Source organism: Erythrobacter sp. NE805 (assembly GCF_046452355.1).
GTDB lineage: Bacteria > Pseudomonadota > Alphaproteobacteria > Sphingomonadales > Sphingomonadaceae > Erythrobacter.
Window position 1 is genome coordinate 401,766 of sequence record NZ_JBKFDI010000003.1, and the last position, 52,497, is coordinate 454,262.

62 protein-coding genes and 1 tRNA gene (2 of these 63 running past the window's edge) are annotated in these 52,497 nt (G+C 66.8%); 40 read left to right on the forward strand and 23 right to left on the reverse strand.

Features of this window, described 5'->3' with window-relative positions:
- The 6 genes from cysN to ACLBKU_RS13515 all read left to right on the forward strand — a co-directional run.
- A protein-coding gene (gene cysN / locus ACLBKU_RS13490; RefSeq protein WP_410180070.1) for a sulfate adenylyltransferase subunit CysN crosses the window boundary here: on the forward strand, nt 1–43 show its end. Its footprint begins 1,871 nt before the window's first position; only the last 43 of its 1,914 coding nucleotides appear in the window; its start codon lies off the left edge, out of view; it ends in the stop codon at nt 41–43.
- On the forward strand, nt 40–807 hold the full coding sequence (locus ACLBKU_RS13495) for a 3'(2'),5'-bisphosphate nucleotidase CysQ (protein ID WP_410180071.1): 768 nt from the start codon (nt 40–42) through the stop codon (nt 805–807). Before cysN ends, ACLBKU_RS13495 begins: the two co-directional genes overlap by 4 nt.
- A 95-nt stretch (nt 808–902) precedes the next feature.
- Nucleotides 903–2,207, forward strand: a complete 1,305-nt coding sequence (gene wecC, locus ACLBKU_RS13500) for a UDP-N-acetyl-D-mannosamine dehydrogenase (protein ID WP_410180072.1) — start codon at nt 903–905, stop codon at nt 2,205–2,207.
- A gap of 38 nt (nt 2,208–2,245) precedes the next feature.
- Nucleotides 2,246–3,373, forward strand: coding sequence for a non-hydrolyzing UDP-N-acetylglucosamine 2-epimerase (gene wecB / locus ACLBKU_RS13505; protein WP_410180185.1), 1,128 nt, complete (start codon nt 2,246–2,248; stop codon nt 3,371–3,373).
- 6 nt (nt 3,374–3,379) lie between these two features.
- Complete coding sequence (locus ACLBKU_RS13510; protein WP_410180073.1) at nt 3,380–3,583, forward strand: hypothetical protein; 204 nt, start codon at nt 3,380–3,382, stop codon at nt 3,581–3,583.
- Entirely contained in the window at nt 3,580–4,332 is a 753-nt protein-coding gene (locus tag ACLBKU_RS13515) for a hypothetical protein (protein ID WP_410180074.1), read from the forward strand. Before ACLBKU_RS13510 ends, ACLBKU_RS13515 begins: the two co-directional genes overlap by 4 nt.
- Here ACLBKU_RS13515 and mmsB read toward each other — a convergent pair.
- Genes mmsB through ACLBKU_RS13545 form a run of 6 tightly spaced genes read right to left on the reverse strand, consistent with a single transcriptional unit; the run spans nt 4,327 to nt 9,222 of the window.
- Nucleotides 4,327–5,193 (reverse strand): 3-hydroxyisobutyrate dehydrogenase, encoded by an 867-nt coding sequence (mmsB, locus tag ACLBKU_RS13520; RefSeq protein ID WP_410180075.1) that lies wholly within the window; start codon nt 5,191–5,193, stop codon nt 4,327–4,329. The two genes, ACLBKU_RS13515 and mmsB, sit on opposite strands and share 6 nt — an antisense overlap.
- A gap of 28 nt (nt 5,194–5,221) precedes the next feature.
- Nucleotides 5,222–6,073, reverse strand: coding sequence for an enoyl-CoA hydratase-related protein (locus ACLBKU_RS13525; RefSeq protein WP_410180076.1), 852 nt, complete (start codon nt 6,071–6,073; stop codon nt 5,222–5,224).
- The gene (locus ACLBKU_RS13530; RefSeq protein WP_410180077.1) at nt 6,021–6,599 is read right to left on the reverse strand and encodes a hypothetical protein; all 579 of its coding nucleotides are present in this window, start codon (nt 6,597–6,599) and stop codon (nt 6,021–6,023) included. The genes ACLBKU_RS13525 and ACLBKU_RS13530 overlap by 53 nt, the downstream gene beginning before the upstream one ends.
- A 30-nt stretch (nt 6,600–6,629) precedes the next feature.
- Nucleotides 6,630–7,685, reverse strand: coding sequence for an enoyl-CoA hydratase/isomerase family protein (locus ACLBKU_RS13535; protein ID WP_410180078.1), 1,056 nt, complete (start codon nt 7,683–7,685; stop codon nt 6,630–6,632).
- Entirely contained in the window at nt 7,682–8,080 is a 399-nt protein-coding gene (locus tag ACLBKU_RS13540) for a VOC family protein (RefSeq protein WP_410180079.1), read from the reverse strand. The genes ACLBKU_RS13535 and ACLBKU_RS13540 overlap by 4 nt, the downstream gene beginning before the upstream one ends.
- A complete protein-coding gene (locus tag ACLBKU_RS13545; RefSeq protein ID WP_410180080.1) occupies nt 8,077–9,222 on the reverse strand; it encodes an acyl-CoA dehydrogenase family protein in 1,146 nt (381 codons plus the stop codon). The genes ACLBKU_RS13540 and ACLBKU_RS13545 overlap by 4 nt, the downstream gene beginning before the upstream one ends.
- Nucleotides 9,223–9,347: 125 nt before the next feature.
- Between ACLBKU_RS13545 and ACLBKU_RS13550 the strand changes: the two genes are divergently transcribed.
- Complete coding sequence (locus ACLBKU_RS13550; protein WP_410180081.1) at nt 9,348–9,725, forward strand: hypothetical protein; 378 nt, start codon at nt 9,348–9,350, stop codon at nt 9,723–9,725.
- Here ACLBKU_RS13550 and ACLBKU_RS13555 read toward each other — a convergent pair.
- From ACLBKU_RS13555 to pyk, 7 genes are all read right to left on the reverse strand, one after another.
- Nucleotides 9,715–10,236, reverse strand: a complete 522-nt coding sequence (locus ACLBKU_RS13555; RefSeq protein WP_410180082.1) for a DUF1254 domain-containing protein — start codon at nt 10,234–10,236, stop codon at nt 9,715–9,717. The two genes, ACLBKU_RS13550 and ACLBKU_RS13555, sit on opposite strands and share 11 nt — an antisense overlap.
- Entirely contained in the window at nt 10,233–10,835 is a 603-nt protein-coding gene (locus ACLBKU_RS13560) for a DUF1214 domain-containing protein (protein WP_410180083.1), read from the reverse strand. Before ACLBKU_RS13560 ends, ACLBKU_RS13555 begins: the two co-directional genes overlap by 4 nt.
- Nucleotides 10,832–11,236, reverse strand: coding sequence for a RidA family protein (locus tag ACLBKU_RS13565; protein WP_410180084.1), 405 nt, complete (start codon nt 11,234–11,236; stop codon nt 10,832–10,834). The genes ACLBKU_RS13560 and ACLBKU_RS13565 overlap by 4 nt, the downstream gene beginning before the upstream one ends.
- On the reverse strand, nt 11,233–11,580 hold the full coding sequence (locus ACLBKU_RS13570; protein ID WP_410180085.1) for an I78 family peptidase inhibitor: 348 nt from the start codon (nt 11,578–11,580) through the stop codon (nt 11,233–11,235). The genes ACLBKU_RS13565 and ACLBKU_RS13570 overlap by 4 nt, the downstream gene beginning before the upstream one ends.
- Entirely contained in the window at nt 11,577–11,894 is a 318-nt protein-coding gene (locus ACLBKU_RS13575) for an EAL domain-containing protein (RefSeq protein WP_410180086.1), read from the reverse strand. The genes ACLBKU_RS13570 and ACLBKU_RS13575 overlap by 4 nt, the downstream gene beginning before the upstream one ends.
- 101 nt (nt 11,895–11,995) lie before the next feature.
- Nucleotides 11,996–12,154 carry a hypothetical protein gene (locus ACLBKU_RS13580; protein WP_410180087.1) on the reverse strand — a complete coding sequence of 53 codons (159 nt, stop codon included), beginning with the start codon at nt 12,152–12,154 and terminating at the stop codon, nt 11,996–11,998.
- Nucleotides 12,155–12,278: 124 nt separating this feature from the next.
- Nucleotides 12,279–13,757 (reverse strand): pyruvate kinase, encoded by a 1,479-nt coding sequence (gene pyk, locus ACLBKU_RS13585; protein WP_410180088.1) that lies wholly within the window; start codon nt 13,755–13,757, stop codon nt 12,279–12,281.
- A 65-nt stretch (nt 13,758–13,822) separates the two neighbouring features.
- On the opposite strand from pyk, the gene ACLBKU_RS13590 reads away from it, so the two are divergent.
- The 4 genes from ACLBKU_RS13590 to ACLBKU_RS13605 all read left to right on the forward strand — a co-directional run bounded on the left by ACLBKU_RS13590 (nt 13,823) and on the right by ACLBKU_RS13605 (nt 15,375).
- Nucleotides 13,823–14,134 carry a DUF1244 domain-containing protein gene (locus ACLBKU_RS13590; RefSeq protein ID WP_410180089.1) on the forward strand — a complete coding sequence of 104 codons (312 nt, stop codon included), beginning with the start codon at nt 13,823–13,825 and terminating at the stop codon, nt 14,132–14,134.
- A gap of 81 nt (nt 14,135–14,215) precedes the next feature.
- Entirely contained in the window at nt 14,216–14,461 is a 246-nt protein-coding gene (locus ACLBKU_RS13595) for a DUF2312 domain-containing protein (protein ID WP_141457352.1), read from the forward strand.
- A gap of 111 nt (nt 14,462–14,572) precedes the next feature.
- Nucleotides 14,573–14,920 (forward strand): heavy metal-binding domain-containing protein, encoded by a 348-nt coding sequence (locus ACLBKU_RS13600; protein WP_410180090.1) that lies wholly within the window; start codon nt 14,573–14,575, stop codon nt 14,918–14,920.
- A 50-nt stretch (nt 14,921–14,970) separates the two neighbouring features.
- Nucleotides 14,971–15,375 (forward strand): N-acetyltransferase family protein, encoded by a 405-nt coding sequence (locus tag ACLBKU_RS13605; protein WP_410180091.1) that lies wholly within the window; start codon nt 14,971–14,973, stop codon nt 15,373–15,375.
- Here ACLBKU_RS13605 and ACLBKU_RS13610 read toward each other — a convergent pair.
- Complete coding sequence (locus ACLBKU_RS13610) at nt 15,372–16,076, reverse strand: type II CAAX prenyl endopeptidase Rce1 family protein (protein WP_410180092.1); 705 nt, start codon at nt 16,074–16,076, stop codon at nt 15,372–15,374. The genes ACLBKU_RS13605 and ACLBKU_RS13610 overlap by 4 nt on opposite strands.
- Before the next feature lie 80 nt (nt 16,077–16,156).
- Between ACLBKU_RS13610 and ACLBKU_RS13615 the strand changes: the two genes are divergently transcribed.
- The 4 genes from ACLBKU_RS13615 to ACLBKU_RS13630 all read left to right on the forward strand — a co-directional run bounded on the left by ACLBKU_RS13615 (nt 16,157) and on the right by ACLBKU_RS13630 (nt 18,869).
- Entirely contained in the window at nt 16,157–16,900 is a 744-nt protein-coding gene (locus tag ACLBKU_RS13615; RefSeq protein WP_410180093.1) for a YebC/PmpR family DNA-binding transcriptional regulator, read from the forward strand.
- A gap of 121 nt (nt 16,901–17,021) precedes the next feature.
- The gene (gene ruvC, locus ACLBKU_RS13620; RefSeq protein WP_410180094.1) at nt 17,022–17,495 is read left to right on the forward strand and encodes a crossover junction endodeoxyribonuclease RuvC; all 474 of its coding nucleotides are present in this window, start codon (nt 17,022–17,024) and stop codon (nt 17,493–17,495) included.
- 16 nt (nt 17,496–17,511) lie between these two features.
- Nucleotides 17,512–17,859, forward strand: a complete 348-nt coding sequence (locus ACLBKU_RS13625; RefSeq protein ID WP_410180095.1) for an arsenate reductase — start codon at nt 17,512–17,514, stop codon at nt 17,857–17,859.
- The gene (locus ACLBKU_RS13630; RefSeq protein ID WP_410180096.1) at nt 17,838–18,869 is read left to right on the forward strand and encodes a glycerophosphodiester phosphodiesterase family protein; all 1,032 of its coding nucleotides are present in this window, start codon (nt 17,838–17,840) and stop codon (nt 18,867–18,869) included. Before ACLBKU_RS13625 ends, ACLBKU_RS13630 begins: the two co-directional genes overlap by 22 nt.
- Nucleotides 18,870–18,955: 86 nt before the next feature.
- Here ACLBKU_RS13630 and ubiG read toward each other — a convergent pair whose 3' ends face one another.
- Nucleotides 18,956–19,693, reverse strand: coding sequence for a bifunctional 2-polyprenyl-6-hydroxyphenol methylase/3-demethylubiquinol 3-O-methyltransferase UbiG (gene ubiG, locus ACLBKU_RS13635; RefSeq protein WP_410180097.1), 738 nt, complete (start codon nt 19,691–19,693; stop codon nt 18,956–18,958).
- Between the two features lie 49 nt (nt 19,694–19,742).
- Here ubiG and ACLBKU_RS13640 point away from each other — a divergent pair, with 49 nt between their 5' ends.
- The 4 genes from ACLBKU_RS13640 to purT all read left to right on the forward strand — a co-directional run bounded on the left by ACLBKU_RS13640 (nt 19,743) and on the right by purT (nt 24,334).
- Nucleotides 19,743–21,014 carry an aspartate kinase gene (locus ACLBKU_RS13640; RefSeq protein WP_410180098.1) on the forward strand — a complete coding sequence of 424 codons (1,272 nt, stop codon included), beginning with the start codon at nt 19,743–19,745 and terminating at the stop codon, nt 21,012–21,014.
- Between the two features lie 103 nt (nt 21,015–21,117).
- Entirely contained in the window at nt 21,118–21,822 is a 705-nt protein-coding gene (locus tag ACLBKU_RS13645; protein WP_410180099.1) for a helix-turn-helix domain-containing protein, read from the forward strand.
- Between the two features lie 279 nt (nt 21,823–22,101).
- Nucleotides 22,102–23,010 carry a GGDEF domain-containing protein gene (locus ACLBKU_RS13650; RefSeq protein ID WP_410180100.1) on the forward strand — a complete coding sequence of 303 codons (909 nt, stop codon included), beginning with the start codon at nt 22,102–22,104 and terminating at the stop codon, nt 23,008–23,010.
- A gap of 151 nt (nt 23,011–23,161) precedes the next feature.
- Nucleotides 23,162–24,334 (forward strand): formate-dependent phosphoribosylglycinamide formyltransferase, encoded by a 1,173-nt coding sequence (gene purT / locus ACLBKU_RS13655; protein WP_410180101.1) that lies wholly within the window; start codon nt 23,162–23,164, stop codon nt 24,332–24,334.
- A 61-nt stretch (nt 24,335–24,395) separates the two neighbouring features.
- On the opposite strand, the gene ACLBKU_RS13660 is transcribed toward purT, so the two are convergent.
- Nucleotides 24,396–24,725 carry a UrcA family protein gene (locus ACLBKU_RS13660; protein WP_410180102.1) on the reverse strand — a complete coding sequence of 110 codons (330 nt, stop codon included), beginning with the start codon at nt 24,723–24,725 and terminating at the stop codon, nt 24,396–24,398.
- Between the two features lie 226 nt (nt 24,726–24,951).
- Here ACLBKU_RS13660 and ACLBKU_RS13665 point away from each other — a divergent pair, with 226 nt between their 5' ends.
- The 4 genes from ACLBKU_RS13665 to ACLBKU_RS13680 are packed head-to-tail and all read left to right on the forward strand — an operon-like array spanning nt 24,952 to nt 28,044.
- Complete coding sequence (locus tag ACLBKU_RS13665) at nt 24,952–25,965, forward strand: NAD(P)H-dependent flavin oxidoreductase (RefSeq protein ID WP_410180103.1); 1,014 nt, start codon at nt 24,952–24,954, stop codon at nt 25,963–25,965.
- A 27-nt stretch (nt 25,966–25,992) separates the two neighbouring features.
- Nucleotides 25,993–26,721: a superoxide dismutase gene (locus tag ACLBKU_RS13670; RefSeq protein WP_410180104.1), complete on the forward strand. Its 729-nt coding sequence runs from the start codon at nt 25,993–25,995 to the stop codon at nt 26,719–26,721.
- Nucleotides 26,718–27,596 carry a formyltetrahydrofolate deformylase gene (purU, locus tag ACLBKU_RS13675; protein WP_410180105.1) on the forward strand — a complete coding sequence of 293 codons (879 nt, stop codon included), beginning with the start codon at nt 26,718–26,720 and terminating at the stop codon, nt 27,594–27,596. Before ACLBKU_RS13670 ends, purU begins: the two co-directional genes overlap by 4 nt.
- A gap of 49 nt (nt 27,597–27,645) precedes the next feature.
- Complete coding sequence (locus ACLBKU_RS13680) at nt 27,646–28,044, forward strand: VOC family protein (protein ID WP_410180106.1); 399 nt, start codon at nt 27,646–27,648, stop codon at nt 28,042–28,044.
- A gap of 99 nt (nt 28,045–28,143) precedes the next feature.
- On the opposite strand, the gene ACLBKU_RS13685 is transcribed toward ACLBKU_RS13680, so the two are convergent.
- Nucleotides 28,144–29,268 carry a WD40/YVTN/BNR-like repeat-containing protein gene (locus ACLBKU_RS13685; protein WP_410180107.1) on the reverse strand — a complete coding sequence of 375 codons (1,125 nt, stop codon included), beginning with the start codon at nt 29,266–29,268 and terminating at the stop codon, nt 28,144–28,146.
- 18 nt (nt 29,269–29,286) lie between these two features.
- Entirely contained in the window at nt 29,287–31,470 is a 2,184-nt protein-coding gene (locus ACLBKU_RS13690) for a PQQ-dependent dehydrogenase, methanol/ethanol family (protein ID WP_410180108.1), read from the reverse strand.
- A gap of 144 nt (nt 31,471–31,614) precedes the next feature.
- On the opposite strand from ACLBKU_RS13690, the gene ACLBKU_RS13695 reads away from it, so the two are divergent.
- From ACLBKU_RS13695 to ACLBKU_RS13705, 3 genes are read left to right on the forward strand one after another with little or no spacing between them, the layout of a single operon-like run.
- On the forward strand, nt 31,615–32,499 hold the full coding sequence (locus ACLBKU_RS13695) for a dienelactone hydrolase family protein (protein WP_410180109.1): 885 nt from the start codon (nt 31,615–31,617) through the stop codon (nt 32,497–32,499).
- Between the two features lie 27 nt (nt 32,500–32,526).
- Entirely contained in the window at nt 32,527–33,075 is a 549-nt protein-coding gene (locus ACLBKU_RS13700; RefSeq protein ID WP_410180110.1) for a pseudouridine synthase, read from the forward strand.
- Nucleotides 33,072–33,902 carry a 23S rRNA (adenine(2030)-N(6))-methyltransferase RlmJ gene (locus ACLBKU_RS13705; RefSeq protein ID WP_410180111.1) on the forward strand — a complete coding sequence of 277 codons (831 nt, stop codon included), beginning with the start codon at nt 33,072–33,074 and terminating at the stop codon, nt 33,900–33,902. The genes ACLBKU_RS13700 and ACLBKU_RS13705 overlap by 4 nt, the downstream gene beginning before the upstream one ends.
- Before the next feature lie 69 nt (nt 33,903–33,971).
- Here the strand turns inward: ACLBKU_RS13705 and ACLBKU_RS13710 are convergent, their stop codons facing one another.
- On the reverse strand, nt 33,972–34,844 hold the full coding sequence (locus ACLBKU_RS13710) for an SDR family oxidoreductase (protein ID WP_410180112.1): 873 nt from the start codon (nt 34,842–34,844) through the stop codon (nt 33,972–33,974).
- A gap of 88 nt (nt 34,845–34,932) precedes the next feature.
- Between ACLBKU_RS13710 and ACLBKU_RS13715 the strand changes: the two genes are divergently transcribed.
- Entirely contained in the window at nt 34,933–35,427 is a 495-nt protein-coding gene (locus ACLBKU_RS13715; protein WP_410180113.1) for a MarR family winged helix-turn-helix transcriptional regulator, read from the forward strand.
- A 50-nt stretch (nt 35,428–35,477) separates the two neighbouring features.
- Here the strand turns inward: ACLBKU_RS13715 and ACLBKU_RS13720 are convergent, their stop codons facing one another.
- Complete coding sequence (locus ACLBKU_RS13720; RefSeq protein WP_410180114.1) at nt 35,478–36,440, reverse strand: complex I NDUFA9 subunit family protein; 963 nt, start codon at nt 36,438–36,440, stop codon at nt 35,478–35,480.
- A 348-nt stretch (nt 36,441–36,788) separates the two neighbouring features.
- On the opposite strand from ACLBKU_RS13720, the gene ACLBKU_RS13725 reads away from it, so the two are divergent.
- Together ACLBKU_RS13725 and ACLBKU_RS13730 are read left to right on the forward strand one after the other, a co-directional pair.
- Nucleotides 36,789–36,875, forward strand: a tRNA-Leu gene (locus tag ACLBKU_RS13725).
- A gap of 218 nt (nt 36,876–37,093) precedes the next feature.
- Nucleotides 37,094–38,317 (forward strand): tyrosine-type recombinase/integrase, encoded by a 1,224-nt coding sequence (locus tag ACLBKU_RS13730; RefSeq protein WP_410180115.1) that lies wholly within the window; start codon nt 37,094–37,096, stop codon nt 38,315–38,317.
- On the opposite strand, the gene ACLBKU_RS13735 is transcribed toward ACLBKU_RS13730, so the two are convergent.
- Nucleotides 38,292–38,558 (reverse strand): helix-turn-helix transcriptional regulator, encoded by a 267-nt coding sequence (locus tag ACLBKU_RS13735; protein ID WP_410180116.1) that lies wholly within the window; start codon nt 38,556–38,558, stop codon nt 38,292–38,294. The two genes, ACLBKU_RS13730 and ACLBKU_RS13735, sit on opposite strands and share 26 nt — an antisense overlap.
- A gap of 435 nt (nt 38,559–38,993) precedes the next feature.
- Here ACLBKU_RS13735 and ACLBKU_RS13740 point away from each other — a divergent pair, with 435 nt between their 5' ends.
- From ACLBKU_RS13740 to ACLBKU_RS13770, 7 genes are all read left to right on the forward strand, one after another.
- Entirely contained in the window at nt 38,994–39,881 is an 888-nt protein-coding gene (locus ACLBKU_RS13740) for an ArdC family protein (RefSeq protein WP_410180117.1), read from the forward strand.
- Between the two features lie 212 nt (nt 39,882–40,093).
- The gene (locus ACLBKU_RS13745) at nt 40,094–42,895 is read left to right on the forward strand and encodes a class I SAM-dependent DNA methyltransferase (protein WP_410180118.1); all 2,802 of its coding nucleotides are present in this window, start codon (nt 40,094–40,096) and stop codon (nt 42,893–42,895) included.
- Nucleotides 42,892–43,989, forward strand: a complete 1,098-nt coding sequence (locus ACLBKU_RS13750; RefSeq protein ID WP_410180119.1) for a hypothetical protein — start codon at nt 42,892–42,894, stop codon at nt 43,987–43,989. The genes ACLBKU_RS13745 and ACLBKU_RS13750 overlap by 4 nt, the downstream gene beginning before the upstream one ends.
- Nucleotides 43,990–44,076: 87 nt before the next feature.
- Nucleotides 44,077–44,385, forward strand: a complete 309-nt coding sequence (locus tag ACLBKU_RS13755; protein ID WP_410180120.1) for a type II toxin-antitoxin system RelB/DinJ family antitoxin — start codon at nt 44,077–44,079, stop codon at nt 44,383–44,385.
- Nucleotides 44,382–44,708, forward strand: coding sequence for a type II toxin-antitoxin system YafQ family toxin (locus tag ACLBKU_RS13760; protein WP_410180121.1), 327 nt, complete (start codon nt 44,382–44,384; stop codon nt 44,706–44,708). Before ACLBKU_RS13755 ends, ACLBKU_RS13760 begins: the two co-directional genes overlap by 4 nt.
- Nucleotides 44,705–46,762, forward strand: coding sequence for a DEAD/DEAH box helicase (locus tag ACLBKU_RS13765; RefSeq protein WP_410180122.1), 2,058 nt, complete (start codon nt 44,705–44,707; stop codon nt 46,760–46,762). Before ACLBKU_RS13760 ends, ACLBKU_RS13765 begins: the two co-directional genes overlap by 4 nt.
- The gene (locus ACLBKU_RS13770) at nt 46,755–47,948 is read left to right on the forward strand and encodes a GIY-YIG nuclease family protein (protein WP_410180123.1); all 1,194 of its coding nucleotides are present in this window, start codon (nt 46,755–46,757) and stop codon (nt 47,946–47,948) included. The genes ACLBKU_RS13765 and ACLBKU_RS13770 overlap by 8 nt, the downstream gene beginning before the upstream one ends.
- Before the next feature lie 55 nt (nt 47,949–48,003).
- On the opposite strand, the gene ACLBKU_RS13775 is transcribed toward ACLBKU_RS13770, so the two are convergent.
- Nucleotides 48,004–49,311, reverse strand: a complete 1,308-nt coding sequence (locus ACLBKU_RS13775; RefSeq protein WP_410180124.1) for a reverse transcriptase domain-containing protein — start codon at nt 49,309–49,311, stop codon at nt 48,004–48,006.
- A 931-nt stretch (nt 49,312–50,242) separates the two neighbouring features.
- Between ACLBKU_RS13775 and ACLBKU_RS13780 the strand changes: the two genes are divergently transcribed.
- The 4 genes from ACLBKU_RS13780 to ACLBKU_RS13795 all read left to right on the forward strand — a co-directional run bounded on the left by ACLBKU_RS13780 (nt 50,243) and on the right by ACLBKU_RS13795 (nt 51,659).
- Nucleotides 50,243–50,368: a hypothetical protein gene (locus ACLBKU_RS13780; protein ID WP_410180125.1), complete on the forward strand. Its 126-nt coding sequence runs from the start codon at nt 50,243–50,245 to the stop codon at nt 50,366–50,368.
- A gap of 313 nt (nt 50,369–50,681) precedes the next feature.
- Entirely contained in the window at nt 50,682–50,870 is a 189-nt protein-coding gene (locus ACLBKU_RS13785) for a hypothetical protein (protein ID WP_410180126.1), read from the forward strand.
- Nucleotides 50,867–51,250, forward strand: a complete 384-nt coding sequence (locus tag ACLBKU_RS13790; RefSeq protein ID WP_410180127.1) for a DUF3768 domain-containing protein — start codon at nt 50,867–50,869, stop codon at nt 51,248–51,250. The genes ACLBKU_RS13785 and ACLBKU_RS13790 overlap by 4 nt, the downstream gene beginning before the upstream one ends.
- A gap of 22 nt (nt 51,251–51,272) precedes the next feature.
- The gene (locus ACLBKU_RS13795; protein ID WP_410180128.1) at nt 51,273–51,659 is read left to right on the forward strand and encodes a hypothetical protein; all 387 of its coding nucleotides are present in this window, start codon (nt 51,273–51,275) and stop codon (nt 51,657–51,659) included.
- Nucleotides 51,660–51,706: 47 nt separating this feature from the next.
- Here the strand turns inward: ACLBKU_RS13795 and ACLBKU_RS13800 are convergent, their stop codons facing one another.
- Nucleotides 51,707–52,497: the 3' portion of an HNH endonuclease gene (locus ACLBKU_RS13800; RefSeq protein ID WP_410180129.1), read on the reverse strand. 40 nt of this gene lie beyond the right edge of the window; only the last 791 of its 831 coding nucleotides appear in the window; its start codon lies off the right edge, out of view; its stop codon occupies nt 51,707–51,709.

Sequence of the window (52,497 nt, forward strand, 5' to 3'; positions counted from 1 at the left end):
AGCCGCGCGATACATCATCGACCGGATCCTGCCGCTCAAATGAGGCTGGCCGACCTCGAAGACGCCGAACTCGCGGCGCGGCTCGCCGCCGAGGCCGGGCGGCTGCTGCTCGAGGTGCGCGCGGGGTCCGGCCTGACCGGCAAGGGGCTCGGCACGGCGGGGGATGCCGCCGCGAACCGCTTCCTCGTCGACGCGCTGCGCGAGGCACGGCCCGAGGACGGGCTGCTGTCCGAGGAGGAACAGGACAACCCCGCGCGCCTCGCGAAGCGCCGCGTGTGGATCGTCGATCCGGTCGACGGAACGCGCGAATATGCCGAGGGCCGGACGGACTGGGCGGTCCACGTCGCGCTCGCGGTCGACGGAGTCGCGGCACTCGGCGCGGTGGCCCTGCCGGGGCTCGACGGCGGCCTCGTGCTGCGCTCCGACCGGCCGCAGCCGCTTGGCGCCATGGCGTACAGGCCCCGCTTCGTCGTCAGCCGCACCCGGCCGCCCGAAGAGGCCGAGGCGGTCGCGGCGGCGCTCGGGGGCGAGCTGATCGCGATGGGCAGCGCCGGGGCCAAGGCGATGGCGGTGGTCCGCGGCGAGGCCGAGGCCTATCTCCATGCGGGCGGGCAATATGAATGGGACAACTGCGCGCCCGTCGCGGTGGCGGCCGCCCACGGCCTGCATTGCTCGCGCATCGACGGCAGCGCCTTCGTCTACAACAACCGCGACACCTATGTGCCCGACCTGCTGATCTGCCGCAGCGAATGGGCAGCGCCGGTGCTGGCGGAGGTGCAACGGCTGGCAGGACAGGGCGCCGGCTGACTCGCCAATCTCCGGATGGTGAACGTGCGGCAAGCCTAACGCGATTTTAAGGGCTTTGCGGCCAAGGTCCCGGCTGAGAACGGGACAACGCCGCAATGAACGCTCCTTTCGATGCCACCGCCGTGCTCGGCCGCAAGGCCCTCGCGCATCCCGCGCCCGACCACCAGGTCGCGGTGATCGGGCTCGGCTATATCGGCCTGCCGACCGCCGCGCTGCTCGCCAGCTACGGGTGGAGCGTGTGCGGCGTGGACGTCTCGCAGCGCGTGGTCGACACGGTCAACGCCGGGGGCGTGCATATCGAGGAGCGCGATCTCGACACGCTGGTGCAGCAGGCGATCGCGGCGCAGACGCTGGTCGCCTCGTGCGAGGTGCCGACGGCGAGCTTCTACATGATCGCCGTGCCGACCCCGCTGGGAACCGGCAACACGCCCGACATCTCCTTCGTCGAGGCCGCCGCGCGCGCGATCGCACCCAAGATCCTCCCCGGTGCCTGCGTGATCGTGGAGAGCACCTCGCCGGTCGGCACGACCGAACGGGTCGCCGCGATCATCGCCGAGGCGCGCCCCGATCTGGTCGTCCCGCGCGACGGCGGCACCGAGGAGGCCGACATCGCGCTCGCCTATTGCCCCGAGCGCGTGCTGCCGGGCCGGATCGTCAACGAGCTGGTGCACAATGATCGCGTGATCGGCGGCGTCACCCCCGCCTGCGCCGAGCGCGCGGCGGTGCTCTACACGAGCTTCGTCAAGGGCGACTGCCTCTACACCACCGCCCGCGTCGCCGAGACGGTGAAGCTCGTCGAGAACTCGTTCCGCGACGTCAACATCGCCTTCGCCAACGAGTTGTCGATGATTGCCGACACGATCGGGGTCGACGTGTGGGACGTGATCCGCCTCGCCAACCGCCACCCGCGGGTGAACATCCTTCAGCCCGGTCCCGGCGTGGGCGGGCATTGCATCGCGGTCGACCCGTGGTTCCTGGTCGCGGGCGCCCCGCAGGCGGCGCGGCTGGTGCGCACCGCGCGCGAGGTCAACGACCACAAGGCGCACTACACCGAGGAGCGGATCCGGGCGCTGCTGTCGGCCGCGCCGGAGGGCAAGGTCGCGCTGCTCGGCCTCGCCTTCAAGCCCGACATCGACGATTTCCGCGAGAGCCCCGCGCTCGAGATCGCCGAGGCGCTGGCGCGCACCCACGGGGAGCGCATCCTCGTGGTGGAGCCCTTCACCGAGGACCTTCCGACCGCCCTTGCCGGCACCGGCGCCAGCCTGGCCACGCTTGACGCGGGGCTGCGGCAGGCGGAGATTGTCGTCGTGCTCGTCGATCACACCGCGTTCCGCCACCTCTCGCCGCAGGACCTCGCGGGCAAGCTCGTGTTCGACACGCGGGGCATGCTGCGGCGGTGAGCAGATCGGGACGTCCGACCGGCGGGAAGCCCCGCGTCCTGGTGACCTTCGGCACCCGGCCCGAGGCGATCAAGATGTTCCCGGTGGTCGCGGCCCTGCGCGAGACGGGGCAGGTCGATGTGAAGGTGGTGGTCACGGCCCAGCACCGCGAGCTGCTCGATTCCGTCCTCGCCGTGGCCGGCCTCAGACCCGACCTAGACCTCGACTTGATGCTTCCAGACCAGTCCCTGGACGGCCTAGCCAGCCGGATTCTGACCCGTTTCGGGGCGGCGCTCGACGATTTGCGGCCGGATCGGGTGCTGGTTCACGGCGACACGCTGACGACGATGATGGCGAGCCTGGCGTGCTATTTCCGCCGGATTCCGGTGGGTCACGTCGAGGCGGGCCTGCGCAGCGGGGACATCTATTCGCCCTGGCCCGAGGAGGTGAACCGCAGGGTCACCGGGGTGGTGGCAGACCTGCACTTCGCCCCCACCGACACCGCGGCCAAGGCCCTGCGCCTTGAAAACGTGGACGAAAAATCCATACACGTGACGGGCAACACGGTGATCGACGCCTTGCTGTTCGCGCGCACCCGCCTCGCGGAACAGCCCTCGCTCGCGCCCTCGATCGCGCCGCTCCGGGAACGCTTCGCCGGCCGGCGGATCATCGCCGTCACGGCGCACCGCCGCGAGAACTTCGGCGCCGGGATGGCCGCAATCGCGCAGGCTCTCCAGACACTTGCATCGCGCGAGGACGTGGCGATCATCTATCCGGTGCACCCCAACCCCAACGTCGCGGGGATCATGCGCCCGGCACTCGGCGACCATGCCAACATCGCGCTGACGGACCCGCTCGATTACCTCGACTTCGTGGCGATGATGGAGGCCTGCGATCTCGTCCTGACCGACTCCGGAGGAATCCAGGAGGAGGCGCCGAGCCTCGGCAAGCCCGTGCTGGTTATGCGCGACACCACCGAGAGGCCCGAAGGCATCGCTGCCGGCACGGCGCGGCTGGTCGGCACCGATCCCACTGAAATCCTTCGCGAAACTTCGCGACTGTTGGACGACCGGGCAGCCTATCTCGCGATGGCGCGCGCCCACAACCCCTATGGCGACGGCAAGGCCGCCAGCCGGATCGCCGCACTCGTCGCGGCAGCAGGACGACCAGAGGCGCGCGCCGGCTAGCCCAGCTTGCGCGGCACCACGCTGCGGTATCGCACCGAGCAGCCCAGCACCACCGCGCTGAAACCGATGTCGAAGAACCAGTTCAGCTTGAGCGGGCCGCAGTCGATCACCGACTACCCGCTGCGCAACCAGACGATCCTTGCCTTCGCGGGCCTGGCGCTGCTGCTGCTCGCGCGGGCCGGTGCGAATCGCCGGGGAGAGGGGCAATGATCGGCCGCATCCTCTGGACCGCCACGCTGATCGGCGTCGGCGCGCTCACCGCCGGGCTGCAGCTCGACCGCCAGGCCGAGCGCGACCCCTCGGTCGCGCCGCTCGTCCCGGCCCCGCTGCGCGCCTACGCCCAGCTGCCGATCACCGCCGCGGCGCTCCAGGGCACGGACGCTGCCGCGGCGCTCGCCGAGGCCGAGACGCTGGTGCGCCGCCGCCCGCTCCCCGCCGAGCACCTCACGCTGCTCGCCGCCGCGCAAGCGAAGGCGGGCGAGGCGGAGGCGGCGACCTTCTCGATCGCGGTCGCGGGCGAGCGCGGCTGGCGCGATCCGGTCGCGCAGGAGGCCGTTCTGCGCATCGCGCTCGCCGGGGGTGACCAGGCCGAGGCGGCGCGGCGCTATGCCGCGCTGTTCCGCGCTCCGGCGACACCGGATGCGCTGCTGGCGAGCCTCGCCCCCGAGGTGCTCGGCGAGCCAGGCGGGACCGGGCAGCAGACCTTCGCCGAGGTGCTCGCCGCCGCGCCGCGCTGGCACGCGCAATTCCTCGAGCGCGGGCCGCGGGTCCTGCCGCCGGAAGCCTTCGCCCTCATCGCGGCCAAGGTCCTGCTGAGCGGCGCGAAACTCGACTGCGGGCAGCTCGGCACCGGCATCGCGGTGCTGCGCGGCCGCGACGCGGGCGCGGCCGAGCGGCTCGCGACCGCGGCTGCGGGGCGCTGCCGCGAGCTGGCCCCGCCGGGGACCTTTCCGTTATAGGGTGCGGATAATCCCCGAGAAATCGGTCGCGGCGTTCTCGGCGGCGAAGGCCTCGTAAATCGCCTTGGCATGCGCCCCGAGCGCGACGGTCGCCCCCGCGCCTTCGGCGGCTTCCATCGCCAGCTTCAGATCCTTGAGCATCAGCCCGGCGGCGAACCCGCCCTCATAGCCCTTGTCCGCCGGGGTGACCGGGCCGACTCCGGGGACCGGGCAGTAGGAGGTCATCGACCAGCACTGTCCGGATGAGACGCTCGCGATGTCGTAGAAGGTCTGCGCGTCGAGCCCCAGTTTCTCGGCCATGGCGAAGGCCTCGCAGGTGCCGATCATGTGGATCGCAAGCAGCATGTTGTTGCAGATCTTGGCCGCCTGCCCCGTTCCGGGCTTGCCGGCATGGATCACCGCCTTGCCCATCGCCGCGAGGATCGGCTGGGCGCGGGCGAAGGCCTCGTCGCTGCCGCCGACCATGAAGGTCAGCGTCCCGCCCGCCGCTGCCGCGATCCCGCCCGAGACGGGGGCGTCGACCATCTGGTAGCCATGCGCCTCGGTCACCGAAATCACCTCGCGCGCTGTGGCGACGTCGATGGTCGAGCAGTCGAGCAGGATCGCGCCTTCGGGGGCGTGGCCGATCACCTCGTCCCAATAGACCTGTTTCACGATCGCGCCGTTGGGGAGCATCGAGACGACCGCGTCGGCGCCGGCGCATGCCTCGTGGGCGGTGGAGAAGGTGGCGCACCCCGCCTCACGTGCAGCGGCGAGCGCGGCTTCGGAGAGGTCAAAGGCCTGCACCGCGTGCCCTGCCTTCACAAGGTTCGCGGCCATCCCGCCGCCCATGTTGCCTAGGCCGATGAAGGCTATTTTCATTCCGTCTCTCCCCTCTTCAATGGCCGGCTTAGCGCCCCTTCCACTGCCCCTCGCGCTTTTCGATGAAGGCGGCCATCCCTTCCGCCTTGTCCTCGGACGCGGTGAGGATCTGGAAGATCCTGCGCTCTACGATCAGGCCCTGATCGAGCGTCATCTCGAAGGCCGAGTTCACCATCTCCTTGTTGGCGATGGTCGCCATCGGCGGCATCGCGGCGATCGTTGCGGCGGTCTTGAGGGTCTCGGCGATCAGCTCCTCGTGCGGCACCACGCGCGCGACGAGGTTGCTGCGCTCGGCCTCCTCGGCGCCCATCATCCGGCCGGTGAGGCACATCTCCATCGACTTCGACTTGCCGATCGCCCGGGTCAGCCGCTGCGAGCCGCCCATGCCGGGGGCAACGCCGAGCTTGATCTCGGGCTGGCCGAACTTCGCCTTGTCGGACGCGATGATGAAGTCCGCCATCATCGCAAGCTCGCACCCGCCGCCCAGCGCAAAGCCGTTGACGGCCGCGATCCACGGCTTCCTCGTCTTCTTGACGATCTCGGAGGTCCAGGGGCTGAAGAAATCGTCGAGGTAGAAATCGGCCGCGGGCTTGTCGGCCATCTCCTTGATGTCGGCACCGGCGGCGAAAGCCTTGTCGCCGCTGCCGGTCAGGATCGCGCACAGCTGGCTCGGGTCGGCCTGATAGGCGGCGAAGGCATCGATCAGCTCGGCGAGCACCTGCGAATTGAGCGCGTTCAGCGCCTGCGGGCGATTGAGGGTGATGAGCGTGACGCCCTTCGTGCCCCGGGCGTCGGTCTCGACGAGGATGGTTTCGTAGCTGCTCAATTCATTTCTCCTTGTCCTCGTCGGTCGGCCGGGTTCCGGCGTCCAACGGCGCATCGCCGAGAAGCACGTCCCATCCGTAATCATAGCGGCGGTCGCAGTGCACCGCGTCCGCGGGCTCGAAGCTCACGCCCTTGACCCGCTGCCGGTCGGTCGGGTCGCCGCGCAGGCCCTTGCCCTTGACGAAGGCGCGCGGCGCGCTCCCCCAGCGGCCGGAGATCGCCTCGCCCTCGAGCTGGTACTCGACCTCGCCAAGCCGATCGACACGGTAGAGCGCCATGCCGGTCTGCCGCCATTCGGTGCGCTGTCGGCGCTCGCGCCGGTTCTTGAAGCTCTCGCCCTCGGTGAGCTCGAGTGTATCGCCACCGCGGCGGGTGAGGATCAGGCTGGCGTAGTGGATGCCCGAATAGGACAGCTGCACGCTCTCGCCCTCCCCAGCGCGCACCACCAGCTCGCGCAGGCAAACCGTGGCGGGGCCGTGGGTGGTGAAGGCCTCCGCCGGACCCAATTCGGCATCGTTGACTGTCCGCGCAGGCGGCGCGGCCTGAAGCGCAAGCGCGAGCAGGGCAAGGGCGTCGATCATCGTCGGGCTGGCCGGACCATAGAACCGCGCTCAGCGCGGGCGCCACTCTTCATTTTCGGGCAGGGGCGCGAAGATCGCGTCGAGGAGCTCCTCGGTGACCTCCTCGGGCGTGGCGGGGTTCCACTTGGGGTCGCCAGTCTTGTCGACGATCACCGCGCGCACCCCTTCGGCAAAGTCGGGGCGGGTGAGCACGCGTGATGCGATGCGGTATTCCATGCGCATATTGTCGGCGAAGTCCGTCAGACTGGCGCTTTCGGCGAGCTGGCGCAGCGCCACCTTGCAGGTCTGCGGGCTCTTGGTGCCGAGCGTGTCGCGCTCGGTCGCGGCCCAGTGGTCGCCGCCTTCGGCCGCAGCCTCGAGGCTGGCGAGGATGTCCTCGTAGCGATCCGAGGCGAAGTGCTTGGCGATGGTCGCCGCATTGGCCTCGATCCGCGCCTTGGGCGGGGTGCCCACCGGCTCGGCGAGGATGCCGGCGATGCGGTCGGGATGATCGTGGATGCGCGCCTTGATATCCTCGAGCATCTCGTGCGGCAGGTAATGCGTCGCGAGCCCCGTCCACAGGCACTCCGCCCCGTCGAGCCGCGCGCCGGTGAGCGCGAGGAACTGCCCGAGCCGCTGGCCGAGCCGCGACAGGTACCAGCCGCCGCCGACGTCGGGGAACAGGCCGATGCCGGTCTCGGGCATGGCGAAACGGGTGTTCTCGGTCGCGACGCGGAACTTCGCGGGCTGCGAGATGCCGACGCCCCCGCCCATCGTGATGCCGTCCATGAAGGCGACGATGGGCTTGGCATAGGTGAACATCTGGTGGTTGAGCTGGTATTCGTCGTGGAAGAACTTCCGCCCCGAAACCCCGCCGTCGCTCAGCGCCGAATCCCTGAGGAAGGCGATGTCGCCCCCGGCGCAGAAGCCACGGCCCTCGGCATGGTCGAGGATCACCGCCTTGATCGCGTCATCCTGCGCCCACTCGCTCAGGGCCGCGCTCATCGCGTGGCACATCGGCAGCGTCAGCGCGTGGATCGCCTTGGGGCGATTGAGGCTGATGTGGCCGATCGGGCCGTTGGTGCGGATCAGGACGTCGTCGGTCATTGCCCCTGTTCTTTCGGTTCGATCAGGTCCCAGCGGTTGCCGAAAGGATCGCTGAAGACAGCCACCGTGCCATAGCTCTCGCGGCGCGGCGCTTCATGGAAATTCACCCCGGCCGCGACGAGGCGTGCCTGGGTGCCTGCGAAATCATCGGTGTGGGCGAAAAAGCCGACCCGCCCGCCGGTCTGGTTGCCGATCGCGGCGGCCTGCGCCTCGTTCGCGGCCCTGGCTAGGAGCAGCCGCCCGCCATCCCTGCCACCGACCACCACCCAGCGCTTGCCACCGCCCATGTCGCTGTCCTCGAGGAGGTCGAAGCCGAGCGCGCCGACGCAGAAGGCGATCCCCGCGTCGTAATCGGGCACCACCAGCGTCGTCATGGCAAGGCGGGCGCCGCTCACTGGCGCAGCAGGTCCCGGCCCACGACCATGCGCATCACCTGGTTGGTGCCCTCGAGGATCGAGTGGACCCTGAGGTCGCGCCAGAAGCGCTCGATCGGATAGTCCTGGAGGTAGCCGTAGCCGCCGAACAGCTGGAGCGCGCGGTCGACGATCGCGCTGCCGTTGTCGGTCGCGAGACGCTTGGCCATCGCGCTGAACCGCGTCTTGTCGGGCGCGTTGTCGGTGACCTTGGCCGCCGCGAGGTAGAGCAGCGCGCGCGCCGCCTCGAGATCGGTCGCCATGTCGGCGAGCATGAACTGGGTGTTCTGGAAATCGGCAACCGCCTGCCCGAACTGCTTGCGCTCCTTGGTATAGCGGATCGCCTCGTCGAGGCACCTTTGCGCGCCGCCCAGCGAGCAGGCGCCGATGTTGAGGCGCCCGCCGTCGAGCCCCATCATCGCGATGCGGAAACCCTCGCCCTCGGCGCCGACGAGGTTCTCCACCGGCACACGCACGTCCTCGAGGATCAGCTGCGCGGTCGGCTGCGAGTGCCAGCCGAGCTTCTTCTCCTGCGCGCCGAAGCTGACGCCGGGCATGTCCTTCTCGATCACGACGCAGGAGATGCCCTTGGGGCCGTCCTCGCCGGTGCGAACCATCGCGACATAGACCTCGTTCGCGCCCGCGCCCGAGATGAACTGCTTGGTGCCGTTGAGCACGTAGTGGTCGCCGTCGCGCCGCGCCGTGGTGCGCAGCGCCGCCGCGTCCGAGCCGCTCGAGGGCTCGGTGAGGCAGTAGCTCGCGATCCGCTCCATCGTCACGAGGCTGGGGAGATACTTCGCCTTGACGGTGTCGCCGCCGAAGCGGTCGATCATCCAGGCGGCCATGTTGTGGATCGAGATGAAGGCGCTGGTCGAGGGGCAGCCATAGGCCATCGCCTCCATGATGAGCGCCGCCTCGAGCCGCCCGAGCCCGATCCCGCCCGATTCCTCCGACACGTAGATCGCGCCGAAGCCGAGCTCCGCGCTCTTCTGGATCACGTCGCGGGGGAAGATGTGCTTCTCGTCCCACTCCGCGGCGTGGGGCGTGATCGCGTCGGCGGTGAAGCGCCGGGCGACGTCCTGGATGGCGAGCTGGTCGTCGGTAAGCTGGAATTGTCCGGTCATGGCGGGTGCTCTAGCGGCTGAGGGCGCGGGGGAAAAGGGCGAGACGCCGCGGGCGCTTGAGGATTTTTGCTAGGGCCGTGGAGCGGCGCAGAAACCCCGTGGCGGAAGCCTGCGTATCCAGCGGGATGACATCCCGTTCCCCGACCCTGATCTGCGTCTACAACGCCGACGGCGGCCTCGCGCAGGCGCTCGTCGACATGGTCCACAAGATCGTCCGCCCGGCGAGCTACCCCTGCTCGCTCTGCGCGCTGACCTACGGTGCCCTCGCGATGCGCGGCGAGTGGAAGCGGACGCTCGAACGGCTCGGGCTGCCGGTGCTGTTCCTCTATCGCGACGAGTTCCGTGAAGTGCTCGACACCCGCGACCTGCCGCTGCCGGTGGTGCTGCTCGGCGGCGAGGCGGGGCCGCCCGAAGTGCTGGTGAGCGCCGCCGAATTGGGTGTGCTGCCCGATCTCGCGGCGCTGATCGCGCTCGTCGAGGCGCGGGTCGCGGTCAGCCGCTGACCGTCTCGAGCCGGCAGGCATCGGCCTCGCCCGCGCGGACGGCGGCGGCGAAGCGCGCGGCGTCGGGCGCGAGGCGGCGGATCAGGATCACGCCGCGCGCGCTCGGGCTGACGATCGCACCGGCTGCGGGGGTGCTGCCCGGCGGCAGGAGGCGCACGCTCACCGCCCGCCCGGTGCCGCGCAGGGTCGCGAAATTGTCGGTCTGCGCGTCGAAGAAGGCGAGCGACTGGTAGTCGGGCCAGGCGCCCATCATGACCGTCAGACGGCTGCCCTCCGCCCCGAGGTCGTAGCGGCACAGCGCGTAGTAGAGGTCGGGCGAAGAGCGCACCACCTGCTGGCTCTGCGGGGTGACGCGCTGCGGCCGGGTGAAGGCGTGGAGCGCCACGCCCCGCTCGGCGAGCGCGGCCATTGCGCGGTCCATGATGACGGCCGGCGCGAAGTGCAGCGTGAGTGCGTGCGCCGCCACGGCGCTGACGAGCAGCGCGGCCAGCGGACCGAACAGGCGCCTCATGCCGCGCCCTCGCAGGCAATCCGCTCGACCCGGGGAGGGACGAGCACGGCATCGGGGTCCGCGAGCAAGCCAGCGCTCGGCATGTAGAGCCTGAGCGTCAGATCGAAGGTCTCCGCTCCCCGGCTCGAAATCCACGGGGTTCCGTCGGAGGGCCGCTGCGGCGCGATCGAGACTGCCCAGGCGCCCGGCCCGGCGCGCTCGGCGTCGATGCTCAGCGCATCGTCGGTGTTGTCGGGGAGCATGCTGCGCCCGTCGTAGAGCGTCACCGACCACCACCCGGCGGGCATCGGGCCGCCCGAGAGGCGATAGACGCAGTCCTCGCTCAAGGGTGCCCCGGCATCGTCGGCGGCGCGGGTGAAATAGACCGCCTCGGTCCTGGCGAGGGCGAGCAGGCCGTGGCGCGCGACCCGGGCGCGGGTGTAGGGGTCGGCGGCCTTCGATCCGATCGCGAAGTCGCTGCGCCAGCCCCGCACCTCGACATCGCCGAAGGCCATCGCCCGGCCCGGCGGCCACAGCCCCGCCATCGCCAGCGCGCTGCCGATGCCGAGCGCCGCGCCCCCCAGCACGGCGCCGATGTAGAGAGCCGCGCGCCGCATCATCTCCCGGCGATCACCGCCTCGGCCTCGATCTCGACCTTCCATTCCGGGCGGCACAGCCACGCGACCCCCGCCATCGTCGCGGCGGGCTTGGCGGCGCCGAAGAAGCGGGCGTGGACCGCGCCGACCGCGTCCTGGTCGGCGGGGTCGGTGAGCAGCATCCGCGTGCGCACCACGTCGGCCGCACGCCCGCCGAGCGCCTCGATCGCGGCAATGATGATCGTGCAGCAGCGCGTCGCCTGCTCCGCCGCCCCGCCCGGGGTGGTCGAACCGTCGGGCTCGACCGGACCGGTGCCGGCGACGATGATGCGGTTGCCCTCGCGCACCGCTCGGGCGAAGCCGAACAGGTCCTCGTAGGGCGAGCCCGAGGTGGTCCGCGCGCGCCCGCTCTGCGTCGTGCTCATCCGCAGGTAATCTCGGTGATCTTCATCTCGGCGTTGTAGCGCACGTTCACCCGGTCCTCGCGGTAGTCCATCGTCCAGGCGCCGTTCGGCGGGCCCCAGCGCAGGGTGCGCGCGCCCGCGTCCTTGAGGATCGCCTCGCCCATGCCCTGGGTCGCGCTGTGGCCGATATGGCCCTGCGCCGCGGCGGCGTTGCACACCATCGGAGCGCCCGGCGGCGGGGGCGGGGGCACGGCCTCGGCGACCCGGTCGCCACCCCCGTCGCTGTCGCCGATGCTCACCACGCAGCCCGACAGGCCGATCGTCGCCAGTGCCGCGAGGGCGGCGCGCGTTGCAGCTTTGCTCATGCCGATGATCTCCGCTTCTCTCCTCCCGCCTGACTATCAGGCCGCGCGGGCGATGCAAAGGCGGCCGCTGCGATCAGGGGCGCGCGCCGCGGGGCTGCCTTGAAGCGCACCAGCATCGCATCGCCGCGGTCTACATACGCCTGGGCGACGAACATCCGGTCGATCTTGAGCTCCGAGAGGGACAGCAGCTCGAGGTAGTTGAGCGCCGACGTCCCGGTGCCGTAATCGTCCATCGCAATGCGGATGCCGGTCGCGCGGAAGCGTTCCAGCGCGGCGATCGCGGCGGCGGTTCCGGGGCGGATCAGCTCGCGCACCCCGCCATCGCGGGTCGAGGCCTCTCTCGGGGAGCACGATCATGCTGCTGGCAGCCCATCCGCTGGCGGCACAGGACGCGCACGACCGGACTGATCCGGCCTCACAGGTGACGCGCGAGGCCGCCGCGACGGGCGAGGCGCTCGATGTCGGCGCGATCGTGACCGACGGTCTCACCGTGCTCGACCGCGCCGCCTTCGCCCCGGTCGTCGAACTCTTCGCCGGACGGCACGCTCGCCTCGAGCGGCGCCGGTTTCCGCACCGACCTCTCCCGCGACCTCGACCTCGGCTTCGAGATCGCCGTCCCGCTCACCGAGGACCGCTACGACACCGGCGACCACAGCCCGCGGCTCAACCTCAGGGTCAGCCAGTCGTTCTGAGCGGGGCTAGGCCTCGCCCTTGTGCTTCTCGAGCTCGTCGCCGCTGACCGTCACCACGTGGAGCAGGTTGGTCGCCCCGGGCGTGCCGAAGGGCACCCCGGCGAGCACGATCAGCTTGGCCCCGGCGGCGGCGAACTTGTGGCGCAGCGCCATGCGCTTGCCCTTGCCGATCATCTCCTCGAAGCTGCCGATGTCCTTGGTCGCGACCGCATAGGCGCCCCACAGCAGTGCCGCCCGCCGCGCGGTGCGGATCGAGGGGGTGAGCACCAGCACCGGGGTCGCGGGCCGCTCGCGCGCCACCCTGCGGGCGGTCGAACCGCTCGCAGTGAAGACCGTGATCGCGCTGATCGGGACGGTGTCGGCGATGGTCATGCAGGCATGCGCGAGCGCGTCGGAGGTGGTCGCATCGGGCGGCGTCTCGAGGAAGCGCACCCGCGCCTTGTAGCCCTCGTCGGCCTCGACCTGAACCGCGATGCGGTCCATCATCGCGACCGATTCCTCGGGCCATGCCCCCGCCGCGCTCTCGGCCGAGAGCATCACCGCGTCGGCCCCGTCATAGACCGCGTTGGCGACGTCGGAGACCTCGGCGCGGGTCGGAGTCGGCGCCTCGATCATGCTCTCGAGCATCTGCGTGGCGACGATCACCGGCTTGCCCGCGCGGCGCGACATGCTGACGATCTTCTTCTGGAGCGGCGGCACCTCGTAGGGCTCGAGCTCGACCCCGAGGTCACCGCGCGCGACCATGATCCCGTCGGCGAGTTCGATGATCGCATCCAGCCGCTCGACCGCCTTGGGCTTCTCGATCTTGGCGCAGATCGCGGTGCCGTGGGTGCCGATCAGCTTGCGCGCCTCGGCGATGTCCTCGGGCCGCTGCACGAAGGAGAGCGCGATCCAGTCCGCACCGTGCTCGGTAGCAAAGGCGAGGTCGCGGCGGTCCTTCTCGGTCAGCGCCGGGATCGGCACCTCGGCATCGGGGACGTTGACGCCCTTGCGGTCGGAGATCACCCCGCCGACTTCCGCGCTGCACAGGATGCGGTCGTCGTCCGCCTCGAGCACCTTCAGGCGGATCTTGCCGTCGTTGATGAGCAAGCGCTGCCCACGCTCCATGATCCCGAACAGCTCGGGATGCGGCAGGCACACGCGGTTGTGATCGCCGGGGGTCTCGTCCCGGTCGAGCACGAAGTGGGCCGAGTGGCGGATCACCGCCTGCCCCTCCTTGAAGGTGCCGACCCGGAGCTTGGGCCCCTGGAGGTCGGCGAGGATCGCGATCGGCCGGGCGAACTGCTTCTCGAGCGCGCGGATCGCTTGCACCGCCGCCTCGTGATCGGCATGGGCGCCGTGGCTCATGTTGAGGCGGAAGGCGTCCGCCCCGGCGCGCACCAGCCGTTCGAGCATCTCGGGCGAGCGGCTCGCCGGGCCGATGGTGGCGAGAATCTTGACCTTGCGGCCGCGCGGGTCGATCCGTGACTGATCGCGTCGTGACATTTCTGGCAATCCCTCTTCGATCCGGCCTATGGCACAGGCGAATTTCAACTCAAGGAAAAGCCGCGATGAATAGCAATGCCGATCCGCTCGACAGCCTCGACGACGCACAGGCCGCCGCCGCCTTCCGCCGCCTCGTGCGCCACCTGAGGCACCGCCACGATGCGCAGAACATCGAGCTGATGGGCCTCGCCGGGTTCTGCCGCAACTGCCTCGCCGACTGGATTCGCGAGGCCGGCTACGAAGGCGACAACGAGGCGGCGCGCGCGGTCATCCACGGGATGCCCAGCGCCGAGTGGAAGGAGCGGTTCCAGTCGCCCGCCACCCCCGAGCAGCTTGCCCGGATGGAAGCGAGTGTCGCGAAGAACGCACAGGATTAATTCGCGCGCCCTGTTCAATCGGCGAGGGCCGCTGGCTATCGCACCGGCCAACCGATTCTCACTTCCTATGGAGCTTCCCCCATGGCTGACAACGCCAACGCCACCGACGACCGTCTGCGCCTGCTGATCGAGCGCATCGAACGCCTCGAAGAAGAAAAGAAGGGCATCGCCGACGACATCCGCGACGTCTACATGGAAGCGAAGGCCGTCGGCTATGATCCCAAGATCATGCGCCAGATCGTGCGCTTGCGGAAGATGAAGCCCGACGACCGCAGCGAACAGGACATGCTGCTCGAGACCTACAAGAACGCGCTGGGCATGGGGTGACGGCAAGGTTCCGGCCCTCGCAAGTTCACATAGTTCATACGGTACGGACAGTCTGGCACCTGTGAACTAAGTGTGTTATTCGTTTAATACACTCGCTAAGGAGAGGCAGCCATGACATCCCCCTGGAAAGACGCGCGCGGCGTCATCGTCAGCACCACCCCGATGCTCGAGGGGCACCCGATCCAGGAATATTGCGGCATCGTCACCGGCGAGGTGATCGTCGGCGCCAACCTGTTCCGCGACCTCTTCGCGGGCATCCGCGACATCGTCGGCGGGCGCTCGGGCTCCTATGAGCGCATCCTCGCCGACGCGCGCAGGCAGGCGATCGAGGAATTGCAGGCCGAGGCCGCCGCGCTCGGCGGCAACGCGGTGGTGGGGGTCGACCTCGACTACGAGGTGATCGGCCCCAACGGCTCGATGCTGATGGTGTCGGCGAGCGGGACGGCGGTGAGGGTCTGACCGACACCGTCCGCCGTCTCCTGTCCGGCGACCTTGCAGGGTTCCGGGCGATGAACCGCGTCTTCGCGCAAGGTTTCGACGACGCCGAGACCTATGCCGCCGCTCCGCCCGGCGAGGCCTGGGCGGCGCGCTGGCTCGCCAACCCCGACCACGTCGCGCTGATCGCCGAGATTGCGGACGAGCCGGTCGGCGCGCTCGCCGCCTACGTGCTGCCGAAATACGAGCAGGCGCGGAGCGAGATCTACATCTACGACCTCGCGGTGCTCGAGAGCGCGCGGCGGCAGGGCGTCGCCACGGCGCTGATCGATCACCTCCGCGCCATCGCCCGCGAGGTCGGCGCCTGGACGATCTTCGTGCAGGCCGACATCGTCCCCGAGGACGAGCCCGCGCGCCGGCTCTACCGCAAGCTCGCCTGGGAGGAGATCACCGCCCTCCACTTCGACATCGCGCCCTAGACGCCGGACAGGATGACGCACACCAGGGCGAGGTTGTAGGCCGAGTGCTGCACGATCGCGGCGCGCAGGCCGAGGCGGGTGCGGGTGTAGGCGAGCAGCATTCCGCCGACCATCAGCGGCGCGACGACCACCACGCCCAGCGGGCTGGTCAGCGCAGTGAAGCGCCCGAGGTGGACCAGCCCGAAGACCACGGCCGAGCCCCACACCATCCAGCGGAACCGGGCGATGAACCACGCGGGCAGCTCCGCGTCGCGATGCCGCGTGAAGCCCCACTGGATGAGGCCGGCAAACGCCGTCGCCACGCCGAAAAGCGCGATCAGGCGCCCGCCGCCGCTCCCAACCACATAGCCCGCAACGAACAGCGCCAGCGCCGCGAAGCCGAAGGCCGCGAAGCGCAGCGCGGCCCTGCGCCCGCTCAGCCAGCCGCGATGCAGCGGCTCCTCGATCAGGGGGGCGAGCAGGATGTATTCGAACACCTGCCGCGGGCCGAGCCCCGGCTCCTGCAGCCCTTCGGGCAGCACGCCGCTCGAGCCCAGCGCGAGTTCGAGCAGTCCGGCAGGCAGGAGGACGCCCACCAGGTTGAGCACGATCATCGTTGCCAGCGTGACCCCGAACCCCGGACCCCACGCCATCGCCCGCGGGGCGTAGGTCGGCCGGAGCATGAACCGCGCCACGTCCGCCAGCCGCTTGCGCAGGCCCATCGCGCCCCCGCTTGCGCCCGGCGCATCTGACGGAGTAAGGGCCGCCCTCGCATCTCCAACATTTCCGGTGACATCGTCCAATGGCAGGCCATTCCAAGTTCAAGAACATCATGCATCGCAAGGGTGCGCAGGACAAGAAACGCGCCGCGATGTTCTCCAAGCTTTCCCGCGAGATCACCGTCGCGGCGAAGATGGGCATGCCCGATCCCGACATGAACCCGCGCCTGCGCCTCGCGGTCAACGCCGCCAAGGCGCAGTCGATGCCCAAGGACAACATCCAGCGCGCCATCGACAAGGCCTCGCAGGTCGGCGGCGAGGACTACATCGAGATCCGCTACGAGGGCTATGGCCCCGGCGGCGTCGCGCTGATCGTCGAGGCGCTGACCGACAACCGCAACCGCACCGCCACCAACGTGCGCACCGCCTTCAGCAAGAACGGCGGCAACCTCGGCTCGGAGGGCTCGGTGAGCCACGGCTTCGAGCGCCGCGGGCTGATCGAATACTCGGCCAGCGTCGGCGACGAGGAGACGGTCCTCGAAGCCGCGATCGAGGCGGGTGCGGACGATGTCGAGAGCTCCGAGGACGGCCACACCATCTGGACCGCCGCCGACGCGCTCCACGGCGTCGCCGGCGAGCTCGAGAAGGTGCTCGGCCCGGCCGACAACGTGAAGCTCGCGTGGAAGCCGGTGCTGAGCGTCGAGGTCGGGGAGGAGACCGCGGGCACGCTGATGAAGCTCATCGACACGCTCGACGACGACGACGACGTGCAGACCGTCTGGGGCAATTACGAGATCCCCGACGCGGTGCTGGAAAAGCTCTCCTGATGCGGCTCCCCTCCCGCTTGCCCCCGGCTCGGGGGCCGGGGCGGGTATCGGGGCTGGGGGTGGGCCTGCGCCTGTCCCTTTCCCGCCCCCCGGCCCCCTCCCACGAACGGGAGGGGGGGAATTGCTGATCCTCGGCCTCGACCCCTCGCTGTCCTCGACCGGCTGGGGCGTGATCCGGGCCGAAGGCGCGCGGCTGACGCACATCGCCAACGGGCAGGTCCGGACCGATCCCGCCGCACCGATGCCGCAGCGCCTCGCGACGCTGGCCGAGGGAGTTGCGGCGGTGATCGCCGAATACCGCCCGACCCGCGCGGCGGCCGAGGAGGTCTTCGCCAACAAGAACGCGCAGTCGACGTTGAAGCTCGCGCAGGCGCGCGGCGCGGTGCTGGCGGCCTGCGGCAGCGCCGGGCTCGCGGTCAACGAGCACGCCGCGCGGCTGGTCAAGAAGGCGGTCACCGGCACCGGGGGCGCGGAGAAGCAGCAGGTCGCCGCGATGGTGAAGGTGCTGCTCCCGGGCGTCGCGGTCGCGGGGAGCGACGCGGCGGACGCGCTCGCGGTGGCGATCGCGGACGCGCATCTGGCGAAACCATTCTGAACGGAGATTTGCGAGCGTGATCCACCTCTACGGCATCCCCAATTGCGACACGGTCAAGAAGGCGCGCACCTGGCTCGCGGCGCGCGGCACGGAATACACCTTCCACGACTACAAGAAGGAGGGCGCCGACCCCGAAAGGCTCGCCGGGTGGATCGCCGCCGCGGGGCTCGACCTCGTGGTGAACCGCAAGGGCACGACCTTCCGCGCGCTCCCGGAGGCGGACAAGGCCAAGGCCGCCGACAGTCACAGCGCCGTCGCATTGCTCGTCCAGCAGCCGAGCATCATCAAGCGCCCGATCGTCGAGCATGCCGGGGGCGTGCTGGTCGGCTTCAAGGAAGACGAATGGTCCGCAGCCTTGCCCTGATCGCCGCCCTGCTCCTCGCCGCCCCGCCGGCCGCGGCGAAGGACATGCTGGTCATCGCCCACCGCGGCGCGAGTGCCGAGCGGCCCGAGCACACGCTCGCGGCCTACGAACGCGCGATCGACGAAGGCGCGGACTACATCGAGCCCGACCTCGTCGCCACCAAGGACCTCGTCCTCGTCTCGCGCCACGAGAACGAGCTTTCGGGCACCACCGACGTCGCCACCCGCGAGGAGTTCGAAGACCGCCGCCGCGAGGCGACCATCGACGGCCAGAAAGTCGCCGGGTGGTTTGCCGAGGACTTCACCCTCGCCGAGCTGCGCAGCCTGCGCGCCAAGGAGCGTATCCCGACGCTGCGCCCCGCGAACGCGCGGTTCGACGGGCTCTGGCAGGTGCCGACCCTCGCCGAGATCGTGAAGCTGGTGCGCGCCAAGGAGGCCGAGACGGGCCGGCGGATCGGGATCTACCCCGAATTGAAGCACCCCGAGTTCCTGCTCCAGAACGCCGGGATCGACATGGTCGACCTGCTGCTGCGCGAGTTCCGGCAGCTCGGGATCACGCCCGCCGACCCGGTGTTCGTCCAGAGCTTCGAGGTGGCGCCGCTCCAGCGATTGAAGCAGCGCGGGGGCGGGTTCAAGCTGGTGCAGCTCGTCGCCCCGATCGGCGGCCCGGCGGACGAGCCGGCGATGCGCTATGCCGACATGGTCTCGCCCTCGGGGCTCGCTGAGGTCGCCAAGTATGCCGACGTCGTGGGCGCGCATATCGCGATGGTGCTGAACCCGGACGGCACGCCGACGTCGCTGGTCGCCGACGCGAAGACGGCGGGGCTCGCGGTCCATGCCTGGACGATCCGGCCGGAGAACGAGTTCCTGCCCGAGGCCCTGCGCACCGGCACGGACCCCAGGGGCAAGGGCTGCGGCGATGTCCGGCTGGCGGAGATGCTCAAGGCGACGGGGGTCACGGGCGTGTTCAGCGACGGGCCGCTGAAGGGGCGGAGCTGTCCTTCCAATTGATCGTCACCCCAGCGAAAGCTGGGGCCTAGGGCGGCAAGCGATCTCCCGTGAGGCCCTAGATCCCAGCTTTCGCTGGGATGACGAGGTTAAGCGCGTTTCGCCGACAGGATGTAGTTGAGCGACATATCGTCAGACAGGTGCAGCCCCTTGCCCGGCCGCCACGCGATCCCGCGCGTCGCCGTCACCGCCAGCCCCGCCTCCGCCAGCAGCGCCTCGAGCTCTTCGGGAGTGACGAAATCCTCCCAATGGTGCGTGCCGCGCGGGACATAGCCCACCGCCTCGGCCGCGCCGACCAGCAGGATGCGCGAGGCGGCGGTGCGGTTGGGGGTGCTCATCACCAGCAACCCGCCCGGCGCCAGCCGCGCCGCCACGTCGCGCAGGAAGGCAGGCTTGTCGGCGACGTGCTCGATCACCTCGAGACAGGTGACGAGGTCGAAGGTCCCGATGTCGAGCCCCGCCACCTCGCCCGCCATGTAGCGGATGTCGATGCCGATCCCTTCCGCGTGCGCCGCCGCCGCCGCGACGTTCTCGCCCGCCGCGTCCACACCCGTCACGTTCGCGCCGAGCCGGGCGAGCGGCTCGCACACCAGCCCCGCCCCGCAGCCGATATCGAGCGCGGCCTTGCCCGCCAGCGGCTTCGCGGAGCGCGCCGCGTCAGGCCAGTGCGCGTCGATGGCGTCGCGGATGAAGGCGAGCCGCACCGGATTGACCTGGTGCAGCGAGGCCATCGGCCCCTTGGGATTCCACCAATCGGCCGCCAGCTTTGCGAAAAAATCCGCTTCCTCGGGACGGATGGTAACATTCGAGACGTTTGCGTTTCCCATGAAGCCCTCCTAACAGCGCGCGCGAACACTCACCAGCAGGAGCTTCCTCTTGGCCCGGATCGTGATGAAATTCGGCGGCACCTCGATGGCCGGGACGGAGCGCATCCGGCGCGTCGCCGGGATCGTGCGCGCGCAGGCCGCGCGCGGCGATCAGGTCGCGGTGGTGGTCAGCGCGATGGCCGGCGAGACCGACCGGCTCGTCAATTTCTGCCGCGAGGCCAATCCGCTCTACGACCCCGCCGAATACGACGTCGTCGTCGCCAGCGGCGAGCAGGTGACGAGCGGCCTCCTCGCGCTCACCCTCCAGGCGCTCGGCTGCAAGTCGCGCAGCTGGCTCGGCTGGCAGCTGCCGATCCACACCATCGAAGCCCACGCCAAGGCGCGGGTCGAATCGATCAATGCCGAAGCCCTCATCGCCAGCATGGAAGCGGGCGAGATCGCGGTGATCCCCGGCTTTCAGGGCCTTTCGGACGACAACCGCGTCACCACGCTGGGCCGCGGCGGATCGGACACCTCGGCGGTCGCGGTCGCGGCCGCGATCAAGGCGGACCGCTGCGACATCTACACCGACGTCGACGGCGTCTACACCACCGACCCGCGGATCGTCGCCAAGGCGAAGAAGCAGAAGGCGGTGACCTACGAGGAAATGCTCGAACTCGCCTCGGTCGGCGCCAAGGTGCTCCAGACCCGCTCTGTCGGCCTGGCGATGAAGGAAAAGGTGCGGGTGCAGGTGCTCTCGAGCTTCATCGGCGAGGGCGCACCGCCCGCCGACGACCTGCCCGGAACGATGATCGTTTCCGAAGAGGAAATGGACGAATTGGTGGAGAAGGGTGAAATGGAACGCCAGCTTGTGACCGGCATCGCGCATGACAAGAACGAGGCCAAGGTGATCCTCACCCGCGTGCCCGACCGTCCGGGCGCGGTGGCGAACATCTTCGAGCCGCTGGCGGCGGCCAGCATCAATGTCGACATGATCATCCAGAACGTCGGGCGCGACAAGGGCGAGACCGACGTGACCTTCACCGTGCCCCAGGCCGACCTCGCCCGCGCGCAGGCGCTGCTGGAAGATCGCCGCGACGCGATCGGCTTCAACCGCATCATCACCGACAGCAAGATCGCCAAGATCAGCGTCGTCGGGGTCGGCATGAAGAGCCACGCCGGCGTCGCCTCCTCGATGTTCCGCGCGCTGTCGGAGCGCGGGATCAACATCCAGGCGATCTCGACCTCCGAGATCAAGATCAGCGTGATGATCGACGAGGACGAGACCGAGCTTGCCGTGCGCGTGCTGCACACGGCGTACGGCCTTGACGCGGTTAGCTGAAATTCAAGTCTCTCACCCAAATTAACTATATAGAGTTACTGCGCCTTAACCCTTGAGGCCGGACTGTGCGCCCCGTCATCCTCGCGGACGAAAGGCGCTCCCCATGCCCATCAGGGCCCATCTCGATCCCCGGCCCGCTGCCGACGGTCAGCGCGCCGCCACCCGCCGCGCGCTGCGCCTCGAGACCAGCGGTTTCGTGGGCGGCGACAGTGACGGCGTGGCCGAAGCCAACGTCACGATCCACAACATCTCGGTCGCGGGCCTGCTGATCGAGACCGCGCTCGACCTTGCCGAGGGCGAACCGCTGGCGATCGACCTGCCCGAGGCGGGGCTGGTCGGCGCGGCGGTGGTGTGGCGCAGCGAGCGGCTCTACGGCTGCGCCTTCGACGCGCCGATCGGCCCCGCGGCGCTCGCCGCGGCGCAGCTCCAGGGGTTCGCCCCGGGCGTGCCCGAAGCGCCCTCCGCACCTCCCGCCGAGACCCCGGCCGCCGCCGCGCGCGCGCGCGTCGAGGCGCTCGGCACGCGCCTCAACCGCCTGCGCCGCGAGGCCGGGCTGACCCTCGCCGACGTCGCCGCGACGCTCGGGGTCAGCAAACCGACGGTCTGGGCGTGGGAGAAGGGCAAGGCGCGCCCGCTCCCCGAACGGCTCGCCGCGATCGCCGAGGCGCTCGGCGTCGCGCCCGAGGTGCTCGCCCCTTCGCCCGGCCCGGTGCGGGAGATCGACGCGGTGATCGCCGATTGCCGCCAGCGCATCGCCGAGGCCTGCGGCACCGATCCGCAGGCGGTGCGGATCATGATCGAGCTCTGAGAGCAAGCGGGTTCCCGCGCTTAGAAGCCCCTACCTAATGTGCGCAATACGTATTGGAGAGACTGTCGCTCCCGGGAAATATGGTAAACGGATCTTGAGGATTGATTCGTTTTTTAGTCGGTTATACAAGCATAACTAACAAGAAGCGGACGATCTTCAAGAAAAACAGGGATAAGACTTCAAACATGCCGCAAGTATTTAGGTTGCGTTCAATCGGGCGGGCAGCGGTGTGCGGGAAGTCGATCGAAGTGCCGGGGCATTTGCACTATGAAGATCGGGTTGAGTGACGTCGAAGGTCACGTGCTGCACGGACTCCTCGAGGAGACGGCGGGCGATATCGTCATCAGGCTCGACGCGCGCGGGTTCATCGTCCACGCCTCCGCCAACATCGCCGCGCTCGGCCTCGACCTGTCGGGCGCGCTGCTGCTGCCGCACATCACCGACCTCGCAGGCCCCGAGCACGCCCCCTCGCTCGGCGAGCACGTCGCCGCCGCGCTTGCGGGCGGGGAGCCGGGCGGGTGGGCGGAGTTCCCGGTAATCGCCTGCGCCGACCGCACCTTCTGCCGCGAGCTTCACTGCGAGCGCTGGTATGCCCTGAGCCTCAGGCCGATGCGCGACTCCCGCGGCGCGCCCGACGGGGCGCTGTGCCTGATGCGCTCGGTCCAGCAGCTGCGCAGCCTCGAGGGCGAGCTTCATGCCCGCACCGTCACCGACCCGCTCACCGGCCTCGCCAACCGCGCCGCCTTCTGCGCGAGCCTCAGGCGCTACCTCGCGCAGGGCGGCGGGCAGATGGTCGCGCTGTTCGCCATCGACGCGATGCGCGCGCTGCTGCTGCGCTACGGCCAGCGCACTGCCGACGAGGTGGTGTGGGGCTTTGCCAAGTACCTCGAGACGATGGCGCTCCCCGGCCACGAGGTCGCCCAGCTCGACGGCGAGCGCTTCGCGGTGGCGCTCCCCGAAATGACCTCGCGCGGCGCGCGCGAATGGGCCGAGGAGGTGGTCGCGACCTTCGCCGGCCTCGCCGCCCCCGCTTCCGCGAAAGCTCCGCAACTCACCGCCAGCGCGGGCCTCGCGCGGATCGAGTGCACCGTCGACTGGACGCTGCGCGAGGCGGAGCTCGGTCTGGTCCTCGCCCGCGCCGGGGGCGGCAGCCAGGTCGCGATTGCGGGGTACAGGCGCGCGGCATAGATCCCGGTCCCATCCGCGTCATCCCGGCGAAGGCCGGGACCCAGAGCGGCAAGCACGACGCTTCGAGGCGCTGGGCCCCGGCCTTCGCCGGGGTGACGGGGAAGGGGAGAAGCGCTGGACTCATCCGCCCGCCCCGCTAAACCCGCCCCCCATGGGCCACATTGCCACCATCCTGCTGCTCGGTTCGGGCGAGCTGGGCCGCGAATTCGTCATCTCCGCCAAGCGCCTCGGCGCGCGGGTGATCGCCTGCGATGCCTACGACGATGCCCCCGCGATGCAGCTCGCCGACGCGCGCGAGGTCTTCCCGATGCTCGACGGCGCGGCGCTCGGGGCGGCGGCGGAGAAGCACCGCCCGGACCTCATCGTCCCCGAGATCGAGGCGATCCGCACCGAGGCCCTCGCCGAACTGGAGCAGGCGGGCTTCGCCGTCGTGCCCTCGGCCCGCGCGGCGCAGCTCACCATGAACCGGGACGCAATCCGCGACCTTGCCGCGGGCGAGCTCGGCCTCGTCACCTCGCGCTACGGCTATGCGGAGAGCCTCGCCGAGGCGCAGGAGGTCGCGGCGCGCGTCGGTTACCCGCTGGTGATGAAGCCGGTGATGTCCTCCTCGGGCAAGGGCCAGAGCAAGGTCGACACGCCGGAGGCGCTCGAGGCCGCGTGGGACTACGCCGTCGCCAACATGCGCGGCGACCGCGCGCGGGTGATCTGCGAGGAGTTCATCGCCTTCGACTACGAGATCACCCTGCTGACCGTGCGCCATGCGGGCGGCATCTCGTTCTGCCCGCCGATCGGCCACCGCCAGGAGCGCGGCGACTACCGCGAGAGCTGGCAACCCGCCGCGATGAGCGCCGCCGCGCTCGCCCGCGCGCAGGACATGGCCGCCAAGGTGGTGACCGCCTTGCAGGGCGAGGGGCGCGGCTGGGGGCTCTACGGGGTCGAGTTCTTCGTGCGGGGGGAGGAGGTGATCTTCTCCGAGCTCTCCCCCCGCCCCCACGACACCGGCATGGTGACGCTGATCTCGCAGGATCTGACCGAGTTCGACCTCCACGCCCGCGCGATCCTCGGGCTGCCGGTGCCCGAGAGCATCGCCGCCCGCCCCGCCGCCTCGGCGGTGATCCTCGCCGACCGCGACAGCGCCGACTTCGCCTTCGCGGGGCTGGACGAGGCGCTCGCGATCGGGACCACCGACCTGCGGCTGTTCGGCAAGCCGACCACCCGGCCATATCGCCGCATGGGCGTCGCACTGGCGCGGGGCGAGGATGTCGCGGGCGCGCTCGCCGATGCCAAGGCGGCCGCGGCGAAGGTGCGCCTGATCTACCGCTGAAACGCGAAGGGCGGCCCTCCCCGCGAAGGGAGAGCCGCCCTCCGATGGTCAGGCGCGGCGATCAGAAGCCGGCGAACACCACGAGCTTGGTCGCGAGCGCGGCGACGCGGCGGGCGTTGGCGGCCTCGTAGGCGAGTTCGACCTGCGGGGTGGCCGAGGCGCGCGCCTCGACAAGGCAGGCGCGCCGCTGCGCCATGCGGGTGAGGTCGCGGGTGACCGCCGGACCGCACACGCGCCGCACCGCGCGCTCGATCCGCTCCTCGAGCGTGGCGCGCCCCGCGGCGCGGGTGAGGTCGAGGTCGCCCCAGGAGACGGCGACGCTGACCGGCTCGGCAGCGGCGGGAACGGCACAGGCAAGCGCCACGGCGGGCAGGACAAGACGCATGAGCATGATCGGGTTCCTTTGCGAATATGTTCGTCGAAACGGTGCCAGCGGCGGGGAGGAGAGGGTCCGGCTGACGCCGCGCCTTTGGCAGCGACGCGTTACAGCTTGCGGACGATTGGAAGAAAGTTGCGTTATGAAGCAATCATGAGTCTGTCACGCAAGCGTCCTGCAGCCGTCACGCCGGCGGCGCGGGCGCTTGCGGTGCGCCGCGCCAGCGCCTAATCCCGCGGCCATGGAAACCTTCCCCTTCACCGCCGCGCGCATGGAGCGCGGCACGCAATTCCTCGGCTGCGACACCGCGATCCTGTGCGGCGCGATGAGCTGGGTGTCCGAGCGCAATCTCGTCGCCGCGATCTCCAACGCGGGCGGGTTCGGCGTGATCGCCTGCGGGGCAATGACCCCCGAGCTGCTCGACACCGAGATCGCCGCGACCAAGGCACTCACGAGCCGACCCTTCGGCGTCAACCTCATCACCATGCACCCGGCGCTGTTCGACCTGATCGAAGTGTGCCGCAAGCATGGCGTCACCCACGTGGTGCTGGCAGGCGGCATCCCGCCCAAGGGCAGCGTCGAGGCGATCAAGGCCGATGACAGCGGCATCAAGGTGATCTGCTTCGCGCCGACGCTGGCGCTCGCCAGGAAGCTGCTGCGCTCGGGCGCGGACGCGCTGGTGATCGAGGGGATGGAAGCGGGCGGCCACATCGGCCCGGTCTCGACCTCGGTGCTCGCGCAGGAAATCCTGCCCGAGCTCGCGGCCGAACACCTCGTCTTCGTCGCCGGCGGGATCGGACGGGGCGAGGCGATCGCGTCCTATCTCGAGATGGGCGCGGCGGGGGTGCAACTCGGCACGCGCTTCGCCTGCGCCACCGAGAGCATCGCTCACCCCGATTTCAAGAAGGCCTTCTTCCGCGCCTCGGCCCGCGAGGCGGTGGCGAGCGTGCAGGTCGACCCGCGCCTTCCCGTCATCCCGGTGCGCGCCTTGAAGAACAAGGGCACCGAGGAATTCACCGCCAAGCAGCGCGAAGTCGCCGCGCTTCTGGACGAAGGCGGGATCGACATGGCCGAGGCCCAGCTCCAGATCGAGCACTTCTGGGCCGGTGCCCTCAGGCGCGCGGTGATCGAGGGCGATGTCGAGAACGGCTCGGTGATGGCCGGGCAATCGGTCGGCATGGTCACCAAGGAGGAACCCGCCGCCGCCATCATCGCCGAGCTGATGGCGCAATGCGAGGCGGCGCTGGCGCGGTAAGGGCGCGTATTCATGAGGAGAATGGCGATGGTCGAACTCACCCGGCGCGGGACAATGGGCGGGCTGGTCACCGGCGCGGCGGGGCTCGCGCTCGCAGGCCAGGCGGCGAGCGCGCAGGGCCCCGCTGCCGCGGCCGCGAAGGTCCCCGCCTATGCCGCCAACCATCAGCCGAGGCCCCTTCCCTTCGACCCCAAGGCGCTGCGCGGCCTGTCCGAGAAGCTGATCGTCTCGCACTGGCAGAACAACTACGGCGGCTCGGTGCGCGCGCTCAACACCATCGAGACGCGGCTCGGCGAGGCGCTCGCCGATCCCGATTTCCCCGCGCTCGTCCACGGCGGATTGAAGCGCGAGGAGCTGAACCGCACCGGCTCGGTGATCCTCCACGAGCTCTATTTCGGCGCGCTCGGCGGCGACGGGGTCGCGGCGGGCACGATCCGCGAGGCGCTTGTTGTCGCGTTTGGCAGCTTCGCCGCGTGGGAGCGCGACTTCCGCCGCACCGCGATGGCGCTCGCCGGCGGCTCGGGGTGGTGCGTCCTCGCCTACAACGCGCACACCGGCACGCTTCACAACCACTGGGGCGCAGACCACATGCACGCCGCCGCCGCCGCCGCGCCGCTGATCGCGCTCGATATGTATGAGCATTCCTACCACATCGACTACGGCGCCAACGCGGGGGCCTATGTCGATGCCTTCATGTCCAACCTCGACTGGTCGGTGATCGAGGCCCGCTACCGCGGGGCGCTGGCGGTGACATGACGCTGGACAGCACGGGGCCCCTCGTCCTCACCCTCGCCTGCCCCGACCGGCCCGGCATCACCGCGCGGGTCACCGGCTTCCTGTTCGAGCGCGGGTGCAACATCACCGATGCGCAGCAGTTCAACGACCGTGCGGAGGCGGGCGGAACCGACCGCTTCTTCATGCGCGTGGTGTTCGACCCCGACGGCTCGACGCCCGAGACCTTGCGCGCCGATTTTGCCGCGCTGGCGGCAGAGTTCGGCATGACGTGGAAGATGGCGCGCGAGGGGCGTCCGCGGCGCACCATCATCATGGTCAGCAAGTTCGATCACTGCCTCGTCGACCTCCTTTATCGCTGGCGGACGGGCGAGCTGGCGATCGAGCCGGTGGCGATCGTCTCCAATCACCCGCGCGACGCGGCGATCCGGGTCGACATCGGGAGCGTGCCCTTCCACCACATCCCCGTCACCCCGGACACCAAGCCCGAGGCCGAGGCGCGACTGAAGGCGCTCGCGGCGCAGACCGATGCCGAGCTGATCGTGCTCGCGCGCTACATGCAGGTCTTCTCGGACGACCTCTCGGGCCATTTCGCGGGACGGGCGATCAACATCCACCACTCCTTCCTCCCCGGCTTCAAGGGCGCGCGGCCCTATCATCAGGCCCACGCGCGCGGGGTGAAGATCATCGGCGCGACCGCGCATTTCGTGACCGCCGACTTGGACGAGGGGCCGATCATCCACCAGGACGTCGAGCGGATCACCCACGCCGATTCCCCGGAGGATCTCGTGCGCAAGGGCCGCGACATCGAGCGCCGCGTCCTCGCCGAGGCGGTGCGGCTGTTCGCCGAGGAGCGGGTGCTGCCCAACGGGAACCGGACCGTGGTGTTCCGGGGGTGATCGCTTTTCGCAGTAGCCGGATCGCTCGAGCGGGCGCATCCTCGCGCGCATGATCGTCCAGCGCCTCGACCATGTGAACATCATCACCGACCGCCTCGCCGAGACCGCGCGGTTCTATGCCGAGCTGCTCGACCTGGAGGAGCGCGACGGGCCGCCACCCCTGTCCCCGCATCAGGTGCGCTGGATGTATGACCACGCCGGCAACGCGATCCTGCACCTCAATTCGGTCGACTGCCCCCGCGCCTTCGACCGCGATGTCGCACCGGGGGCCGAAACCGGCGCGATCCACCATGTCGCGCTCCGCTGCGGCGAGTTCCAGACGGTGAAGGCCCGGCTCGACGCGCGCGGCGCCGATTACCGGGTCAACGACCTCTCGAGCGTCGGCCTCAGGCAGATCTTCACCGCCGATCCGAACAACGTGCTGCTGGAGCTGAACTTCTTCGCTTGATTCCCCCCTCCCCTCGGGGAGGGGTTGGGGGTGGGGGCTCTGCCACATGTCTGTCGGGAACACCCATCCCCAACCCCTTCCCTCTAGGGAAGGGGCTTTTCAGCGCTTCGCAGGCCCCGGCAGATCGATCGCCTGCACCTCGGTGCCGATCGCGTAGAGGCGCACACCCTTCTCCGTCGGCACGGCCTGAAACTTGTTGGCGGCGCGGGCGATCGGCGCGCGTTCCCACGTCTTGCCGCCATCCTTCGTGGCAAAGCCCCCGGCGGCAGTGCCGACAAAGCCGACGTCCTTGCTGACGAAGCCGATGCCGAACTGGCGCGCGGTCGCGTCCTGCGCCATTTCGATCTCGCGCCATGTCTGCCCGCGATCATCGCTGCGGATCACCAGCTGGGTGGCGCGCGCCGGATCATAGGACTGGACGGTCGCGTAGCCGGTCTCGCTCCCTTCCGGAAAACTCGCCTTCCAGATCAGCTCGAGCTTGCGGCCCGAGCGGTAGACTTCCTTCCACGTCTTGCCGCCATCCTCGGTGCGCAGCACGAGGCCCTCGGCCTGCGCCGGGTCCGCGTGGGTGGCGGCGAAGACGAGGCCGGTCATCTCGTCGAAGAACTTCACGTCGAGGATCATGCCGGCGTGCGGCGCCATGTCGATCACCGACCATGTGTCGCCCCCGTCTACCGAGCGCAGGATGCCCGTCGGCCCGCCCACGCGCCCGGCGGCGTGGATCACGGTGCGCGGCACCAGCGTGCCCTGATAGATGCGCTTCACGTGGAGGATGTCGATCGCGCAGACGCCCTTGATCGTCGCTGCCCCGGTGTCGACCGCCTCCCAGGTCTTGCCCCCGTCACGGGTGCGGTAGAGCGGCGTGGTGTCGGTGACGCCGGGGTAGTAGTCGGTGCCGATATTGCCGATGAAGCCGTTCTGCCGGTCGATGAAGCCGACCGCGCGCACGAAGGTGCCGGGGCGGCTGGCGACCTTGGCCCAGGTCGCGCCGCCGTCTGTCGTGGCGAAGAGATCGCCCGCGCCGGTGCCGTACCAGCCGTGGTCCGGATCGACGAAGCTGACCGAATCGCGCTTGCCGCGATAGGCCTCGGTCGTGAAGGTGCGCCAGCCATCGGTCGCTGCCGGAGCAGCCGCCGGAGCAGATGGCGGGGTGCCCTGCGCCGCCAAAGGTGCAGCGAGCGCGAGCGTGAGTGCGGCGACACCGCCGGTGAACCGAAATGTCATGGTGCGACCCCCTTCGTCTTATCGGCGCGCGACCTTCCTTTCGGCCGCCTCCAGCGCCTTGTCCTCGTTCGCGCGCTTGATGACATAGGCGCGGATCGCCTCGATCTCCTCTTTCGACAAAGAGCCTTTGAAACTCGCCATACCGTTGTCCTTGAGCACGCCGTCATAGACCACCGCGCTGAAGGTCTGGGCGCTTTCGAGCGCGCCCGAGCGCCTGAGGTCCGGGAGCACGGTCGAGCCGACGGCACCCGGCGCGTGGCACACCGCGCAGTAGCGGCCGTATTTCGCCTGCCCCAGCGCGATCACTTGCGGCGCGGCGGTGCTCGGCGGCGGGTCGAGCGGGAGCTCGGCGAGCGCGGGCGGCGGGGGCAGCTTGGCGGTCCCGCCGAGCTTGAAGACCAGCAGGCGCGAGACGTTGCGCACCGGGGCCTTGCGCTTGATGAGGTCCCCGTCGACCGAGAGCGCATAGGCCCCGCCCCAGCCGGCGAGCACCGCGACATATTGCTCGCCGCCCACGGTGTAAGTGATCGGCGGGGCGACCACCCCGGTCTGGGCGGCGAAGCTCCACAGCTTCTTGCCGCTCCCGGCGTCATAGGCGTTGAACTCGCTCCCCGCGGTGCCCTGGAAGACGAGCCCGCCGCCGGTCGCGAGCAGCCCGCCGTTCCACGGCCCCGGATGCTCGACCGTCCAGCGCGGCTTCTGCGCCACCGGGTCCCACGCCACGAGCATCCCCCTCAGCGTGCCCGCGGCCCGCTTGCGGAAACCCCCGTCGGGCGGCAGCTCGCCCGCGAGGCTGAAGCCCACGTTGAAGCCGCGCGCGCGGTCGGGCTTCCAGTTGGCCTCGGGCGCATACATCATCCCCGCCTCGAAGGCCGGGATGTAGACGAGCTTCTCCTTCGGGCTGAAGGCCATCGGGTGCCAGTTGTGTCCGCCCAAGGCGCCGGGGAGCACCATCGCCGGCTGCCCGGTCTGGTCGACGCGCGCCGCCGGGTTCTCGATCGGGCGCCCGGTCTTGGGATCGACGCCGGTCGCCCAGTTGATGCTGATATAGGGCTTGGCAGAGATGAACTTCCCCGTCTCGCGGTCGATCACGTAGAAGAAGCCGTTCTTGGGCGCCTGCATCAGCACCTTCCGGGGCTTCCCGTCGATCTCCATGTCGGCGAGCATGATGTGCTGGGTGGCGGTGAAGTCCCAGGTCTCCCCCGGCGTGGTCTGGTAGTGCCAGACATATTCGCCGGTCTCGGGCCGGATCGCGACGATGCTCGACAGGTAAAGGTTGTCGCCCGAGCCCTTCCCGTCCTTGCCGGGCGAGCGGTAGGCGCGGTTCCAGGGCGAGCCGTTGCCGACCCCGATGTATAGGAGGTCGAGGTCCGGGTCGTAGGCCATCGAATCCCACACCGTCCCCCCGCCGCCGATCGCGTCGTTGTCGCGAAGGACGTCCATGTTCCAGGTCTGGGCGGCCTTCTGGAGGTAGGCGGGAGAGTCGGCGTTCTCGTCGCCCTCGGGAACGGTATAGAATTTCCAGAGCTGCTTGCCGTCGTTCGCATCATAGGCCGCGACGAAGCCGCGCACCCCGAACTCGGCGCCGCCATTGCCGATGATGACCTTGCCGTCGATCACGCGCGGCGCGCCGGTGATGGTGTAGCTCTTGTCGGCCTCGACCGTCCGGGTGGTCCACAAGGGCTGGCCCGAGTTGCGGTCGAGCGCGATCAGTCGGCCGTCCAATGTGCCGAGGAACAGCTTGTCGCCCCACGCCGCGAGCCCGCGGTTGACGACGTCGCAGCACGCCTTGACCGCAGTCTCGCCGGGGACCTTCGGGTCGTATTCCCACAGCTTCGCGCCGCTCGCCGCGTCGAAGGCCTTCACCTTGCTCCACGCGGTGGTGAGGTAGAGCCGACCGTCGATCACCAGCGGCGTCGCCTCCTGCCCGCGCCCGGTGTCCATGTCGGCGAACCAGGCGAGGCCCAACTGCCCGACATTCTCGCGGTTGACGCTCTCCAGCGGGGAGAAGCGCTGTTCGGAATAGGTGCGGCCGTGGCTGATCCAGTTGGCGGTGTCGCCGTCCGCGCCGACCAGCATCGCGGTGGTGATACCGCCCTCGCCCGAGCCTCCTGCGCCGCCGCCGAAGATCTGGCTGCAATTGGCGAGCGCCCCCGCCGACAGCAACAGCGCCGCACCCGCGGCCCACCGCTTGAACGTCATGATCCCACTCTCTCCCCGGGCCCCTCGGGCCGTCTTCCTTTTGCCTCATGTTGCCGCGCCGCGCGCGGCTTGTCCATTGCCGCTTGAAGGTCGTGCGGCGAGACGCCAGAACCGAGGCTCCAGCGGGACAAGGAGGACCATGAGATGTGCGACGAGAGCAAGCTCGAGGCCTGGGCGCGCGAGGCGATCAGCCGCCGCCAGTTCGGCGCCCTGACCGGCGCGGCGGCGCTCGCCGCCTGCACCGCGGGGACGAGCGAGAGCCGCGCCGAGACCAAGCCCGGCATCCCCGGCCTGAAGGAGCAGGGGGTGAACTTCGAGACCGCGGACGGCCGGCTCGACGGCTTTTTCGTCCAGCCCGCAAAGGGTAGCCACGCGGGCGTGATCCTGTGGCCCGACATCGCCGGGATCCGCGAGGCGAAGCGCAACATCGCCCGCACGCTCGCCTCCAACGGCTATGCGGTGCTGGTCGTGAACCCCTATTACCGCGACGTCACCGGCGAGCAGTTCGCCGACTTCGCGGCCTTCATCGCGGACGGCGGCTTCCAGAAGGTCGGTCCCTGGCGCGCGAAGCTCACCCCCGAGGCGATCATGCGCGATGCCAAGACCATCGCCGAGTGGCTCGACCGGCAGGAGGGCGTCAGCCAGGCGCACGGCATCGGCACGCAGGGCTATTGCATGGGCGGGCCCTTCACCGTGTGGAGCGCTGCGGCGACCCCGCGGATCAAGGCCGCGGCGAGCTTCCACGGCGGCGGCCTCGTGCGCCCCGGCAACCCGATGAGCCCCGCGGCGCTGCTCGGAAAGACCGAGGCGCGCTACCTCATCGCCATTGCCCGCGACGACGATGCCAAGGCCCCGGGCGACAAGGACGCCCTGCGCGAGGCGGCGAAGGCGGCAAACCGGCCGGCCAAGATCGACGTCTATGCGGGCGACCACGGCTGGATGGTCCCGGACAGCCCCGCCTACAACCCCGCCGCCGCCGCTGAGGGCGAGGCCGACCTGCTGGCGCTCTACAAGGCGGCGCTCGCCTGAGGCGCGCCTGTGCGATAGGGAGCCGGCATGGCCCGGCTCATCCTGTTCAACAAGCCCTTCGGCGTGCTCTCGCAATTCACCGACCGCGGCGCGCCGACGACGCGCGCGACCCTCTCGGACTTCATTGCCGTCCCCGGCGTCTACCCCGCCGGGCGGCTCGACCGCGACAGTGAGGGGCTGCTGCTGCTGACCGACGACGGGCGGCTCCAGGCGCGCATCGCCGAGCCGCGCTTCAAGCTCCCCAAGACCTACCTCGTGCAGGTCGAGGGCGATCCGCAGGACGCGGCGCTCGCGGCGCTGCGCCGGGGCGTGCGGCTCAAGGACGGACCGACCCTCCCCGCGGAGGCCGAGCGCATCCCCGCCCCCGACCTGTGGCCGCGCGACCCGCCGATCCGGGTGCGCAAGGCGATCCCCGACGCGTGGCTCCGCATCACCATCCGCGAGGGCCGCAACCGGCAGGTGCGGCGCATGACCGCGGCGGTCGGCCTCCCCACCTTGCGGCTGGTGCGCTGGGCGGTCGGCGAGTGGACGCTCGAGGGCCTCGCCCCCGGCACCTTCCGCGAGATCGCTGTATGAACTACCGCCACGCCTTCCACGCCGGCAACCACGCCGACGTCGTCAAGCACGCCCTGCTGATCGCCCTCGTCCGCGCCCTGCAAATGAAGCCCGGCCCCCTCACCCTGATCGACACCCACGCGGGCTGCGGGCTCTACGACCTCGGCGGCGACGAGGCGCAGCGCACCGGCGAGGCGGCGGGCGGCGTGCTGCGCGCCTTCGCCGACACCGACCCCCTTCTCGAGGACTACCGCGCCGCCGTGCGCGCCGTGAACGAGGCAGATGAGCCCCGTCTCTACCCCGGCAGCCCCCGCATCCTCGCCGGGCTCCTGCGCGAGCAGGACGCGCTGATCCTCAACGAGAAGCACCCCGAGGACGCCCGCGCCCTGCGGCAGGCGATGCGCGGCACCGCCGCCGCCGTCCACGAGCGCGATGCCTACGAGCTGTGGCTGGCGATGCTCCCCACCCGCACCCCGCGCGGCCTCGTGGTAGTCGATCCGCCCTACGAGCAGACCGACGAGCGCGCCCGCATCACCGCGACCCTCGCCGCCGCGCACCGCAAGTGGGCGCACGGGGTGACGGCGATCTGGTTCCCCCTCAAGGACCGAGCCGAGCACGCGCGCTGGAAGGACAAACTGCGCCAGACCGGCATCCCCAAGCTCCTCGCCATCGAGCACTGGCTCCACGACACCGACCTGCCGACCGGCCTCAACGGCTCGGGCCTGTTCGTCGTCGCCCCGCCCTATGCCTTCACCCAAGCCCTGCCGCCGCTCCTCGAAGCCCTGCGCACCGCACTCGCGCCCGAGGGGCACCGGGGAAAGACCGGGGCGGAGTGGCTGAACGCCTAGTCGACGGCCGCCCCGGCTCTGACTTCCGCGTGCATCCCGCCTGCGCGGGACGGGACAGCCAGCCGCCGCCTAGGCAGGCGCCGCCGTCGCCTGCCGTGCCGACTTGTCGGTCTGACGGGCCGCGCGGTGCAGCGCGGCCTCGATCATCCCCCGCCACACCCGGTCGGGAAGCAGCCGGTAGAGAAGGAGGTAGGGCCCCGGCTTCGCGGCGTAGCGCAGGCGGCTCGACCGGTCGTTGGCCGCGGCATAGACGACCTTCGCCACCTCGGCCGGCTCGGGCATGTTCTCGAGCAGATCGACAGCCATCCTGCGCGTCGCCGCGATCGCGTCGGCATAGGCCGGGTGATGCGTCCATGCTGCGGAGCGCGCGCTGAAATCGGTGCGGATCCCTCCCGGTTCGATCAGCTTCAGCCGCACACCGAAGGGCTGGAGCTCGAACCTGGCGGATTCGATCAACCCTTCGACCGCGTGCTTGGAAGAGATGTAGAAAGGCGCCGCAGGCATGCCGATCCGCCCGCCGATCGACGAGGTGACGAGGATCGTTCCGCCCCCGCGCTCGCGCATGTGCGGGGCAACCGCCTGGATCGTGCGCGCAACGCCGAAGACATTGACATCGTACTGGCGCAGCATCTGCGCTTCGCTCGCACCCTCGAGGGGACCGTTGAGGCCATAGCCTGCGTTGGCGAACATCACGTCGATCGCACCGAAGCGCGCGATGGCGGCCGCCACCCCGTTCTCGAGCGAAGCGAGGTCGGTCACATCGACCCGCAGGACGAGCACGCGGGAATCCGCCATCCAGGACGGCGCATCGTCGGGGTCGCGCATCGTGGCGACGACCTGCCAACCCTTGTCGAGGAAGTGTCGCGCCGTGGCGAGGCCGATGCCGGACGAGGAACCGGTGATGACAATCGTCTTTGCACTGTTGAAACGGGGGGAAACCATGGGATGCTCCTTCTCATTCCCCGGTCGGGAGGCGAAAAGGTAAATGGGGTTGTCGATTCGGTCAACCAGGTTGTCCAAAGGAGGGGAAATGGAGCAGCGCGATGTGCCGGGCAGCCCGGATCTGAACGATGCCCTCGGGCTTGCTCAGGCAGGCCTGACCGAAAGGGTTGCCGAAGCCATGCGCAGTGTCGCCCGCGCCTATGTTGAGACGATCGTGGCGGCGCTGGCCGCGCGCGGCTTCGAGGCGCTCACTGCGGCGACGGTGACCTTGCTCGCCAAGCTGCCCGATCGGGGGATTACCGCCGCCGACCTCGCCCGGGCCACCGGCCGGACCAAGCAGGCTGCGGGCAAACTGATCGCGGAACTCGAGCAGAACGGCTACGTCGTCCGCGCGCCCGATCCCGACGACCGGCGAGGCTTCCTGATCCGCGCGAGCGAGCGGGGCCGCGAGGCTCTCGCGATCGGCGCCGAGGTCAAGGACCAGCTTGCCGACCGGGCCGCCGGGGTGCTCGGTGCGAAGTCGCTGGAGCGCCTCCACCGGGACCTCGCCGCGCTCGAAGCCGCCTTCCGCGACGCGCTGTGAAGGGCTGACGGTTTGTTTTCCTGGCGAGCCTCGCGACCGCGCCAGCGCCCCTACGCCCGCCGCACCTTGGCGCGCTCGTTCGCCGCGCCGAAGCGGCCGTGCTTGCGGTAGCGCAGCATCCACTTGTCGAGGAACAGGCCGAGGGGCCTCGCCTCGATGCCGAGGTCAGCGAGGCCGAGCGCGCCCGGGGCGACCGTGCTGCCGGGCTTCAGCAGCGTCCACTGGTCGCGGCTCATCGGCGTGCCGGGAAGCGCGGCGAAGGTCGCGGAAAGGCCGTCGGGCACGGCAATGAAGCGGCGCTTCCTCCCTTGCGCGGCGGCGATCTTCTCGTGGATCTGCATCATGGTGAGCTGCTCGGGGCCGCCGAGTTCGTAGGTCTTCCCGCCATGCGTCTCGGGGTGCTCGAGCGCGACCGCCACGGCTTCCGCGACGTCGTCGGCATAGACCAGCTGGAGCTTCGCTTGCGCGCCGAACACCGGGAGGACGGGGAGGAGTTCGATCATCCCGGCAAAGAGGTTGATGAAGTTGTCGTCCTTGCCGAACACGATCGAGGGGCGCAGGATCGTCGCCCTGGGGAACGCGGCGAGCACCCGCTCTTCGCCCAAGGCCTTGCCGCGCGCATAGGCGGTGGGCGAGGCGGCGTCGGCGCCGATCGCGCTGACGTGGACGAGGCTCGCGATGGAGCGCTCGGCCGCAAGGCGGGCGATGGTGCCCGGGGCCTCGCCCATCAGCCTGCCGAGATCGCCGGTGAAGGCGCCGACGAGGTTGACCACGTGCTCCGCGCCCTCGAGCGCGGCGGCGACGTGGGCCTCCTCGGTGATGTCGCAGGGCATCAGCTGGAGCTGCCCGAGGTTGGCGAGGGGCTTGAGTCCCTGCGCCTTGCCCGGCGCGCGGCTGGCGAGGCGCAGGCGCGCGCCGCGGGTGAGGAGCGCCTGCGCGACGTAGTTGCCGATATAGCCGGTGCCGCCGAAGATCGTGACCAGCCGGCCGGCGAGGGGGGAATGGTGGGGCATGGGGTTCTCGTGCTTTGCGTGGGCGAGGCCTTGGGGTGCTCGGCCGAGCCTTTGCGACAAGCGCGCGCGGCAGGCAAGGGGGAGGTGGCCGGGCCGGGGAGGGTCGATGGGCTTGGCGGGGGCCGGGCGGCGCTCGCCCCGCCCCAAGTGCCCGCCAGAGCGCCGCAGACCCCGGCTAGACCCCTGCCAGACCCCCTCTAAACCCCTCCAGCCCCCGGCTCGCGGCGATGTTTCACGTGAAACATCGCATCCGCCGCGGCTGCGAACTTTGCATTGACAGCCCCCCGCCCCCAAGGCTAATCGCCCGCCCCTACCCAGCCTCCGGCGACGATGACCGGAAGCATCCGTGCCCAGATGGCGGAATTGGTAGACGCACCGTCTTCAGGTGGCGGCGCTCGCAAGGGCGTGGAGGTTCGAGTCCTCTTCTGGGCACCAATTTTCAATCCCAAACCATCCCAGATCGGTCGACAAAATGGCGGAAATCTGCCATTTTTGACCCTCACCGATCCCGGATTGTGCCAGCCGATTTCAGGCAATCCGGGGCCATGAAGTGCCACGTCAGGGTCGATATGGCCCCGCCAAAAATTGCAGTGGCCCCATGACCCCGTTGCCCCTCGCTGGTCCCGTCCGGGACCTGCTGAGGAGAATCGAAAATGGCGCTCACAGATCTGAAAATTCGCAGCCTCCGTCCGTCGGAGAAGATTACCCGGCACACCGATGATCGCGGCCTGTACGTTGAAGTGCATCCGAGCGGCTCGAAGCTGTGGCGCTACAAGTATCGCTACGCTGGCAAGCAGAAGCGGCTCGCGCTCGGCCGCTATCCCGACGTCGGGCTTGCAGAAGCCCGCACGCGGCGTGACGAGGCTCGCAAAAAGGTCGAAGCTGGCATTGATCCATTGCTGGAGCGCAAGCGCGAGAAGCTCGTCGCACGCTTCAGTGCTGCGAATACCTTCGGCGACATTGCCAGGGAGTACATCGACAAGCGCGTGTCCGAGGGCCAATCGGAGGCGACCACCCAGAAGGCCAATTGGCTGCTCGACCAGCTCAAGCCGCTCTGGACCTTCCCGGTCACCGACATCAAGCCGGTCGACCTGTTGGCTGCGCTTAAGCGCGTCGAGGCGCAGGGCAAGTTTGAGACGGCGCGGCGCTGTCGGTCCTTTGCTGGCCGTGTCTTCCGCTTTGCCGTTGCGACCGGACGCGGCGAGAGCGACCCGAGCGCGATCCTGCGTGGTGCGCTGGTCGTGCCGAAGACGAAGCATCACGCCGCGATCCTTGACCCCAAGCAGCTGGGCGAATTGCTGCGCGCAATGGACAGCTATAGCGGGCACAAGATTTCGCGGCTCGCTATGCAGGTCTCGCCCCACGTCATGACGCGTCCCGGAGAGCTTCGCATGGCGGTCTGGTCCGAATTCGACCTCGACAACGCAGTTTGGAAGATCCCCGCCGAACGAATGAAGATGCGCCGTCCGCACGAGGTTCCGTTGTCGCGGCAGGTCCTCGCCTACCTTCGGGAGCTCTACGAGCTCACCGGGCCCGATGGCTACGTCTTCCCCGCGTTTCACACCTGGCGACGCCCGCTGAGCGAAAACACGATCAATCAGTGTTTCCGGCGGATGGGCTACGCCGTCGGGGAAGTCACGGCGCATGGATTGAGAACCACCGCTTCGACCCTGCTCAACGAAAGCGGCAAGTGGTCGCCCGATGCGATCGAGCGCTCGCTCGCCCATGCCGATACGAACGCAATTCGTGGCACTTACAATCGCGGGCGCTACTGGGATGAGCGCGTTGCGATGCACCAGTGGTGGAGCGACTATCTCGACGAACTGCGGGCGGACGTCTCCGATGAACCCGTCAGGAAAGTGAGGGCGCGCGCCTAGCGTGCGCCTTTCCCGTTTTTTGTGTCTGCGCGACTTGGTCTGTTGTCTCCTCGCGATAGCCGACAGGGTCTGCGATCCAGCGATTGATAGCGGACTCGCGCCAGCCTGCGCCGTGCACACTGATCCTCACCTGGCTTGGGAATGTGCCCTCAGCTATCTTGCGATAGACCGTCGAACGCGAGAGCCCCGTCCGGTCGAGAACGGTCCTGAGGCGGATGATCCTGTCGTTTGCGTTTGACATGGGACTGACCTCCATCGGTTGGTCTGAAATGGCACCCCGTGACCGAAGCCAACGACAACGCCGGGGATCAGGCAATCACAAAATGCTCCCTCGATAGAGCAGCGTAGAAACGGCGGAAATCGGCGAGCCGGAGCAGGCGCAGCCTCGCCAAAGGGAGAAGCGGGATTCGGTTTTCACGCTACAGTTGGACTTGATTGATGCGGTCGCGTCTATGGAAACGGCGATCGACGCGGCGGCATTGGCATCCTTCGCCCTGCTGTTGGAATGAACTGCTCCCTGAGTGACAGGCCGTGCTGGGCGGGATCAACAGCCTGCCCGCTCCATTCGGGCTACTCCCTCCCGTGTTGGCTGTTCCGCGCTTCGCGCTGACCCGCCCGGCCATCCGGCCCGTCCCTTCATCCGCGTTCCCAACGATTGGACGAAGGATTTACCACCATGGCCAGCTCCGCAACCGCCAGCATCTACGACACCATCACCAACCAGATCATCGCCGCGCTGGAGCGCGGCACCGGCGACTACACCCTCCCCTGGCATCGCAGCAGCGCCCCGCTCACCCGGCCCATCAATGCGGTCACCCGCAAGGCCTATTGCGGCGTTAATGTCCTTGCGCTCTGGGCCAGCGCTGAGGCGCAGGACTTCGGGCATGGTCTCTGGGCAACCTACGGCCAGTGGCAGTCATTGGGTGCTCAGGTCCGCAAGGGCGAGAAAGCCTCGACGATCGTGTTCTACAAGGTGCTGGACAAGCCCGAGGGCAGCGAAGACGAGGCGCGCGAGAGCGCAGGCCGGATCTTCGCGCAGGGCTCGCATGTGTTCAACATCGCGCAAGTCGAGGGCTATGCCTTGCCCGAGGTGCCCGAAGCCGAGGCCTTCAATCCCATCCCTGATGTCGAGACCTTCATTGCCGCGACCGGGGCCGCCATCCGCAAACAGGGTGAAATCGCCCACTACACCCCGTCCATCGACATGATCACCATGCCCGACCGGGAGCGGTTCTTCACCACCGACACCGCCAGCGCCGCGCAGAACTGGTATGCCATCCTGCTCCACGAGCTGGTCCACTGGACCGGTGCCGACCACCGCCTCGCGCGCACGTTCGGCAAGCGCTTCGGCGACGATGCCTACGCCATGGAAGAGCTGGTAGCCGAGCTTGGTTCAGCCTTCCTTTGCGGTGACCTCGGGTTGTCCGTGACCCCGCGTCCGGACCATGCCTGCTACCTTGCCAGCTGGCTCAAGGTGCTCAAGGGCGACAACCGGGCGATCTTCACCGCCGCTAGCGGGGCGGCGAAGGCGGCGGAGTGGTTGCGGGAGAAATCTTTGCAGTGACGCCGACAGATTCCAACGGCGACGAAGAAACCCACCTGTGACCCGCTCCGCTAGGACCATTCTTCGGCCAGTTTGGTCAGCCAGCGTCACAAAGTACGAACTTCAAGCGCGAGGCCTCGCCAGCAGCTACTGGGGCAAGGCAGCTCGTGTCACGAAGAGCATGTGTCCACCCGACCTTGTGATTCGATCGGCTTGCGGCCAAATGTCGATGGATGAATGCAATTGAAATCGAAAAGGCAATTTCTGACCTAGCTGCCCAGCCGTTTGACCGGGCGGAGTTTCCCTTCGCGTTTCTGGAGGCGTTCGGACGCAAGGCGAACACGCTGAAGCAATTGCGTGCCGGAACGACCAACGCATCGGACCTTCCCGGCGGTGTTCTTCAGCGGAACAACATTCATATCGCCACATGCGACCTAGGCACCGTCGACGAAACGTTGAAGGCCCTGCGCGAAAGCCCCAAAACGAGTGCTGCGAAGGCAAAGTTCATCCTCGCTACGGACGGCGAGGAAATCCAAGCAGAAGACCTCGTACATGGCGAGTCTATAGCCTGCCATTACACTGAGCTGCCTGATCGATTTGGTGCATTCCTGCCGCTCGCGGGTATCACCACGGTTAAGCAGATCAGGGAAAACAGCTTTGATATCCGTGCAACGCGGAAACTGAATGACCTATATGTTGAGCTGCTAGAGGAGAACCCCGACTGGGCCACGGCGGAGCGCCGGCCTGACATGAACCATTTCATGGCGCGGCTTATTTTTTGCTTTTTTGCAGAAGATACTGACATCTTCAACGGCGAAGGCCTTTTCACCTCCACCGTCGAGCGTTTCAGCGAGCGGGATGGCTCAAATACTCACGAGATCATTTCCAACATTTTCCGCGCTATGGACACTCCTACGCGGCACGACGGGAAGTTGGACGATCGGCACCGCAAAGCGGCAAACATTCCGCCACACGCCGATGCCTTTCCCTATGTGAACGGCGCCTTGTTTTCCGGGAACATCGAGGTCCCTCGATTCAACCAGCGAGCTCGCATCCTTTTGGCGCATATTGGTGGTTTGAACTGGAAACAGATCAATCCCGATATCTTCGGTAGCATGATCCAGGCCGTTGCCGATGACGAGGAGCGCGGCGCGCTGGGTATGCACTACACCAGCGTGCCGAACATCCTGAAGGTGCTCAATCCGCTGTTCCTCGACGACCTCCGTCAGCAGTTGGAGGAAGCGGGCGACAATGCCCGCAAGCTGCTCAACCTGCGCAATCGCATTTCAAAGATCCGGGTTTTCGACCCGGCCTGCGGATCGGGGAATTTCCTGGTCATCGCCTACAAGCAAATGCGCGAAATCGAGGCCGAGATAAACAAACGGCGCGGCGAGAGCGAGCGGGACAGCGACATACCGCTCACCAATTTTCGTGGCATCGAGTTACGCGATTTTCCCGCGGAGATTGCCCGTCTCGCGCTGATCATCGCAGAGTTCCAGTGCGACGTGCTGTATCGTGGCCAAAAGGAGGCGCTTGCCGACTTCCTGCCTCTCGACAGCCAGAACTGGATCACCTGCGGCAACGCACTGAGACTGGATTGGTTGAGTATCTGCCCGCCGACTGGAACGGGGGTAAAACACTATGCGGACGACCTCTTCCACTCACCACTTGAACAAGCCCAAATTGACTTCGAGAATGAGGGGGGTGAGACCTATATATGTGGCAACCCCCCATATCTCGGGAACAAACTGCAATCGAAAGAGCAAAAGGAAGATTTGGAGAACATCTTTGCAGGTAGGTTAGAAGGTTGGCGGTCCCTGGATTACGTTGCGGGTTGGTTATTCAAAGCTACGCAATTTGCAAAGGCCACGACTGCCGTTTCTGCATTCGTGACGACGAATTCGATCTGCCAAGGGCAGCAGGTTCCAATTCTCTGGCCAAGCATCTTCGCTTCGGGCGCTCAAATTCCCTTCGCTCATACCTCTTTCAAGTGGAGCAATCTTGCCAGCCATAACGCAGGCGTAATTGTGGTCATCGTTGGCCTTTCATCAGACCGCAGTAAGAGGCGCAGACTTTTCTACGTTGACGAGAGTGGGCAGACCCATGAACGAGTGTGCGATAACATTAATCCTTACTTGGTTGCAGCCCCAACCCTAGTGATCGAAGGATGTCGACATTCCTTGTTACCCGGTGCTCCGATGATGTTTGGAAACATGCCCAGGGATGGCGGAAATTTGCTCCTCGACCTCTCGGAAAAGCGCCGCCTTGAAGGCCAAGATGATATCTTCTCTAGCTTTACTCGGCGCTTTGTCGGCTCCGAGGACTTCATCCAGGGAAAGGTACGCTATTGCCTTTGGATCGATGACGAATCCTCAACGTTTGCAGCACAATCCAGAGAGATAAGTCGTCGGCTTGCAGCCGTTCAAGATATGCGGGAAGCCAGCAAAGCATCATCCACTCGCGACTTCGCGCGGCGATCGTACAGATTCGTTCAGATTCAGGGGGAAGCCCAGCGTTCAGCGATTATTGTTCCACGCCATAGCTCCGAAAGAAGGGAGTACCTCCCGGTTGGGCTACTTGGAGCGGACTCAATCATCGCCGATAGTGCCTTTGCAATATACGACGCTCCGATTTGGGCTTTATCAATTATCGCATCGAGAATGCATCTGGTTTGGATTTCTGCTGTTTGCGGAAAGCTAAAGACTGACTACCGATATTCCAACACATTGGGGTGGAATACCTTCCCTCTTCCGAAGCTCACCGAAAAGCAGAAAGCAGACCTGAGTGAGACGGCGAACGAGATACTCCTTGCTCGCGAACGCTATTACCCAGCGACCGTCGGGGAAATGTATGATCCTGAGAAGATGGACCAACTTTTTCCCGCACTGCGACAAGCTCATGATCGAAACGATGACGTGTTTGAACGGGCATTTATCGGTCGGCGATTTAAAAACGATACAGAACGTCTGGAACTGATGTTTAATCGTTATCGACCAATGAGCTCAGATCCGAAGGATAAAGAGGAAGCAGCATGACCATTCTGTCCATCGGCCAACCGACCCACGCCACTACAAAACAAGCCATAACTCAGATTGCGGGAAGCGACCAATTCGAGGCAATGGATGTCGCAGCCGCCTATATCACGTCGAGTGGTTTGTTTGATTTGCGAGAGGCGTTGAATGAGCCATTTAATCTTTCTGACGAAGCTCGTCAGAAGCGGTGGCTCACCTCATTCGACTACCTCAGGACTGAGCCGGTGGCCTTGGAATCGCTGCTTGCGCTCCCGAATTCCTCCGTTCGAATTCACGTCCCTGAAGTAGTTCTTGCAAACAAGGGCATGCCAAAGACCCCATTTCACCCGAAGGCCTTTTTATTCAGGAGGGGAGAAGATGTCGAGTTCTGCCTCGCTGGGTCAGGAAACCTGTCTCGGTCAGGATTGTCGAAGGGAGTCGAGGCAGGCTTAGCCGTTGGGGTTGATCGTTCAGATGCCGCCACAAGCCCTCAAGCGATCGCGGCAGTGAACGCTAGCCGGGAGTGGTTTGAGCATTTTTGGAACGCTTCCTCGCAATTGAATGGAGCTCTTCTCTCGCGCTACACAAATCTCTACGAGGCCGCAGAAAATCTCCGAAATCCACCTGCAACTGAAGATGATACGGCCAATAGTGATCCCTCAAGAGAGGCAATTTCTGCGGAAGATCTGAAAAAATTGCGCGCTTGCCGAAACTTCTGGATAGACGCTGGAAACGTCACAAAAAATCGCGGGAAGTTTCTGCCTGGCAATCAGGTGATGATGAAACGAATGAGTCGGGTATTCTTTGGTTTCGAGGCCAGAAATCTTCCGAAGGACAGTCCGGTTGGAGTAGTTGAGTTGTCCTATGACGGTGGCGCTTTTGGCGATTACTCGCTAACTTTCAGCAACAACGGTATGGACAAATTAACGCTGCCTGTTCCGGGGAATGGCGGTCCAGCATCGTATGATAACAAGATTTTGCATTTCAGGGCGGTGGCTCCCCGCCGTTTTGAATTGCGCGTTCTCCCAAAGGGACAGATCGGTCAGCTCCGCAATAGAAGCAAATCCGTAGAGGGTGCCTTCAAATTGAAGGGCGGTCGCGAATGGGGTGTTTCCTAACCCGTGCATTGTCGCAAATCCGCGACCGGTTCAAATTGACACTTCAGCGAACCGTGCGTATATCTCATTTGAGATACAGGAGATGTCATGAGCGCCCATAGCTCGATGATCCACGTCAGGATGGACAATGACCTGAAAGAGCGCGCCACCGAGGCGCTGGCGGCCATGGGACTGTCGACCGCCGATGCCGTGCGACTTCTTTTTCATCGCATCGTCACCGACCAGGCTTTCCCACTGGAATTGAAGGTTCCCAATGCGGAAACCCGCGCGGCAATGGAGGAGGTCGAGCAGCTCAAATCAAAGGGTCGGGCGCGTTTTGACAGCGCCGAAGACATGTTCGCTTCGCTCGATGCAGAGAGCGACAGCCTGCGCAACAGCGAAAAACCGGCCAGTTGAAAAAGACTGCCGCGAGCAAGCGCGCGGCTCTCCCGCGCCAGATCGAGTACACGAAAACGTTCCTCAAGGACTGGGAGCGCCTTTCGCGTTCTGGTCGATACGACATGAACCGACTGAAGGAAGTGATGGTGCTTCTGGTCGCGAACGATGCCCCTCTCGGTCCGGAATGGATCGACCATCCGCTCAAAGGCGAGTGGCAAGGGTACAGCGAATGTCACATCGGCGGCGATTTCCTGCTGATCTACACTGTCGATGAGGCCATAGGTAAGGCCGGTACGATCTACTTCACGCGGGCAGGAACACACAGCGAGCTTTTCAGATGAGCGCTAACGACAAGATCATACCCGCCGTCTCCTTCACGACAGCCTGCACCGGAGCCTCGGCCAAGCCAGACGAACTCGGAATGCGCCCGATGCAGGCGCAGGCCTATGAGAAGCGCGGCGAGCAGTATCTGCTGATCAAGTCGCCGCCCGCCTCTGGAAAGTCGCGCGCGCTCATGTTCATCGCGCTCGACAAACTGGCAAACCAGGGCGTTCACCAAGCTATCATCTGCGTCCCCGAACGATCGATCGGCGCGAGTTTCGGCAGCGAACCGCTGAGCAGGTTCGGATTCTTCACCGACTGGCACGTCGCCCCGCAATGGAACCTGTGCAACGCGCCTGGTGCCGATGACCCGAAGGTCGCAAAGTCAAAGGTCAAGGCCGTAGGTGAGTTTCTTGCCAGCGGGGATAAGGTGCTGGTCTGCACCCATGCGACGTTCCGCTTCGCGTTCGACGAGCTCGGGCCCGAAGCATTCGACGGCCGGCTGGTTGCGATCGACGAGTTCCACCACGTGTCCGCCGATGCCGGAAACCGTCTGGGCGCCCAACTCGCGCAGCTGATCAGCCGCGACAAGGCGCATGTTGTCGCGATGACCGGCAGCTACTTCCGGGGGGATGCTATTCCAGTGCTCGCCCCTGAGGACGAGGCCAAGTTCGAGACGGTCACCTACACGTATTATCAGCAACTCAATGGCTACGAGCACCTCAAGACGCTCGACATCGGCTACAGCTTTTACACCGGGCCATATACCGAGAAGATCTCGGCGCTCCTCGATCCGACGGTGAAGACCATCGTCCACATTCCATCGGTCAATTCGCGCGAAAGCCTGAAGGACAAGCATCGCGAAGCCGAGGACATCATGAACCACCTCGGCGACTGGCAAGGGGTCGATCCCGAGACAGGGTTCCACCTCATCAGGACCGCGGCCGGCAACGTGATCAAGGTCGCCGACCTGGTCGACGACGACCCCACAAAGAGGGACCGGGTCGTAGCGGCGCTCAAGTCTCCCGAAGCCCGCGAGGATCGCGACTTCGTCGACATCATCATTGCGCTTGGTATGGCGAAGGAAGGCTTCGACTGGATCTGGTGCGAACATGCGCTGACGGTGGGCTATCGCTCAAGCCTGACCGAGATCATCCAGATCATCGGGCGAGCAACCAGAGACGCACCAGGCAAAGCACGTGCGCGGTTTACGAACCTGATTGCCGAGCCGGCAGCAGATAGCCCCCTCGTGGTCGATGCGATCAATGATTACCTCAAGGCGATCGCAGCGAGCCTGTTGATGGAGCAGGTACTCGCCCCGCGTTTCGACTTCACGCCCAAGGATGCCGGCCCGAAGCCGGGCTTCGACTACGGTCCAGAGGGTTACAAGGAGGGCGAGGTCAATTGCGGGATCAACGAGCACGGCCAGATGCACTTCGAGATCAAGGGCCTCAAACTGCCTACAAGCGCTGAGGCGACGCGCATTTGCCGCGAGGATCTCAACGAAATCATTGCGAGCTTTGTGCAGGACAAAACAGTCGTCGAGCGCGGTGTGTTCGATCCGGATGTGGTCCCTGAAGAGCTGACCCAGCTCAGGATGGGCAAGATCATCCGCGACAAATACCCGGAGCTAAGCGACGACGATCAGGAAGCCATTCGCCAGCAAGCAGTGGCCGCGATGCGGCTGACGCAGCAGGTGAAGGGTGCCATCTCCAGCGATGGAGAGCTACGAGCAAATACCGCATTTGTTGATGGCGTACGCAAATTTGCCCTCAGCGTTACTGACCTCGACATCGACCTCATCGACCGGGTCAATCCCTTCACCGAGACCCTCGCAGTCCTCGCCAAATCCATGGATGCCAAGCTGCTGCTACAGGTCCAGGCAGTTATCAACGCGAAGAAGGACAAGCTGACGTACGAGGACGCGCGCAGGCTTGCCGAACGCGCGCTCGAGTTCAAGCGGGAGCGCGGACGCCTGCCATCCCTGACATCACAGGATGCGTGGGAGCGCAAGATGGCCGAGGGCATCGCTTTTCTCCAGCGCCACGCAATCAAAGAGGCCAGCAATGGCTGAGTTGACGGACCTCGAACTCCTCGCCGAACTCGGCGTCGACGTTCCTCGCGACCAAGCACGGACCCTCACGCTGCTGCAGGAAAGGATTATCGCGGGGTTCGAGGAAATCGAGCGCTTCGTGAAGGAGCATGGCCGACTTCCAAGACACGGCGAGGATCGGGACATCTTCGAACGGCTCTATGCTGTACGCCTCGAAAGGTTACGAGCGCTTCCCGAGGCGCGCGAACTCCTTGTCGGCATTGATGTCGAAGGTATTCTGGACGGGACTGAGCCCGTCGCGAAGCCGGCAGACGAACTCGATGACACCGAACTTCTCGCGGAACTGGGGATTGAGCCCGGCTCCGAAGACGATATCACCACGCTGCGACATGTGAGCCGGCGCGCCGAGAAAAGAGCTGCCGAAGAAATCGCCAATCGCGAGAAATGCGCAGACTTCTCTTCGTTCAAGCCGCTGTTCGAGGCTGTGCAGGCCGACCTCAGCGCCGGTACCAGAACGGTCAGGCCGCTCGGCAATTCCGAGGTGACTCTGGCCGAAATCCAGCCCGGCAATTTCTTCATCGTCGGCGGGCAAGTTGCCTACATCGCCGCCTCTACCGAGGCGTTTACGACGCAGTATGAACGGGCCGATCGCCGCGTGCGTGTGATCTATGACAACGGTACCGAGGCCACAGTGCTTTCTCGGTCCTTCCAGAAGTCGCTTTATCGTGACGAGTCTGCCCGGCGTGTCAGCGAGCAGAGCGCGGGCCCACTTTTCGGCCATTTCGCTGAACCAGACGACCTCGCCAGTGGCACAATCTACGTGCTGCGCAGCAAGTCGTCCCATCCCTACGTGGCGGAGCATCGCACCCTGATCCACAAGATCGGTGTCACGGGCCAACCCGTTGGAGACAGGATCGCCAACGCAAGGAACGATCCCACATTCCTTTTTGCGGAAGTGGAGATCGTCGACGAGTACCAGCTCTACAACATCAACCGAACCCGACTTGAGCGATTGATCCACCGCTCCCTCGCCCCCGCCCGTCTCGATCTTTCCGCTGGCGACAGGTTCGGAAAGACCGTTCAGCCTCGCGAGTGGTTTCTGGTGCCGCTACCAGCCATTCGTGAGCTGGTTGAACGCATCAGCGACGGCTCGATCACCGAGGTTCTGTACAATCCGCAAACCGCCCGATTTGAAACGGCTGGCTAGCGGAATCGAGCTGGCATAGCTGCAACCTAGCGACGCTGCGATTAGCTATATATGCTCAGCATGCTTGAGTGGGGTAGACAAACGGATCCCTGTCGAGAGTTGCCAGCTCAGTCATTCCGAAAAGTCCTGTTCGTCGTTCGATTGGCAGTGACTCCCGAATCGAACGGTAACATCCAAGTAAGGCAGTGATCTGTTCGTTTAATTGCTTGTCAATGTTTGCGAACACCTGACCATCATTGCAAAACCAGTAGTGCTTGCCCCACCCGTCGATCATGCCATCCAACCGCTTCAAAGTGCCAAGTAGCGTCTGTTCGCGCTTGAGTGTCTGACCATTCTTCAATGTGATCATTGCCTGCTGTGTATCCCTAACCAAGGATGCGACCGACGCAGTAAATTTATCTCTCGCTTTCTGGCTTGGCCTGATCAATCCAGGACAGACATTGATCCCGAGGAAGTCGAACCCCTGCTTGAGCTCCTGAGGGCCGCGAGAGCTCTTCTCGACTGAGAGTTCCATTCCCAGATCGTCCAAGAGTTTAACAGCTCGTTTGAACCTTGCCGCCGCCGCTTTCCTGCTTGGGGCAAGGATGATGAAGTCATCGATATAGCGAATGCACCGACAATCGCCCTCGTTCATTGCGCGGTCGAATTCAGCCAAAACAATGTTCCCAAGGAGAGGAGACAGGGAGTTGCCCTGTGCAACACCCATATCCTCAATCGGGAAATCAACGGCCTTCTCTTTAAGAAGCGCCAGATTACTCAATTCGACAGAGATCGCCTTGCGAAAAAATTTTTCGAACGCGGAATGATTCACAGCCCGAGCGACGATTGTTGCTACGTGATCCTTTGAGATCCTCGTAAAAAACGCTCGTATATCGGCAGTGATCACGAAAGTAGCCCCGCTACTGATCTCGTTAAGTACCGCCTTGATTGCTGCTGGTACTGCAGACACACTCTCTTTGCGGCTTTGATCGCCATGTCGGCGCACGCTGCGAACTCCACCAAAACTGTAAGGTGTCAGAAAGTACGGCTGAAGGTCTTCGATTTCGACGAGAACATTCAGCACTGCGCGTTGCACTATCCTGCTTTCGACGGATGCAAGGACAAGCGGCCGAAATTTGCCAGTGGTTCTCCCCTGAGCATCCAGTTTTTGGATTGGTATACCTTTGGCTTTGCCAAATTCGAACGTCCCGCGCCCTAGCGCTCGCTGAAGCTTTCTCAGGTTGCTCGGAGCGTCCTCACCAAACGTCTCAAGATCGAGCCGCACCTCGTCGGATTTTGATGTGCGCCCATTCTGCTGGATAACACGCCATGCGCGCTCCAGGTTGCTGATCTTGCGTACCGCCTTAAGTGGATCATGACGCAAGTCTAGAGGGTCCTGTCAGTGAGCCTCACCCGTCCGACCGGGAGTGCCGTACTCCGCAGCGGTTCCTTTCGGCCCGTGCCGCACAATCGAGGTTACGGCCTTCGCCGTCGCCTCGCCGTAGCAGGTGCGCTTGGTCCCGACGGTCACCCCGCCTGCCAGGCTACCGGCTAGAGCCAGCCCGATCATGAGGCGCGCGCGCCTCCGACCGGCTCGTGCCGACTTGGCACGTTTTTGCATGTCTGACGCATCTTCACCTCCGCAACGAAAGCCTAGCCTTTTTGGAGCGTTAGGCAACCGCGAAGGCGAATTCGCGCCCCCACCCCGCTCGGCCTTCAGAATAATGCCACTAGCTGCCTGACAGGTACCCGAAACGGTAAAGGTTACAGCTGAGCTAAGTTCATCGGACGAGTGGGTGCCGTACTCCGCAGCGGTTCCTTTCGGCCCGTGCCGCACAATCGAGGTTACGGCCTTCGCCGTCGCCTCGCCGTAGCAGGTGCGCTTGGTCCCGACGGTCACCCCGCCTGCCAGGCTACCGGCTAGAGCCAGCGAGAACGATTTAGGAACAACGGGAATGTGAAGTCAATCGCTGTGATGTGACGGTCTGTTGAAATGCAGCCGTTTGCAGCGCTCGCCTCGTCGTGGCGCTTAGTCTTGCTCGGGATCATCATTAGATTTGGAATTGCCCTGTTATTCTGCAGAAGCAGTCCGCTCAGCATGGCCGGTCATCCTTGTCTGATCTGGCGTTGCCTTTCGGCCCGCGCTCTAGGCGTCGCCGCGCCCCGAGCCCGATACTGCCTTCCCGGTCTCGGCCGTCCGGTCACGATCGCTAACGCGTGTGTTGGGCGATGTAGCTCCCCGGCGCAACGCACGATTCCACCCTCCATTAACGTTGCGCCTCACGATACTCGCGAGGGGCGGGTTTCCGGCCGTCATGCGACGTGATGCCGCATTGGGTCAGGGTCACGATCGCGAGTGGATGCAGGCGGAGCGGGAGTTTCTGGAGGACGCGCTCGGTCCCGCGCTGCGCGCTCCTGCGGGCGCGGTGTTCCTGAGCTGACCCGCAGGCGCTCTTGCCTCTCTCATTGCCGGACGCCCGCTGGCCCACTTGGCCCGCGCGCAGGGCGTCCGGCGGCTTCGCGCCGTGCAAGGGCGCCGTCCTTCTGCGGATCGCTGCGGCGATCCTTGAGGGGAACGCCAAGGGCTTTGCCCTCTCGTTCCCAAACCCCAATCATCACCCCCGTGTGGCGGGCTTCGCCCGCTGGCCCGCGCCAGCGCATCGATTGGCGTTTTCCCTCCCCCTCCCATCCTCGCCGGAAGGCAGAGCCGCATGCCGCGTGACGGATGCGGCTTTGCCGGATGGAGTTTGGACCATGGGTGACCTGATCTTGAATTACCGCGCGTGCGGGGCCGAGTGCCGGGAGGACTGGCTGCGCATGCTCGCGCATGACAATGGCTTGCCGCTGGTGGCGGTGCAGCAGCTGGCGAACGAGCTGGGCGAGCGTGAGGATTTTGGCGAGCTGGTGCGCCGTTGCGAGTGCGGCGGGAGCATCGTGTTATGAGCGGCGCGGTGTTGTCCCGCGCCGAGCGGATTGCGCGGCTCAATGATCTGGCGCGCCGCGCCATGGGCATTGCCAGTGTGGTGGTGGCAACCGAGGGTATTCGGGCCTTGCCCGAGGCCGATCAGTCGCGGCTGCGCGAGTTGGTCGAGACCTTCGATGCCTTCACGCCCGACAATGATCCCTATGGCGAGCGGGATTTCGGGGCGATCTATCAGGGAGTGGACGGTGTCTGGTCGACCTCGCGGCCCGCTGATGTTGCGGTCACCGTGTTCTGGAAGATCGATGCCTATGACCGCGCGTTGCGCTTCGGCAGCGAGGACCCCGCTGATCCCGCTGTGAACCGGCGGGTACTGACCATCATGTTGGCGAGCGAGTATTGATATGGCTCCCCGCTCCCAAACGGTGGAACCATCGCGCCTGGCTTTCGGTGCGTGGTGCCACGCCAGCGAGAAGCAGATTGGCGAGGGCGATATTCGGGCCAGCTACAGCGCCGACCGCATCGGCATGGGTCAGCCCATCCGCAAACCATTTCGATACGCCGGGGAGCTTTGGGTCTGTGTTGGCACTGGTCCTTCGGGAGCCGAGGCCTACCGGCTTGTGCACCCTTCGCTCTATCGCGGCACGGCACGCAGCTATCATGATCGGTGCCGCGATGGCGATCGCGCGCGCGGTGATCAGGCGGGGTTCTATGACGGCATCATTGTGCGCCATGCCGGGCGGGAGTTCGTGATGGCCGGTCCGCCTGTCCTGTTCGTCGCAGGCGAGGAGGCGCAGCTGTCCCTGTTCTGATGTGGTCGAGGGATGGGGGGAGCTGGCCAAGCGCGCCGCCTGACACGTCAGGCGGCGCGGTGATCCACAAAGCAGTGTTCATTGTGCCAGTCGAGAAAGGCCGGCTCCGGGTCGAACCGCGCCGCCGGGCGCAGCGTGGCCTTCTCGAATTGCTGGAAATAGTCGCGGGTCTCGCGGCTGCGGCTGTCGCGCAGCTGGCGCGAGACATGAATGCGGCGGGCGCGGTCGACCGTGATCAGCCCGCGATCGAAGGCGCGGTCGAGCGTCGCTGACAGGAGCAGGCCGTTAGCCGGATTGTGGCGGTTCTGGCTGTCCTTGCCCCACGGCTTGATATGGCTGGCGGTCAGCAGGCGCGGGTCAGCAATGCCGGTGATGCAGCAGGCCTCTTCGTAATTGGCCAGCACCGCGCGGCGGAAGAAGTCCTGGCCGACCCGCTGGTTCACCATTGCCTGCGTAGTGGATTCGCCTTCCCAAGGCTCGAATTTGAACTCGCTGCGCTTGTCGTGGAGGCGTTGGCTGGTGGGCGGCGTTGATTGTGCCGACGCAATCTGGCGGTCGACCTGGCTGGACCACAGCGCTTCGGCCCGAGCCACCAGACCCGACCAGTCCTGCCCGAACTCGGTATAGGTCGCGCGGTCGAGCTTCGATGCACCGTCGAGTCCCTTGCGCCCGCTCTCGGTGATCTTAGGATCGAGACTCGCGAAGTTGGCCAGCTTCATCGCGACCGACCCACTGGACCGACCTATGGAAGCGGCCAGAGCCTGGATCTCCGGATTGCCCGAGTGCAGCTTCCCGAACGGCAGCTGGAAATAGAGGTAGAGCGCGAGCACCGTCTCTT

Excerpts from the sequence above, each read along its gene's own strand:
- ACLBKU_RS13495 (WP_410180071.1), top strand. The coding sequence starts at position 40 with ATGAGGCTGGCCGACCTCGAAGACGCCGAACTCGCGGCGCGGCTCGCC.
- wecC (WP_410180072.1), top strand. The coding sequence starts at position 903 with ATGAACGCTCCTTTCGATGCCACCGCCGTGCTCGGCCGCAAGGCCCTC.
- ACLBKU_RS13515 (WP_410180074.1), top strand. The coding sequence starts at position 3,580 with ATGATCGGCCGCATCCTCTGGACCGCCACGCTGATCGGCGTCGGCGCG.
- mmsB (WP_410180075.1), bottom strand. The coding sequence starts at position 5,193 with ATGAAAATAGCCTTCATCGGCCTAGGCAACATGGGCGGCGGGATGGCC.
- ACLBKU_RS13525 (WP_410180076.1), bottom strand. The coding sequence starts at position 6,073 with ATGCGCCGTTGGACGCCGGAACCCGGCCGACCGACGAGGACAAGGAGA.
- ACLBKU_RS13530 (WP_410180077.1), bottom strand. The coding sequence starts at position 6,599 with ATGATCGACGCCCTTGCCCTGCTCGCGCTTGCGCTTCAGGCCGCGCCG.
- ACLBKU_RS13535 (WP_410180078.1), bottom strand. The coding sequence starts at position 7,685 with ATGACCGACGACGTCCTGATCCGCACCAACGGCCCGATCGGCCACATC.
- ACLBKU_RS13545 (WP_410180080.1), bottom strand. The coding sequence starts at position 9,222 with ATGACCGGACAATTCCAGCTTACCGACGACCAGCTCGCCATCCAGGAC.
- ACLBKU_RS13550 (WP_410180081.1), top strand. The coding sequence starts at position 9,348 with ATGACATCCCGTTCCCCGACCCTGATCTGCGTCTACAACGCCGACGGC.
- ACLBKU_RS13555 (WP_410180082.1), bottom strand. The coding sequence starts at position 10,236 with ATGAGGCGCCTGTTCGGTCCGCTGGCCGCGCTGCTCGTCAGCGCCGTG.
- ACLBKU_RS13560 (WP_410180083.1), bottom strand. The coding sequence starts at position 10,835 with ATGATGCGGCGCGCGGCTCTCTACATCGGCGCCGTGCTGGGGGGCGCG.
- ACLBKU_RS13565 (WP_410180084.1), bottom strand. The coding sequence starts at position 11,236 with ATGAGCACGACGCAGAGCGGGCGCGCGCGGACCACCTCGGGCTCGCCC.
- ACLBKU_RS13570 (WP_410180085.1), bottom strand. The coding sequence starts at position 11,580 with ATGAGCAAAGCTGCAACGCGCGCCGCCCTCGCGGCACTGGCGACGATC.
- pyk (WP_410180088.1), bottom strand. The coding sequence starts at position 13,757 with ATGTCACGACGCGATCAGTCACGGATCGACCCGCGCGGCCGCAAGGTC.
- ACLBKU_RS13590 (WP_410180089.1), top strand. The coding sequence starts at position 13,823 with ATGAATAGCAATGCCGATCCGCTCGACAGCCTCGACGACGCACAGGCC.
- ACLBKU_RS13595 (WP_141457352.1), top strand. The coding sequence starts at position 14,216 with ATGGCTGACAACGCCAACGCCACCGACGACCGTCTGCGCCTGCTGATC.
- ACLBKU_RS13600 (WP_410180090.1), top strand. The coding sequence starts at position 14,573 with ATGACATCCCCCTGGAAAGACGCGCGCGGCGTCATCGTCAGCACCACC.
- ACLBKU_RS13605 (WP_410180091.1), top strand. The coding sequence starts at position 14,971 with ATGAACCGCGTCTTCGCGCAAGGTTTCGACGACGCCGAGACCTATGCC.
- ACLBKU_RS13610 (WP_410180092.1), bottom strand. The coding sequence starts at position 16,076 with ATGGGCCTGCGCAAGCGGCTGGCGGACGTGGCGCGGTTCATGCTCCGG.
- ACLBKU_RS13615 (WP_410180093.1), top strand. The coding sequence starts at position 16,157 with ATGGCAGGCCATTCCAAGTTCAAGAACATCATGCATCGCAAGGGTGCG.
- ACLBKU_RS13630 (WP_410180096.1), top strand. The coding sequence starts at position 17,838 with ATGGTCCGCAGCCTTGCCCTGATCGCCGCCCTGCTCCTCGCCGCCCCG.
- ubiG (WP_410180097.1), bottom strand. The coding sequence starts at position 19,693 with ATGGGAAACGCAAACGTCTCGAATGTTACCATCCGTCCCGAGGAAGCG.
- ACLBKU_RS13645 (WP_410180099.1), top strand. The coding sequence starts at position 21,118 with ATGCCCATCAGGGCCCATCTCGATCCCCGGCCCGCTGCCGACGGTCAG.
- purT (WP_410180101.1), top strand. The coding sequence starts at position 23,162 with ATGGGCCACATTGCCACCATCCTGCTGCTCGGTTCGGGCGAGCTGGGC.
- ACLBKU_RS13660 (WP_410180102.1), bottom strand. The coding sequence starts at position 24,725 with ATGCTCATGCGTCTTGTCCTGCCCGCCGTGGCGCTTGCCTGTGCCGTT.
- ACLBKU_RS13665 (WP_410180103.1), top strand. The coding sequence starts at position 24,952 with ATGGAAACCTTCCCCTTCACCGCCGCGCGCATGGAGCGCGGCACGCAA.
- ACLBKU_RS13670 (WP_410180104.1), top strand. The coding sequence starts at position 25,993 with ATGGTCGAACTCACCCGGCGCGGGACAATGGGCGGGCTGGTCACCGGC.
- purU (WP_410180105.1), top strand. The coding sequence starts at position 26,718 with ATGACGCTGGACAGCACGGGGCCCCTCGTCCTCACCCTCGCCTGCCCC.
- ACLBKU_RS13680 (WP_410180106.1), top strand. The coding sequence starts at position 27,646 with ATGATCGTCCAGCGCCTCGACCATGTGAACATCATCACCGACCGCCTC.
- ACLBKU_RS13685 (WP_410180107.1), bottom strand. The coding sequence starts at position 29,268 with ATGACATTTCGGTTCACCGGCGGTGTCGCCGCACTCACGCTCGCGCTC.
- ACLBKU_RS13690 (WP_410180108.1), bottom strand. The coding sequence starts at position 31,470 with ATGACGTTCAAGCGGTGGGCCGCGGGTGCGGCGCTGTTGCTGTCGGCG.
- ACLBKU_RS13695 (WP_410180109.1), top strand. The coding sequence starts at position 31,615 with ATGTGCGACGAGAGCAAGCTCGAGGCCTGGGCGCGCGAGGCGATCAGC.
- ACLBKU_RS13700 (WP_410180110.1), top strand. The coding sequence starts at position 32,527 with ATGGCCCGGCTCATCCTGTTCAACAAGCCCTTCGGCGTGCTCTCGCAA.
- ACLBKU_RS13705 (WP_410180111.1), top strand. The coding sequence starts at position 33,072 with ATGAACTACCGCCACGCCTTCCACGCCGGCAACCACGCCGACGTCGTC.
- ACLBKU_RS13710 (WP_410180112.1), bottom strand. The coding sequence starts at position 34,844 with ATGGTTTCCCCCCGTTTCAACAGTGCAAAGACGATTGTCATCACCGGT.
- ACLBKU_RS13715 (WP_410180113.1), top strand. The coding sequence starts at position 34,933 with ATGGAGCAGCGCGATGTGCCGGGCAGCCCGGATCTGAACGATGCCCTC.
- ACLBKU_RS13720 (WP_410180114.1), bottom strand. The coding sequence starts at position 36,440 with ATGCCCCACCATTCCCCCCTCGCCGGCCGGCTGGTCACGATCTTCGGC.
- ACLBKU_RS13730 (WP_410180115.1), top strand. The coding sequence starts at position 37,094 with ATGGCGCTCACAGATCTGAAAATTCGCAGCCTCCGTCCGTCGGAGAAG.
- ACLBKU_RS13735 (WP_410180116.1), bottom strand. The coding sequence starts at position 38,558 with ATGTCAAACGCAAACGACAGGATCATCCGCCTCAGGACCGTTCTCGAC.
- ACLBKU_RS13740 (WP_410180117.1), top strand. The coding sequence starts at position 38,994 with ATGGCCAGCTCCGCAACCGCCAGCATCTACGACACCATCACCAACCAG.
- ACLBKU_RS13745 (WP_410180118.1), top strand. The coding sequence starts at position 40,094 with ATGAATGCAATTGAAATCGAAAAGGCAATTTCTGACCTAGCTGCCCAG.
- ACLBKU_RS13750 (WP_410180119.1), top strand. The coding sequence starts at position 42,892 with ATGACCATTCTGTCCATCGGCCAACCGACCCACGCCACTACAAAACAA.
- ACLBKU_RS13755 (WP_410180120.1), top strand. The coding sequence starts at position 44,077 with ATGAGCGCCCATAGCTCGATGATCCACGTCAGGATGGACAATGACCTG.
- ACLBKU_RS13765 (WP_410180122.1), top strand. The coding sequence starts at position 44,705 with ATGAGCGCTAACGACAAGATCATACCCGCCGTCTCCTTCACGACAGCC.
- ACLBKU_RS13770 (WP_410180123.1), top strand. The coding sequence starts at position 46,755 with ATGGCTGAGTTGACGGACCTCGAACTCCTCGCCGAACTCGGCGTCGAC.
- ACLBKU_RS13780 (WP_410180125.1), top strand. The coding sequence starts at position 50,243 with ATGCGACGTGATGCCGCATTGGGTCAGGGTCACGATCGCGAGTGGATG.
- ACLBKU_RS13785 (WP_410180126.1), top strand. The coding sequence starts at position 50,682 with ATGGGTGACCTGATCTTGAATTACCGCGCGTGCGGGGCCGAGTGCCGG.
- ACLBKU_RS13790 (WP_410180127.1), top strand. The coding sequence starts at position 50,867 with ATGAGCGGCGCGGTGTTGTCCCGCGCCGAGCGGATTGCGCGGCTCAAT.